A 57,671-nucleotide genomic window follows, 5' to 3' on the forward strand; every position below is an offset into this window, starting at 1 on the left:
TTATTTTGCTACAACCAACATAAAAGAAGCAATAAAAATTCGTGAAATCTTGGGTGAAGAAGTCAGCATATTTCTATTTAATGCAAATTACGATTTTGATATTTTAGAAAAATATAATATTGAAGCAAATATTCCCAATATAAACTATTTAAAAACAAATTTAAAAAAATTAAAAAATATAAATCTACAATTAGAATTTTCAGGCTCTATGAGGAGAGCTGGTGCGAAAAATCTAAAAGAAGTTATAGATATAATAAATTTTTGTAAAGAAAATAAGTTAAAATTAAAAGGATTTTGGTCGCATTTTGCATTTGCAGATGAATTTGACGGTTTATATGAAGAAGAAAAAAAATTAGTTTTAGAAGTTTATAATTTTGCAAAAAAAATATATAAATTTGAGGTAGTTCATTTACAAAATAGTGCATCTTTTTTAAGAGATGGTTCTTTTGAAGAAGTTACACACATACGTCCAGGTATAATGATTTACGGTTCATATCCATATAATGTAAAAAATAATCCTAGTAAAATATCCTACACACCCTACCAAGCATTTTCCGTAAAAGCTAATGTAATAAATGTAGTTACTTTAAAAAAAGGAGAATGTATAGGCTATTCTAATTCCTACATAGCTGATAAAGAAAAACAAGTAGCAGTAGTAGACATTGGTTATGGTGATGGAATACTAAGAGCAAGACTAACAGGAAAAACTTGTTTGATAAAAAATAAAGAATACAAAATATTATCAACTATGATGAGCCATATTGTAGTTGATATAGATGAAAATATAAATATAGGTGATGAAGTAATAATTTACAGTCAAAAATTACCTATCTACAATTACAATAAATTTTGCAATTCTAATTCTGAACAAATGGCAGTTTTGAATTACAATAGTTTAAATCTAAAAAAAATATATTAATATTGAAAGGAATAATATAATTATGAAAAAATCAAAAGTAGCAGTTTTGGGTGCAACTGGTATGGTAGGTCAAAGGCTTATAAGTTTACTAGAAAATCACCCATATTTTGAAGTAGTAAAACTAGCAGCATCATCAAAATCAGCTGGTAAATTATATTCAGAATTAATGGCTGACAGATGGAAATTAGAACAAAATCTTCCTGATTATGCTAAGGATTTTATTTTATATGATGTTTTTGATATAGATAATGTTGCAAAAGATGTTGATATGGTTTTTTGTGCAATTAATTTAGATAAACAATCTTTAATTAAATTAGAAGAAGATTATGCTAAAAAAGAAGTTATTGTTGTTTCAAATAATTCAGCTAACAGAATGAAAAATGATGTTCCAATGATAATTCCGGAAATTAATTCAGAACATTTAAAAATAATTCCATACCAAAGAAAAAGATTAGGAACTAATAAAGGTTTTATTGTTGTAAAACCTAATTGTTCAATACAAAGTTATGTTCCTGTTTTTCATGCTTTAAAAGAATTTGGAATTAAGGAAGCATCTATTTGTACTTATCAAGCAATATCTGGTAGCGGAAAAACTTTTGCAGAATGGCCTGAAATGGTTGAAAATATTATTCCATTTATAAGCGGAGAAGAAGAGAAGAGCGAAATAGAACCTCTAAAAATTTTCGGGAAAATTGAAGCCGGAAAAATAGAATTGGATAATTCAATGAAATTATCTGCTCAATGTATAAGAGTCCCAGTTTTAGATGGGCACTTAGCTTGCGTATCATTTAATCTTAATGAAAATCCTGGTTTAGAAGTAATAAAAAATAAAATAAAAAATTTCAAATCAGAAATTAGCAGCTATAACTTACCTTTATCACCTGAAACATTTATAAAATATTATGAAGAAGATAATCGTCCTCAACCTGTTTTAGATAGAGATAATGAAAAAGGTATGCAAATTTCTGTGGGTAGATTGAGAGAAGATACACTATTTGATTATAAATTTGTAGCTTTATCTCATAATACTATGAGAGGTGCAGCTGGAGGAGCATTACAAACAGCAGAATTAATTAAAAAATTAGGTTACTTAGATTAGAGTTTAAATATTCATATATTAAATTTAATATATGAATATTTATTTTATAAAAATTATTTTTCAAAAAAAGTGTTGACACCAATTTGTATATGTGGTATTATTTTCTCTGTGAGTGTTTTATGCTCCTATAGCTTTTTGAAGCTTTAATTTTTTATTTTTAAAATGAACCACCTGGATGTGTGGGACAAGAAAATATTATAATTCAAGAAAGGAGGAATTCTAGGAATGCCTACTATCAATCAATTAGTTCGTAAGCCTCGTAAATCAAAAGTTGTAAAATCAGATTCACCAGCACTTAATAAAGGTTACAATTCTCAAAGAAAGAAAGAAACTAACATTTCTTCTCCGCAAAAAAGAGGAGTTTGTACTCGTGTTGGGACTATGACACCGAAAAAACCTAACTCAGCTTTACGTAAATATGCCCGTGTACGTTTATCAAATCAAATAGAAGTTACAGCATATATTCCAGGTATCGGACACAACCTACAAGAACACAGTGTTGTTCTAATTCGTGGAGGTCGTGTTAAAGACTTACCAGGGGTACGTTACCATATAATTCGTGGTGCTTTAGATACTGCTGGAGTTAATAACCGTATGCAAGGACGTTCTCTATACGGAGCTAAAAGACCAAAAGAGAAAAAATAATAACTTAAATAAAATTTGATATTATACGAAAGGAGGCAACATAATGCCACGTAAAGGACCAGTAGCAAAACGTGATGTTTTGCCAGATCCAATTTATAACTCAAAATTAGTTACAAAACTGATTAATAAATTAATGCTAGATGGAAAACGCGGTACTGCACAAAGAATTTTATATTCTGCGTTCGATATCGTAAAAGAAAAATCAGGTCGTAATGCTATCGAAGTATTTGATGAAGCATTAAATAATATTATGCCTGTTCTTGAAGTTCGTGCTAGACGTGTTGGTGGTTCTAACTATCAAGTTCCAGTTGAAGTTCGTGCTGACAGAAGAATAACATTAGGATTACGTTGGTTAGTTAATTATTCTCGTCTTAGAGGAGAAAAAACTATGGAACAACGTTTAGCTAATGAAATATTAGATGCAGCTAATAACTCAGGTTCAGCTGTTAAAAAACGTGAAGATACTCACAAAATGGCGGAAGCAAACAAAGCATTTGCACACTACCGTTGGTAATTTGAATGTTAATATATCAGGTTATAAAATAGCTTGATATTTAACTTTTTATTAAATAACTTAATTATATGAAAGGAGAAAAATGACTCATGGCTAGAGCGTTTTCTTTAAAAGATACTCGTAATATCGGTATCATGGCTCACATTGATGCGGGGAAAACTACTACTACTGAACGTGTTCTATTTTATACTGGGAAAATCCATAAAATAGGAGAAACTCATGAAGGTGCTTCTCAAATGGACTGGATGGAACAAGAACAAGAGCGTGGGATAACTATTACTTCAGCTGCAACAACTGCTGAATGGAATAATAACCGTATTAATATTATAGACACTCCTGGACACGTAGACTTTACTGTTGAAGTAGAGCGTTCACTACGTGTTCTTGATGGTGCAGTAGCAGTACTTGACGCACAATCAGGTGTTGAGCCACAAACAGAAACAGTGTGGCGTCAAGCTACAACTTACGGAGTTCCACGTATTGTTTTTGTCAATAAAATGGATAAAACAGGAGCGGACTTCTTTTACTCAGTAGGGACAATACATGACCGTCTTCAAGCGAATGCACACCCAATTCAAATTCCTATCGGGTCTGAAGAAAATTTTGAAGCAGTAATTGACTTGCTAGAAATGAAAGCAATATATAACGAAGGACAAAAAGGGGAGGTAATTCGTGTTGCAGAAATTCCAGCAGAATATCAAGAAAAAGCTGAAGAATATCGTGAAAAATTAATAGAAGCAGTTGCTGAAACTGATGAAGAATTGATGGAAAAATATCTTGGAGAAGAAGAACTTTCTATTGAAGAGATAAAATTAGCAATCCGTCGTGCTACTTGTAAAGTAGAATTTTTCCCAGTAGTATGTGGTTCAGCATTTAAAGATAAGGGTGTTCAAGCAATGCTTGATGCAGTTGTAGAATACCTACCATCTCCACTAGATGTTCCAGCAATTAAAGGTATAAACCCAGATACAGATGAAGAGGTAGAAAGACATTCTTCTGATGAAGAACCATTTTCAGCTCTTGCATTTAAAGTTATGACTGACCCATACGTAGGAAAACTTACTTTCTTCCGTGTTTATTCAGGAGTTCTTTCTTCTGGTTCTTATGTTAAAAACTCAACAAAAGGTAAACGTGAACGTGTAGGACGTATTCTTCAAATGCACGCAAACTCTCGTAATGAAATTTCAGAAGTTTATGCAGGAGATATTGCAGCTGCTGTAGGTCTTAAAGATACTACAACAGGAGACACTCTATGTGATGAAAAACATGAAGTAATTTTGGAATCTATGGAATTCCCAGAGCCAGTTATTCAATTATCAGTTGAACCTAAATCAAAAGCTGACCAAGATAAGATGACGACAGCTCTACAAAAATTACAGGAAGAAGACCCAACATTCCGTGCTGGAACAGACGAAGAAACTGGACAAGTTATCATCGCTGGTATGGGAGAATTACACTTAGATATTATCGTTGACCGCATGCGTAGAGAATTTAAAGTTGAATGTACAGTTGGGGCTCCAATGGTATCTTACCGTGAAACATTCAAAACTTCTGCACAAGTTCAAGGTAAGTTCACTCGTCAATCAGGTGGTCGTGGACAATACGGAGATGTTTGGATTGAATTTACACCAAATGAGCCAGGAGCTGGATTTGAATTTGAAAATGCTATTGTCGGTGGGGTAGTTCCTCGTGAATATGTTCCAGCGGTAGAAGCAGGACTTAAAGATTCTATGGCAAATGGTGTCTTGGCAGGTTACGAATTAATTGACGTTAAAGCTAAATTATTTGATGGTTCATACCATGATGTCGATTCATCTGAAATGGCATTTAAAGTTGCGGCATCACTAGCTCTTAGAGAAGCAGCTAAAAAATGTAATCCTGTAATTTTAGAACCTATTATGAAAGTAGAAGTAGTTATGCCTGAAGAATATCTAGGAGATATTATGGGTGATATAACTTCTCGTCGTGGACGTGTAGGTGGAATGGAAGCTCGTGGTAATGCACAAGTTGTATCAGCTGAAGTACCACTTTCAGAAATGTTTGGTTATGCAACATCATTACGTTCAGCAACTCAAGGTCGTGGAACTTACTCAATGGTATTTGATCACTATGAAGAAGTACCAAAATCAATTTCTGAAGAAATTATCAAAAAAAATAAAGGATAATTAAAAAAGTTATACTTTTATAGTTGCAATTTAATCATTAAAATTATAAAATATAGTTATCATAGATGTACTCTATGTAACTTGTAAAAAATATATTTATTTCAAGGAGAAAATTAAAAAATGGCAAAAGAAAAATTTGACCGTAGTAAAACTCATGCTAATATCGGTACAATTGGTCACGTTGACCACGGAAAAACTACTTTAACTGCTGCAATAGCTACAGTTTTAGCAAAACGTTCTGGTAAAGGAGAGGCTAAATCATACGATGCTATCGATAACGCTCCAGAAGAAAGAGAACGTGGTATTACAATTAATACTTCTCACATCGAGTACGAAACAGAATCTCGTCACTATGCACACGTTGACTGTCCAGGACACGCTGACTATGTTAAAAACATGATTACTGGTGCTGCTCAAATGGACGGAGCAATCTTAGTTATTGCTGCTACTGATGGACCAATGGCTCAAACTCGTGAACACATCTTATTATCTCGTAATGTTGGAGTGCCTAAAATTGTTGTATTCTTAAACAAATGTGACATGGTAGATGACGAAGAATTATTAGAATTAGTAGAAATGGAAGTTCGTGAATTACTTTCTGAATACGGATTTGACGGAGATGATGTACCAGTAATTCATGGTTCAGCTCTTAAAGCTCTTGAAGGTGAAGAAGCTTGGGAAGATAAAGTAGTTGAATTAATGAACGTTGTTGACGAATATATCCCAACTCCAGAACGTGACAATGCTAAACCATTCATGATGCCAGTAGAAGATGTATTCTCAATCACTGGACGTGGAACAGTTGCTACTGGACGTGTTGAACGTGGACAAGTTAAAGTTGGAGATGTAGTAGAAATCGTTGGATTAACTGAAGAACCATCTTCAACAACTGTAACAGGAGTTGAAATGTTCCGTAAATTATTAGATTATGCTGAAGCAGGAGATAACATCGGTGCATTATTACGTGGTGTTGCTCGTGAAGATATCGAACGTGGACAAGTTTTAGCAGCTCCTAAAACAATTACTCCACATACTCAATTCGTAGCTGATGTATATGTATTATCAAAAGAAGAAGGTGGACGTCACACTCCATTCTTCACAAACTATCGCCCTCAATTCTATTTCCGTACAACTGACGTAACAGGTGTTGTTACTTTACCAGAAGGTACAGAAATGGTAATGCCTGGTGATAATGTAGCAATCAACGTAGAACTTATTTCTCCAATAGCTATCGAAACAGGAACTCGTTTCTCAATTCGTGAAGGTGGACGTACAGTAGGGTCAGGTGTTGTTACTGAAATTACTAAATAATTAAAATATTTACAAAAGGACTAGTAATATAGTCCTTTTGTTTTGTATTTAATAATAAATTTCTTATTGAAAAATTTTTAATTTAATATATAATTGTTATTAGATTAAATTTAAAGGAGAATTTTAATGACTAACAACGGAAGATTAAAACCTATCTTAGATGTAAATGAAAAACCAAAGTTAGCCTTATGGATAACATTGAGTTTACAACATTTATTTGCTATGTTTGGAGCTACTGTTTTAGTACCAATTTTAACTGGTCTACCCGCTAGTGTGGCATTGGCAACATCAGGTATAGGAACATTAACTTATATTATTATTACGAGAGGTAAGATACCTGCTTATTTGGGGTCTTCATTTGCATTTATTACACCTATTATAGTTTTATCTACTTCTCACAATATTCAAACGGCAATGCTCGGAGCATTTTTAGCCAGTTTAGTTTACGGTTTTGTGGCTTTACTTATTGCTAAATTTGGGGTTAATTGGTTGCTAAAATTATTACCACCAGTTGTTGTAGGACCTATAATAGTGGTAATAGGTCTTGGTTTATCACCAACCGCAGTAGATATGGCTATGAATAAAACTGTAAATGGCGTAAAAGAATATAGTTTAGAAAATTTTTTAGTAGCCTTAGCTACTTTAGCTGTAACAATAATTTGTTGTGTTGCATTTAAAGGTTTTGCAAAACAAATACCAGTTCTGCTTGGTATAGTCTTTGGATATATAATAGCATGCATAGCTGGAATTGTAGATTTCACACCAGTAATAGAAGCTGCCTGGTTTAAAGTTCCAGAATTTATAATACCATTTGTAACTTACAAACCTGAATGGAATGTTGCCGCCTTGGCTATGGTTCCTATTGCAATAGTTACAATTAATGAACATATAGGACACCAAATGGTTTTATCAGAAGTGGTAGGTAAAAATTTTATTAAAGACCCTGGCTTACACAGGTCAATACTAGCAGACGGGACTGCAATGATGTTTGCATCACTTTTAGGTGGTCCACCAAGTACAACTTATGGTGAAAATATCGGAGTTTTAGCTATAACAAGAATATTCTCTGTTTTTGTTTTGGCGGGTGCTGCAGTTTTTGCCCTAGCTTTAAGTTTTATCGGTAAATTTTCTGCTTTAATATCAACTATACCTAATCCTGTAATGGGAGGTGTATCAATATTATTATTTGGAATTATTGCTTCTAGTGGATTAAGAATGCTAGTAGATGAAAAAGTTGATTTAAGCATTAATAGAAATTTAGTAATTTCATCAGTAATAATAGTATTAGGTGTTGGTGGAGCTATGTTGAAATTTGAAAGCATTAATTTTGAATTGCCAGCCATGGCTCTAGCAGCTATATCAGGAGTTTTATTAAATGCCTTTTTACCAAAAGAAGTTAAGTAGATAGTATGGAAGAAAATTTATTAAATTTTGCGAATATAATATTTTCTATAATTTTTATATTTATTACCAGTTATTTACTTTACAAAAATAATAATGGAATATATAAATATTTCTTTGTAATTTTTTTTCACTATTGATGATACATCTTAGTTAAAATAATTATTTTATAAAATTGTGGACTTGTATTTCTATATTAAGTTCTGCATTTATAATGTATGAAATTAAAAAACTTTTAGATTTTAATAAAAAAGAAGAGTTATAATATTAACTCTTCTTTTATTTTTTATATTATAAATAAATTTATAGTAAAAGAAAGAAAGCTGTGATAAAATTATTTTATAGTCTTGCTATGAGGTGATTATATGAAAATTGCTATAACAGGAAGTATTGCTTGCGGGAAAAGTACAGTTACTAAATATTTACTAAAAAAAAAATATTCAGTAATTGACGCTGATAAAATTGGACATGATATACTTTTAGATTTTAAAGTAAAAGAAGAAATAAGAAATATTTTTTCAGAGAAAGTTTTTGACGGAAAAGAAATTAATAGAAAAAAACTTGGAGAAATAGTTTTTAATAGTAAAGAAAAACTTGCTTTATTAAACAAGATAAGCCATCCTAGAATAAGGGAAATAATTATTGAAAAATTATCAAAAGAAAATGGTCTAGTATTTTTAGATATGGCACTTCTTTTTGAAGCTAATTTTTTTGATTTGGTTGATAAAATTATAGTTGTTCATTTAGATTATGATAAGCAACTAGAAAGACTTATGACTAGAAATTCTTTAACAAGAAAAGAGGCTGAAAAAAGAATTTCCAGTCAGTTATCTTCTGACCATAAAAAGAATTTAGCAGATTTTGTAATAGATAATAATGGGACTATTAAAGAAACTGAAGAGCAAGTTGATTATATTTTGAAAATTATTGAAGGAGAAGTAGATGACATTAAAAATTAATAATTTATCTGGTGGTTACAATAGAAAAAAAGTTATAGAAGATATAAATTTTGAAGTTCTGTCAGGAAGTATAACAGCCCTAATAGGATTAAATGGTGCAGGGAAAAGCACCACTATAAAACATATACTGGGATTATTAAAAGCTACTGAAGGTAGTATTTTTATAGATAATCTTAGCTTAGAAAAAAATTTGGAAACTTATAGACAAAGTATATCTTATGTGCCAGAAAGCCCTGTTCTTTATGATGAATTAACTTTGGAAGAACATATAAATGTTACGGCTATGGCTTATGGTTTGGATATGGATACTTCTTGGCAAAGAGCAGATAAATTACTTAATTTGTTTAAGTTAGAAGATAAGAAAAAATTTTTCCCTATATATTTTTCAAAGGGTATGAAGCAAAAAGTTATGCTTATATGTGCTTTTTTAATAGAGCCTAACTTATATATTATTGATGAACCATTTTTAGGTTTAGACCCAATAGCCATAAATAGTTTAATAAAACTTATTTGTGATGAAAAAGAAAAAGGGAAAAGTATTTTGATGTCTACGCACATTCTTGCTACTGCAGAAAAATATTGTGATAATTTCGTTATTATTCATGAAGGGAAGATATTAGCATCTGGAGATTTAGAAAAGCTGAGAAATAAATTTAATATGCCTGCTGCTTCCTTAGATGAAATATATTTATCAATAACAACTAAGGAGTAAGTATGGGTAATATAAAAGAAATTTTAAGATTAAGAATAAAAAAAGAAAACGAAAAAAGAGCTAGTTACAGGAAGTATATTTTTAATTCTCATCTGGTTATGTTTTTACTAATATTAATAGGGGCTATAATGTTTAATTATTCAAATTGGCTAAATAAGGCGAGTAATTTTGAACTATATTCAGTTTTATTTTCCTTGCAATTTTTAATGGCATATTTGCTTACTACTTTAAAAGTAAAAACATATATAAGAGAAGCAGATTCAATATTTATCTTACCTCAAGAGATTAATTATAAAAAAATTATTAATAAATTAATTTCTGGAACAATTATAACTAAGTTATTTATTAGTATATTTTTTATAAGTATAAGTTATCCTATAATAAATAAGCTAGAATTTTCTATTTTTAGCCTCTTATCATATTTTTTATCTATTTTTATAACAATAATATTTTTTACTATCTACAAATATTATAAAGTTTTTTATGATAATTTTGATATAAAAGATATGGTTATTATGTTTTTTATTTATATTTTTATAGTTATTAATTTTTTAATACTACCTAAAGTGAATTTTATTTTTATTTTAGCAATTTTAATTTTTTATAACTATAAAAAAAATATGAGTAATAACATTAATTGGTACGGGGCAGCAGAATATGATAAGATAAGAAATGAAAATTATTTAAAATTTATAAATATGTTTGTAGATGTTCCTATAAATACTACAAAAGTTTCCAGAAGAAAATATTTAGATATATTACTACCTAAACTTAGCAATAATAACTTTTCAAGGGAAAATACTTATAGATATTATTATATAAGAGCTTTTTTAAGACAAGAAAATACAGTATTTTTAATAATAAGACTGCTTGCTCTTGCTATTATTTTTGTAATTAGTTTTAAAAATGTTTATGTCAGTGCTGTAATAATTATTTTATTTAATTATTTAGCTGTAATTCAGTTGATACCTAGCTATAAAAGATTAAATGAACTTATTTGGTCTTATATTTTACCTGTTGATGAGGGGATAAAATATAAGAGTTTTAAGGAACTTATATACAAATATTTATTAATTTCAAGTTGCATTTTATTGTTTATAGCCCTAGTAATTAATTTTAATTTTTTAAATTTAGTTATACTCTTTATTGCAACTATAATGGCAAGTTTAATAAATACTTATTTTTTAAGTAAATCGGTATAGGTGGTGATAATTTGAAAAATATAGCAATTATAGGTGGTGGAATATCTGGCGTAACCACAGCCTATTTTTTAGACAGATTGGCAAGTTCAAAATCTAAGAAAATAAATATTGATATTATAGAAAAAAATTCTGAATTTGCCAAAGACAAGCTAAATAAATTTCAATATGGTCAAGAAATTTATGATAGCGGCTGGCATAATTCTATAAATAATAACAGCGTATTATTTCAGTTTATGCTTGAATTAGGGCTTTATAGATACTTAATTAAAAGTAAAAATACAAGCAAAGTAATTTATACAAAAAGCGGTTTAAAAAATATACCTAAAAAAATGCTATTTGGCTACCCCTTAGATAGAAATGAATTATTGGCTAGTGATTTATTATCTTTTAAGGATAAAATTTCAATTTTATTTGGTCTATATAATAAATTTAACTTTAGAAATTTAAGTATTATTAGTGTAAAAGATTTTTTTATAAATAATACTAATAGTAAATTTTACAATAAAATAGTAGAACCAATACTGACAAGTCATTATGGCAGTGATATTTCTAACCAAAGTTTATCGCTTGTTATTACCCAATTAGCTTTTGCGACGATAAAAAATTCTGATATTAAAAATGTTATTGAAAATATGTATAGCAATAATGTAGTTGATAATATTACATCTGGTTATGAATATATCTTAAAATTTACCCTGCGTTCATTTTTAGAAAATATAGAGTCTAATCTTGGTAATAAAGTTTTTACAGAATTTAATAATGAAGTTACTAATATTGAAAAAGAAGATGGAAAATATGCCCTAACAATAGGTAATAAAAAAAGATATTATGATTATGTAATTATAAGTGTAAAACATACAGAATTTTTAGAATGGTTTAAGGAAGATAGAAAACTTATAAATTATTATAAAGACTTAAAATTTATTTCTAATATTGTTATAACAATAATATGCAAAAAAGATAGTTTAATGATAAATCCAGAAATAGGGGAAATTATTTTTGATAAACAAGTCGATTCATTTATTACCAATGTAGAATATGTTAGTAACAAATGGGTGGAAATTAAATCAAAAAACATACATATGCTTAGGGTCTATGTAAAAAGACAGTCTAAAGTAAATGAACTTATAAATAAATCTGATAAAGAAATAGAAAATATTATAAGTAATGAATTAAAATCAATACACAAAAATTTTACTTTTGAAAAAATGTATATAAATAAAATAGAAAATAACTATATGTATGCTGACATAAAATATAGTAAATATATTCACGAAATAGGTGAATACCTTGCTAGAGCCTATGATAGAATTTATTTTATAGGAAATTCTAAAAAGGCAATTAATTTAGAAAATACAATTTTAGAAGCAAGAGAAACAGCAAAAAATTTAATTGAATTAATATAGAAGGAGAAATAATATGAATTTTAAATACAATACAACAGGTGGAGTTGTAGTAACAGAATTTTATAAGGGAGATAAACAAAATACAGACTTATTTGAATATGCAGTAGAAAAAGGCGTTTTTCAGATGAATATGGTTCTTTATATAGTCATTTACCATTTAATGATGTAAAAGAAGTATTTTTAGGTTTGGGTGATGAAGAATTACTTAGTGAGGACTTGTACAGAGAAATTTATTTTAAATTAGCTAAAAAATTAATAGCTGAAAAAGAATATGAATTTACTTTGTTCTTATCTGCTAATGTAGAATATATAAAAGCAGCTCTTGAAGGTCTTTATCATGCAACTTATAGTTTTGATAAATATAAAACTGATAGAAAAAAATTACCAGAATTAACTATTAATGTAAATAGTAATATTGCTGAAGTAGAATTTTTTGAAATATTAGCAGAAGTAAAAGATATTATGCAGTCTATCTTTTTAAGTAGAGATTTAGTAAATGAAAGAGCAGAATATTTATATCCTGAAACTTTGGCAAATATTGCTAAAGAAAAACTTTCTAAAGTTGGTGTAGAAGTTAGTATCTATGATGAAAAAGAATGTGAAGAAATGGGCTTAACTGCATTTTTATCTGTTGGACGTGCTTCTGAAAGAAAACCAAGATTTATTGTTATGAAATATCTGAACAATCCTGAATCAGAAGAAATTTATGCCTTTGTAGGAAAAGGTGTAACTTATGATACAGGAGGTTATTCACTTAAACCATCAGCCAGCATGGAAACTATGAATTGTGATATGGGTGGAGCAGGAACAGTAATAGGAGCCATTCACTTAATAGCAAGTAGAAAAGTAAAAACTAATGTTATTGCAGTAGTAGCAGCTTGTGAAAATATGGTAAGTGGAAGTTCATATAAACCTGGAGATGTGATTTATTCTCTATCAGGTAAAACTATTGAAGTAGAAAATACTGATGCAGAAGGAAGAATTACACTTGCTGATTCTATCTACTATACAACTAATAAATTAAAAGTAACTAAAGTTATAGATATTGCGACTTTAACAGGAGCGTGTGTGGTTGCACTTGGAGAAATTTTTACAGGCTCTATAACAAATAATCAAGAATTTTTCGATAAATTTAAGCTAGCAGCTGACAAGGCTGGAGAAAGAGTATGGCAAATGCCAGTAGATGATAGTTACAGAAGATTAAATAAATCTAAGGTTGCTGATGTGAAAAATACTGGTGGAAGATACGGAGGAATGATTACAGCAGGTTTATTTATAGAAAATTTTGTTTATAATAATATTCCTTGGATACATCTTGATATAGCTGGAACGACTTATTTATCAAAACCAGAAAAATATATGGTAGCTGGTGCAACTGGTATTCACGTTAAAACTCTTTATAATTTAGTAAAATAATATAATTTTAAAGATAAAATTAAAAAGAAGTTAGTATGTATTGCTAGCTTCTTTTTATAATATATAAAAATTTTTTATGATTTGTAGAGGAAAGATGAATATTTTTAATATTCTATTTATTTGACAATAATATTCTATTTATAATAAAATTAAAAATTATTGTTTAGATAGGAGAATATTTGATGACAATTAATAATGATTTTAAAGATATAGTTTTCGGAAGAAAATCTATAAAAATATATGATGAAAATGTAAAAATATCAAATGAAGAAATTTTGAAAATGATTGATGAAGCGGCAACTGCTCCTTCTTCTTTTAACTTCCAACCATGGCGTTTTGTTGTGGTAAATACTCCAGAGGGTAAAGAAAAATTAAAACCTATGGTAAATTTTAATTTGCGTCAAAACGAAACTTCAGCAGCCATGCTAGTTATATTTGGCGATAAAAAATGCCAAAATTATGGCGAAGAAATTTATCAAGAAGCAGTAGACAAGGGATATATGTCTCAAGATGTAAAAGATAAAATATTACCAGGTTTTGTAGAACTTTACGATAAACTTTCTGATGAACTGATGACTAATGTTGTAAAAGTAGATGCAAGTTTATTTGCCATGCAATTTATGTTGATTGCTAGAGCTTATGGTTATGATACTAATGCCATAGGAGGATTTAATCACTCAGAAATAGCAGAAACATTAAATATGGATAAGGAAAGATATGTTCCTGTTATGATAATTTCTATCGGTAAAGCAGCCGCAGAAGCTAGAGAAACAGTAAGACTAGCTGCAGAAAAAATCACAAAATTTATTTAAAAATAAAAACTATAAAAAAACTAAAATCCTTAAATATAAATATAAAAAATAAGTAAAAAACTAATGAAAAAATTATTTTCATTAGTTTTTATTGCTTAAAATATTATTTTGTCAATTTGCTTAATTTCTTTTTTTAAATTATATTATATTTGTAATAAAAAAATATAATTTAAGGAGAAAATATTATGTTAAATCAAGTTATGTTAATAGGAAGATTAGTTAAAAAACCAGAATTAAGAGAAAGCGAATCAGGTCTTAGTTATCTTAAATCTACAATAGCAGTTCAATCTCAATACAGAAGTAAAGATGGTGAATATGAAGTAGAATTTTTAGAGTTTACAGCCTTTGGTAAAGTAGCTAAAAATACTGCAACTTATTGTGATAAGGGAAGTATGATAAATATTATCGGTTCTTTAACTAATAATGTGTATAAGGACAAAAAAGGGATAAATCACTATCAAATTTCAATTATTGCAAACAAGGTAAATTTTTTAAGTAAGGGTAATAAAAAAGAAGAAATAAAAGATACAGAAGATATTTTTACTTTGGGTCAATAAGTTAATCGACTTGGCTATCTTGGTCAAGTCGATTTTAATATTTGTAAATAGAGAAAATATATTTTTTATGTTAAAATATACTAGTTATTCTGAAAATAAATTATGAGGTAAAATTTTGAAAAATAGTATTTATGTAAAAGGAATAGAAGTGTATGCTTATCATGGAGTTTTTAAAGAAGAAAATACTTTGGGGCAAAAATTTATTTTTGATATTGTCTGTGATTTAGATTATAAAAAAGCTATGATAGATGATTTATTAGAATACAGTGTCAGTTATGCTGATATAGTGAACACTCTTACTAGTGTTGCAGTTTCTAATAGGTATAATTTATTAGAAAAATTATCCTATGAAATAATAAAAAAAATATTTTTAGATTATGCTTTAATAAATAATATAAAATTGACTGTAAATAAACCTAATGCACCCATAGACAAAAAATTTAATTCTTGTGGGGCATATATTGAAATGAGTAGAGAAGAATTTGAGGTCTTATAATGATTATCTTGGGAATAGGGAGTAGTATAGAACCTAAAGAATTTTATTTAAAAAAAGCACTTGAAGAATTAGGTAATCATAATAATATAAAAATCAAGGCAGTTAGTAAAATTTATAAAACATCAGCTTGGGGTGGTGTTGCTAAAAATACATTTTTAAATAATTGTGTAGAAATTGATTTTACTGCTAGCCCTGATGAATTACTTGAGATAATAAAAGAAATTGAAAGTAAATTAGGAAGAGTTAGAAAGGAATATTTGGGAGATAGAACAATAGATATAGATATATTATTATTTAATGATATTAAACTAAGTAATGATGTCTTGAAAATACCTCATCCTTTTATAAAAAAAAGAAATTTTGTTTTATTGCCAATGTTAGATATTTGTGGTGATATATTAATTGAAAATAAAAAAATATCTTATTGGTTAGAGCAAATAAAAGATAATATAGAAATATATAGATGAAAGAGGATATAAAATGTTTAAGATAAGAGATATAGTAATTCCTAATAAGGTTGTTTTGGCACCAATGGCTGGAGTTTGTAATTCTGCGTTTAGGTTGACGGCTAAGGAGTTTGGAGCAGGTTTAGTATGTGCAGAAATGGTTAGTGATAAGGCTATATTATTTAATAATCGGAAAACAATGAATATGCTATATATTGACCCGAGAGAAAAACCTCTGAGTTTGCAAATATTTGGTGGAGAAGCAGAAACTCTTGTAGATGCTGCAAAATATGTTGACAAAAATACTCAAGCAGATATTATAGACATAAATATGGGTTGTCCAGTACCAAAAATAACAAAAAGTGATTCGGGTAGCAAGTTATTACTAGACCCTAATAAAATTTATGATGTTGTGTCAAGAGTGGTAGAGGCAGTAGAAAAACCAGTTACCGTTAAAATGAGAATAGGTTGGGACGATGACCACATATATTTATTAGAAAATGCTTTGAAATGTCAAGATGCTGGAGCTTCAGCAATAGCTATTCACGGTAGAACAAAAGTACAAATGTATAGTGGTTTTGCAGATTGGGACTATGTAAAATTAGCTAAGAAAGAATTAAAAATTCCAGTTATAGGTAATGGAGATATTATCACACCTGAAATGGCTAAACAAAGACTAGAAGAAACAGGTTGTGATGCAGTTATGATAGGAAGGGCAGCACTAGGAAATCCTTGGATGTTATACCGTACTGTAAAATATTTAGAAACTGGAGAATTGACACCTGAACCATCAGCCGAAGAAAAAATAGATGTTTGCTTATTACATTTGAGAAGACTTATGGAAATTAAACCTGAAAAAGTTGCAGTTCATGAAATGAGAAAACACGCAGCCTATTATATGAAGGGAATAAAAGGAGGAGCTAAAATCAAATCCCGTCTTAATGAACTGAATACTTATGAAGAAATGGAAAATTTATTCAAAGAATATTTAGACCATGTTAATTCAGAAGTAAATAGAAAAAAGACTATAATAATTTAAAAAATATAATAATCGGTTACAATGCTTGTAAAATAATGATTTAATCTGAAAAATATAGCAAAAAATATTAGTTTATGGTAAAATAAATAATAGATAAAAAATATTATTTAAGAGGAAACTTAATATGATAAAAAGAAAAGTAAAAGTAATTGCAACTTTGGGTCAAAGTACAGACGAAAAATTAGAAAATATTTTAAAAAATAAATTAGCGGATGCAGTTTTAATAGATAATTATTATGGCTCAAGAGAAGAAAATTCTGCTAGAATAAAAAAAGTTAAGGAACTTAGTAAAGAAAATAATATAGCGATAATTTATGATTTAGACCACATATATGCTGAAAATAAATATAAATTAATTAAAATAGATTTGGATAATGTATATTATGCTATTAATGAAGATGTAGATTTTGTGGCTACTCCTTTTATCAGTGATATTGATGAAATAATAAATATCCGAAATATTTTTAAACAAAGAAATTCTAATATAGGTCTTATTGTAAAAATAGATTCAAAAAATGCTTATGAAAATATTGATGATATTTTAGAAAATTGCGATGCAATAATGATTAATCGTGATGAGTTGGGAATGGATTTACCACTACAAGACTTGCCAATAATTCAAAAAGAAATAATAAGAAAAGCAAATTTTGCAGGCAAGGAAGTTATTTTAACAACACAGATGTTACAGTCTATGGTATATAATCCTAGACCGACTAGGGCAGAAGTTTCCGATGTTGCTAATGCAACCATAGATGGAGTAGATGCAATATTATTAATTGAAGAAACTGCTACTGGCTATTATCCAGAAAAATCTTTAGAAACTTTAAATAGAATAGTGTGCCATATAGATAAAAGCTATGGAAATGAAAAAGAAAGTGAACTATACAAAATAGCAGATATGGAATTATCTCACGCTATGTGCCTTACTTCAAAATATTTAATCGAACAAACAAATACAAGAAATATAGTAACATATACAAAATCGGGTAAAACTGCAAGATTTATAGCTAAGTATAGACCTAAAGCTACAATATTAGCCATAGTTCCTGATAATAAATCTGCTAAAAAATTATCATTAACTTGGGGAGTTTATACTGATATTGAAGATAAAAAATTAACGATGGAAGAAATGATAGAAAAAGCACCTGTTTTCTCTAAAAATAATAATCTTTCTAGTGAGGGAGATTATGTATTAGTAACACTAGGAGGAGATTCAAAACAAGGTAATTTTTCTCCTACTGACTTTTTAACAATAAAAGAAGTAAAATAAATATGGTTCAATAAAAAAACACTAGCCATGAGCTGAACTGACACCTAGCATTTTAGTTTTTCGATAAAATAATGTCTATCTGAATGATTAGGATGCTCTTTGTGATAGTCGTTTTATGACTTACAATCATATTAATTAGTTTATTTACCATTTCAACGGTTAATTCTGAAACTTGTGCATATTTTGAAATTTTTGCCATAAACTTGGATATATTCAAACTATTTTCTCATTGTTTGGAGTTAAGTCAGAAATTAAGATTTGAGGTCTCCTGTAACCATGAGTTAAGCCGATAAATCTAGACAAGGTGTTCCATAGTATGTCGTGTGATAGGTGAATCTACAAAGTCTCATTTTACGGAATTAAAAGAATTTTCTTCGTCAACATGATTCAAAAACTGATTGGAATGATTTTTTACTCAAAAAGTAATTTGCGTATATGTCCTTTTGACGCTATTTCTATATGATATAATAAAAGAGAGGTATAAACTATGTTAGATTTAGAAATTAAAAAAATTGATATTAAAAATTTCGGTTGCTACAAAAACTATAAACAGCATGATCGATCAGGTATAGGAAATGATTTTAAAGCTGAAAGAGTAAATATTTTTTTTGGAAGAAACTATTCTGGAAAAACTACCTATTCGAAAATTTTTCAAAGCATTGAACTCAAGCAACTTCCAGAAAAGTACGAAGACATAGATTTTGAAATCAAATTAGCTAATCATACAGTTATCAAATCAAATGAAATAAAAACTCACACATTACCTATAACCTGCAAAGTTTTTAATCAGCGATTTATTGATGACAATATTTATCTTCATAATGATAATAAATTAAATAGTTTCCAAATTTCTATAGGTAGAGATACTAATAAAACATTAAAGGAAATTGAATATATAACATTAAATGAGATTAAACCTAGAGAAGATAAATTATCAGAGATTGTGTTGGATATAGAAAAAAAATCAAAGGAACTTAAGAGTGAGGAAGAAAGTTTAAATTCGAAATTAAGTAAGACTGCTTCAAAAATAAAAAATCAAAAAAATCCATCAGTTGTAATTGCTAAAAGATACGATATACGGAATATAAAGGAGGAGTTCGAAAAACATTCATCTCGTTTTCCTATTTTTCCATCGCCAGAAGATACAGCAGCTGTTATTGAGCTAGAGAAGAAAATTGAACAAGCAAAAACAAGAATTCTTGAAGAAAATATAAGTAAACCGAAAAAGATAGATTTAGTTAATTTTGATGCAACTTTTAATTTCACATTATTTTTAGAAAATACGAAGAAACTATTATCTAAAGTTGTCTCCGTAAGTAATATTTTAGATGAATATAAAAATAATCCAGATAAAATAAATTGGATTAAAGATGGTGTAGATATTCATGGGGAAAATCCAGAAAAATGTGTTTTTTGCGGTAATAGTATTGATAGTGGTTTTATTGAAAAACTAAAGTTGGCTTTTTCTGATGAGTTAAGCTCTTTAGAAAATGAATTATCACTGCAAAACGGTAGGGTAAACTCAGAAATCCTAAGGTTGGATTCCCTAAGGTTGGATTCTTTTCCATATATTAATAAGGATGATTATTTTAAGGATTCCACATCCAGTATTCAAAATATAAACAAAGATATTAGAAATATTATTAAAAATAGAAAAGAAATTCTGAAAACACTTGAATCAAAAATTTCGGAAAAACAACGGAATATTTTTTCAAAAATTGAAATTGATAATTTAAAATGGAATGAATTTTCTGAAATTCAAGTTGATATCGATTCGTTATACGATAGCACTATTAAACAGATAGAGACTTTTGAGAAGAGAAAAATAGAAAGCATAGATTTTCTTCGCAGATATTATATTGCAAAAGAATTTTCCATATCTGAATTTACCAGACTATCTCAAAAAATTATCCAACTTCAAGAAGATATAAAAACAAAAACTGATGAACAGGAAAGCTTAAAGAGAGAGAAAGAAGGATTCGAGAATGATATTTTAGAACGTGAAAGTAGTTTAAAATCAGAATCTGAAGCAGTAAGACGCATCAATATGATACTTCAAAATTCATTAGCACATTCAGAAATTTCTTTAAAATCTGTTGATGATGAGGAGGGTGTATACTTCGAAGTTTCTCGTAATGAAGAAAGAGCGTATAATTTAAGCGAAGGTGAAAAATCGTTAATTGCTTTTGCTTACTATATCGCAAGGCTAGAAAGTTTGTCGGATGAAGAAAAATCGAAAACTATATTATTTATAGATGATCCGATTTCTAGTCTGGATGAAAATAATATTTTCTATATATACAATCTTATCTTTAGACTTCTTGAGAAAAAAGAATTTTTACAGTATTTTCTCTCTACTCATAATTTGGATTTTTTGAAATATACTAATAGATTTTCTGCTAAAAAAGACTATTATCTAATAGAAAAAATAAAAGAAGCTGAGACCGCACCGTCAAGAAGTTTCATCAAAAAATTGCCTAAACATTTATCTAATAAAGTAACAGAATTCGTATTTCTCTTCGAACAGATTTATAAAGTTGCGATGGAGAATGAGGATGAAGGCAATTATGGAGTTTTTTATAATTTCCCTAATAACGCTAGGAAATTCATTGAAATTCTCTTATATTTTAAATTCCCTAATTATAAAATGGAAAATGATAAGAAAATTCTTAAATATTTCGGAAAAGAAAATTCTCCTTTTATACAGCGCATAAATAATGAATATTCTCATGGGGAAGATAGGTTTGATAGAACTCGTAATCCAATTAATACAAGTGAATTTAAACATGATGCTAGAATAATATTAGGTGTTTTATACCGAAAAGACAAAATACAATTCAAATCATTTCTCAAAAATAGTGATTTGACTGAACCGGGTTTTCTTGAAAAATATAAAAAAAAATTAAAATAAGGATACTCTATTTAAGAGAGATCCTTATTTTTATAATGCTGAGTCTAAGACTGTCATTAACTAGTGTTTTTATTTATAAAATTCATATTAAAAATATTAAATTTAATTTTTATTCATAAGGGAATAATTCTGGATGTGGTCCTACTCTTAAACCAGCATCTAAGGAATTTAATTTCATTAAATCATCTTCACCAATTTTAAAATTAGTACTTTCTATATTTTCTATGATATGTTTAGGATTTGATGATTTTGGTATTGGGTGATATCCTCGATCTAGGTGCCAATTCAAGATTACTTGAGTTGGAGTAACATTATGTTTTTTTGCTATATCAAGAATAATTTTGTTATCATAATACTGACCACGAGCAGTTGGAGACCAAGCCTGCAATTTAATATTTTCATTTTTTAGATATCTTGCCAATTCATTTTGAGCAAGCATGGGATGAGCTTCCACTTGATTTAGATAGGGTTTAATATTGCAGTGATTTTTTAAGGCTTCTAAGTGTCTAATTTCAAAATTAGCAACCCCAATTTCTTTTACCAACCTATCTTCTTTTAATTTTTCTAATGCCTTATAGCCAGTAATAAAATTATCTGGGTGAGGCCAATGTATTAAAAGCAAATCAATTTTTTCTCTTAAATTATTATAACTTTTTTCAAATGAACGCATTACTCCGTCATAAGTTAAATCGCTCGGCCATACTTTTGTAGTAATAAAAAAATCATTTTTATTAAAATTTTCAGTAGCCTTACCAATAATTTCTTCATTGCCGTAAAATGAAGCCGTATCAATTATTTTATAACCATTTTTTAAGGCGAATTGAATAACTTCAATTCCTTTTTCTTCATCTGTAATTTTATATGTTCCAAAGCCTATTTGTCCTAAATTCATGTATTTCTCCTAGTAAATAATTTTTCTTGGTTTTTTTAATTTATTAAATTTATCTTCAGCTATAGTTTTGTATATTTCTTCTCCACGTTTTTCATAGAGCAACCATGCCCAAGTATACCAAAGTAAATCTTCAAATTTTAAGAAAATATCTAATTTTTCAAAATCACAAATTTCATCTCCAAAGTAAGATTGTAAAAATGTTACAGTTTCTTGATAGTTTAAATCATTTTCAGATATGAAACTAGCAATATCAAAATAATAATCATTTTGTCCAGCATATTCAAAGTCAATCAAATATATTTTGCTTTTAGTAAAAAGAAAATTGCCTTCTACCAAGTCGTTATGACACAACCTATCTGGTGTATATAATTCTTTAAATTCTTCTACTAGGGGCAGGTATTTTTCTATATCAATTTCAAAATTTTCTACCTGATACAAATATTTTTCAAATGTTTCTACTGGATTGAATTTATTATTTGCCTGAAATTTATTTTTGTGTAAACTTTTTAAAATTTTTGAAATTTCTACTATGCTAGACAAATTTTTATTAGATATAAATGTTTTAGCATTTTTTTGAAATTGTGTTATTAACAAATTACTATCATAGTATACAGGTTCTAAAAAGTAGTCTTCATTTTTTAAAATATCAAGAGCTTCTTTTTCATTTTCCTTATTATTTATAAAAAGAGTATCCTTTGGAATACGACAAAAATAAGAATTTTCATTTGTTTCTACAATATAATTTTTATTTGTTATTCCATAGCTGGTTTCTATGGTGTTGATAATTTTATCGTTTAAAATATTTTCAATCTTTTTTTCGATTTTCATATAAATCACCTACCTTAAATTAATTATATAATACAATTTTAATATTGTAAATGTAAAAGGTTACAGAAAATGTAATTATTATAATTTTAAATAATAGAACAATTTTTAAATAATAGAACAATATATTAATAACAAGGATATAAGCAGGCAATAAATTGAAAAAATATGTGAAATATGATACAATTTATGAGTAAAATTTGTATATATTTATACATTCTTATTATGTATTTAGTTTTATATTCAAAATTAATTGCATATCTATTATTTATATTTTAAATATCTTTTAAGGAGAATATATGAAAAAAGTTTTTATAGATGGCGAGTATATAACATTGACACAATTTCTTAAGATAGAAGATTTTATAAATTCCGGAGGGGAAGCAAAGTTCTTTCTAGCAAACGAGCAAGTTTTCCTAAATAATGAATTAGAAAATCGCAGAGGAAAGAAATTATATAGTGGTGATGTTGTTAAAATTAATGATAAAGAGTTTTTAATAGAATAAAAATATGAAAATTAAAAATTTAAGTTTATTATATTTTAGAAATTATTCTAGTTTATATTTGGATTTTCATCCTTCGCTTAATATTTTAGTTGGAGATAATTCAAATGGAAAAACAAATATAATAGAATCTATTTTTTTTATGTCCTTAGGTAAAAGTTTTAGAACTAAAAGAGATTTTGAATGCATAAAATTTGGAGAAGAAGCCGCCTGCATTTCTTGTGTCATAGAAAAAGAAGGTCAAGAAAAAGATATGATGCTTGCCATGAATAATAAGGGCAAGAATGCCAAAATTTCTGGTATAAGAAAAAATAAACTCACAGATTTTGTAGGAGAACTCAATACAGTTTTATTTTATCCAGATGATTTACAACTTGTAAAAGGAGCTCCTTCTATAAGAAGAGATTTTATTGATAGGGAATTTTACCAATTTTCAAAAATTTATTATAAGTATTCTATTATGTACAAACATCTGCTAAAACAGAGAAATACCTTTTTAAAAGACATGAGAAAAAATAGAAATGATGAAATGTCTAAAATTTATTTAGAATCATTGACCTTACAACTATCTAAATTAGCCTTGTATATTACTACTGAAAGGTATAAATTTGTAGAAAATATAGCTATACTAGCAAGAAATAACATGAATATAATAACAGACGGATTAGAAAATCTTAATATAATTTACAAGTCATCTATATTAGAAAATTTAGGTTTAGAATACAAGGATATTTTTAATATAGATGAAAAAATATTATGTGAAAGTATTATGAAAAAGGTAGATGAAGATATAAATAATGGCAATACAAAAGTAGGTATTCATCACGATGATTTGCTATTTACAATAAATGACCTTGATGCTAAACAATATGCTTCTCAAGGGCAACAAAGAAGTATTGTATTATCTTTAAAACTTGCTGAAATAAATTTCTTAAAAAATCAAACAGGAAATTACCCTATATTACTATTAGATGATGTTTTAAGTGAACTTGATAAAAAAAGGCAAAAAAAATTATTAGAAAGTATAGACAGCAAAATACAAACATTTATAACAACTCCATCAATAAATGATATAAAAGAAGATTTGTTAGATAATGCAAAAATATTTTATATAAAAGATGGTAAAATAGAGAATAATTAGTATTTAGAGAGGAATAATAATGACAGAAAATATAAAAAATCAAGAATACAATGCAGACCAAATTCAAGTTTTAGAAGGCTTAGAAGCCGTTAGGGTAAGACCGGGTATGTATGTAGGTTCTACTTCCTCAAGAGGTTTACATCATCTTGTATGGGAAATAGTTGATAACTCTATTGACGAGGCCTTAGCTGGATATTGCGACCATATTACTGTTGCTATCGAAAAAGATAATTGGATAAGAGTAGAAGATAATGGACGGGGGATACCGGTTGACATTCAAGAACAAACAGGCAAACCAGCCCTAGAAGTAATTTTAACAGTCTTGCACGCTGGAGGTAAATTTGGTGGAGGAGGATACAAGGTATCTGGTGGTCTTCACGGAGTAGGGGCTAGTGTGGTTAATGCTTTGTCAACTCACTTAGAAGCCTATGTTCATAAAAACGGTAAGATTCATGCCATGAAATTTGAAAGAGGAGATGTTGTTCAAGATATAAGCGTAATAGGTGATACTGATAAAACAGGAACAACTATAAGATTTAAGGCTGACGCTGAAATTTTTCAAGAAACAACAGTGTATGAATATGATATATTAAGAGGTCGTATTCGTGAATTAGCATTTTTAAATAAGGGTATAACTATAAATTTAATAGACGAAAGATTAGAAGAAGAAAGAAAAGAAACTTTTTACTATGAGGGAGGTATTCTTGAATATGTAGAAATGCTTAATGAAAATAAAGATGCCTTACATGAAGCTATCTATGTACATTCTTCATTAGAAGGAAAAGAATTAGAAATATCTATGCAATACAATTCAGGCTACTCAAGCACAGTATTAAGTTATGCAAATAATATAAATACTCATGAGGGAGGAACTCATGAATCTGGATTTAAAACTGCCTTGACAAGAATAATTAATTCTTACGGTAAAAAAAATAATTTAATAAAAGACAAGGAAGCACTAACTGGAGATGACGTACGTGAAGGTTTAGTTGCCATAATATCAGTTAAACATCCTAATCCTCAATTTGAAGGACAAACTAAAACAAAACTTGGTAACTCAGAAATGAGTACAATAACTAATAGATTATTTTCAGAAGAATTTGACAGATTTTTATTAGAAAATCCTAAAATTGCAAAAATAATAATTGAAAAAGGATTACAGGCTTCACATGCTAGAATAGCAGCTAAAAAAGCTCGAGAATCTACCAGACGTAAAAATGCTTTAGAATTTACTAATTTACCTGGTAAACTTGCTGATTGTTCTAGCAAAGACGCTAGTGAATGTGAATTATTCTTAGTAGAAGGGGATTCGGCAGGAGGTAGTGCAAAATTAGGAAGAGATAGTAAATTCCAAGCTATTCTACCATTGCGAGGAAAAATTCTAAATGTAGAAAAAGTAAGAATTGATAAGGTTCTAGCTTCTGATGAAATCAGGTCATTAATAACAGCTGCTGGGATGGGTATAGGCGAAGGCATGAATGTAGATAAATTACGTTATCACAAAATTGTAATAATGACCGACGCTGATGTAGACGGAAGTCATATCAGAACACTTTTACTAACTTTCTTCTTTAGATACATGAAAGATTTAATTGACGCAGGACATATATACATAGCAAGACCACCATTATTCGGATTAAAAGTTGGTAAAAAAGTTTATTATTCATTCAATGATGAAGAATTGCAACGTGATATAGCAGAATATGCTGGAGATAAAAAATATTCTGTTCAACGTTATAAAGGACTTGGAGAGATGAATGCTTCAGAACTTTGGGGAACAACAATGGATCCAGAAAGTAGACGTATGTACAAAGTAAGTATTGATGATGCTATGCTAGCTGATGCTGCATTTGATACTCTTATGGGTGAAAAAGTTGAACCTAGACGTAAATTTATTGAAGATAACGCCCTAAATGTTGTTAATTTAGATATTTAGTAGGTATGAAAGGATAAAAATGGAAGATAAAAATATTACTTTAAGAAATATAACTACTGAAATTGAAAATTCATTTTTAGATTATTCAATGAGTGTTATAGTATCACGAGCCTTGCCTGATGTAAGAGATGGTTTAAAACCAGTTCATAGACGTGTACTTTACGCATTTAACGAACTAGGATTAACACACGATAAACCATTTAGAAAATCAGCCACAGTTGTCGGGGAAGTTATGGGAAAATATCACCCTCACGGAGATTCTGCAACATACGGAACAATAGTTCGTTTAGCACAAGATTTTAATAGTAGATATCCAATGGTTGCAGGTCAAGGGAACTTTGGGTCTATTGACGGAGATAGTGCAGCAGCAATGCGTTATACCGAAGCAAAATTAAGTAAAATTGCAGCTGAAATGGTTCGAGATATAAATAAAGAAACTGTTGACTACCAAGATAACTATGACGGTTCAACAAAAGAACCAAAAGTTTTACCAGCTAGAATACCAAATTTACTTGTAAATGGTGGTTCTGGTATTGCTGTGGGTATGGCAACTAATATACCTCCTCATCATTTAGGGGAAGTTATTGACGGTGTTATTGCCTTGGCAGATAATTCAGAAATATCAATACCAGAATTAATGACTAAAATTAAGGGACCAGATTTTCCAACAAGAGCTTTAATTTTAGGGGAATCAGGGATTTCTAAGGCTTATCACACTGGACGTGGTTCAATAATAATGCGTGGTAAAACTAAAATTGAACAAATGAAAAATGGTAAAGAAAGAATTATAATTTCTGAGATACCTTATCAAGTAAATAAGGCAAAACTTGTAGAAAAAATTGCAGAGTTAGCACGTGATAAAAAAATAGAAGGAATTACAGATTTACGAGATGAAAGTAATTTAAAAGAGGGAATTAGAATAGTAATTGAACTTAGAAGAGATTCTAATAGTAATGTTATCTTGAATAATTTATTCAAACTAACTCCTTTGCAGTCATCTTTTGGTGTTAATATGGTTGCGCTTGTCAATGGAAAACCTAAAACTTTAAATTTAAAAGAAGTTTTATATCATTATTTAGAACACCAAAAAGAAGTTATTGTTCGTAGAACTAGATACGACTTAAAAAAAGCACAAGACAGAGCCCATATATTAGAAGGTTTGAGAATAGCATTAGATAATATTGATAGAATAATCGAATTAATTAGAGCATCTAAAACAACTGAAGAAGCTAGAAATGAACTTATGGTAAACTTTAATTTATCTGAATTGCAAGCACAAGCAATACTAGATATGAGATTGCAACGTTTAACAGGCTTGGAACGTTACAAAATAGAAGATGAGTACAATAAACTTATTGAATTAATTAAAGATTTAATAGATGTATTAAATAATGATGATAGAGTTCTTCAAATAATAAAAGATGAACTTTTAGAAATTAAAGAAAAATATAAAGACGCACGTCGTAGTATCATAGTAGAAGGTCAAATAGATGAAATAGAAAATGAAGATTTAATAGAGAGAGAACAAATAGTAATAACTCTATCATATAATCAATACATTAAACGTTTAGCAGCAAGTACATATAAATCTCAAGGTAGAGGTGGACGTGGCATAAATGGAATGACTACAAATGATGAAGATAATGTTGAATATATGCTAACTTGTTCAACTCATGACCATATACTATTCTTTACAGACAGAGGAAAAGTCTACACACTGAAAGGTTATGAAATTAATCAGATGAGTAGACAAGCAAAAGGAATACCTATAATAAATCTATTAGAAATAGATAAAGATGAAAAAGTAAATTCAATAATAGCTATTTCTGATTTACAGGAGTCAGATACTAATTTAGTATTTGTTACTAAATACGGAATTATAAAAAAATCAAATCTTGCAGATTACGCAAGTATAATGAAAAAAGGCAAAATAGCCTTAAAATTAGATGAAAATGATACCTTAATAGAAGTTCAGAAAGTTACTAAAAATGATGATATTATGATAGTAACGGCTGGAGGTCAAGCTATAAGAATTAATGAAGATAAGGTTCGACAAATGGGTAGAGTTAGTCGAGGTGTTAAAGGGATAACATTAGCTCTTGATGATTATGTAGTAGGTATGCAAATAATAAATAAGGCTAAAAAAATATTAACTGTAACAGAAAATGGTATAGGTAAAATCTCTAAAGAAAATGAATTTAGAGTTACTAACCGTGGAGGAAAAGGAATAAAGGTAGCAAAAATTTCTAAAAAAACAGGAAAAATAGTTTCTGTTAAATCAATTTCAGGAACAGAAGATTTAATGATAATGACAGACCAAGGAATTATTATAAGAATTGACATTTCTGTATTGAATACACTAGGAAGAACTGCAACAGGAGTAAAATTAATAAATCTTGTTGACGGTCAAAAAGTTGCTACGGTTACTTTAGCAGAAAAAGAAGAAATACTGGAAGAAAATTAATAAAAAGGAGTTAGTCTTTTGATTAACTCCTCTAGTATTAAATATTTATATATGAGGTGAGTGTGTTGGCTATTAAAAAATTAGAAAGTAGTAATAACAAAGATATTATTAATGAAGAAATAGAAATACTAACAGAATTATTAGATTCTGCTACTAAGAAAATTGTCACAGAAGAAACTCTAAATAAAATAAAAGAAATAAAAATATTAGCAGACATATCATATTATAAAGATTTAAAGAAAAAAGTTGAGTTGCTAAATAATGAAGAAATAGAAATAGTTGCTAGATATTTTTCTTTATTACCACTACTAATAAATATTTCTGAAGATGTTGATTTGGCTTATGAAATAAATTATAAAAATAATACTGACGAATTATATTTAGGGAAATTATCAAAAACGATAGAAGATGTTTCTAAACTAGATAATTGTAAAGAAATATTAGAAAAAGTTAATATAGTACCAGTTTTAACCGCTCATCCTACACAAGTTCAGCGTAAGAGTATGCTCGATTTGAATAATAAAATTCATAATTTATTAAGAAAACACAGAGATGTAAAATTAGGTTTAATAAATAAAGAAAAATGGTACAAAGAATTAAAAAGATATATAGAAATAATTGTACAAACAGATATTATTCGTGAAAAAAAATTAAAAGTACCCAATGAAATAAGTAATGTAATGCAATATTACAATACTTCATTATTGCAAGCTATTACGAGTTTATCAATAAAATACAAAAAATTAGCAGAAGAAAAGAATATAAATTTAGAAAATGTATCTCCTATTACAATGGGCATGTGGATAGGAGGAGATAGAGATGGAAATCCTTATGTAACAGCAGAAACTCTTGAAACTGCTGCTAGATTACAATTTGAAGTTGTAATTAGTTACTACAAAGAAAAAATATTTGATTTATACAGAGCCTACTCTATGTCAACTAATTTAATGGCTACAACAGAAGAACTAGAATTATTAGCAAAAAATTCATCTGACAATTCGGAATTTAGGGAAAAAGAACCTTACAGAAAAGCCCTGTATCAAATAAGTATTAAATTAGAAAATACACAAGCAATTCTATTTGAAGATGATGAACTAAGTAATAAAAATACTAAAGATTATTACAAAAATTCATCAGAATTGAAAAATGAATTACTTGTTGTAAAAAATTCTTTGATAATTAATGGCGGAAAAACTTTAGTAGAAGGTGATTTAGAAGAATTATTACAAGCAATAGATGTCTTTGGTTTTCACTTAGCTAGTATAGATATGCGTCAAGATTCAAGTGTACATGAAGAGTGTATTGCCGAGTTATTAAAATCAGCTAATATTGAATTAGATTATTCTTCACTTTCAGAAGAAGAAAAATGTAAAATATTGCTAAGACAAATAAAAGAAGACCCTAGATTATTATCAGCTACAAATATTGCAAAATCAGAAATACTAAAAAAAGAGTTGGAAATTTTTAAAAAAGCTAGAATTTTAAAAGATAAACTTGGAGATGATATAATTAAACAAAGTATAATATCTCATACAACAAGTGTGTCAGACTTGTTAGAGTTGTCAGTTTTACTTAAAGAAGTAGGGCTTGTAGAAAAAGAATTTTCTAGGATTCAAATAGTTCCTCTTTTTGAAACAATAGAAGACTTGAGAAATTCTGTTCAAGTTATGACCGATTATCTTAGTATAGATGTTGTTAAAGTTTGGGTAGAAGATAATAATACCTATCAAGAAATTATGCTAGGTTATTCTGATAGTAATAAAGATGGAGGATATTTATCTTCTGGTTGGACCTTGTATAAGGCTCAAAAGCAACTTTCTTCACTAGGTAAAAAATTTAATATTAATATAACATTTTTCCATGGTAGAGGAGGAACAGTAGGTCGTGGTGGTGGCCCTAGCTATGAATCTATATTATCCCAACCACTTGGAAGTTTAAATAATAAAATTAGAATAACAGAACAAGGAGAAGTTATAGGTACTAAGTACGGCAACAAAGATTCTGCTTATTACAATTTAGAAACTCTTATCTCTGCAACTATTGATAGAATTACAGGTAGTTTAGAAATATATAATACAAAAAAAATATATGAAGATGTAATGAATGAAGTAGTGTCAGATAGTTATAAATTATATAGAGATTTAGTTTTTGATAATAAGAATTTTTATGATTATTTTTTTGATGCAACACCGATTAAAGAAATTTCTAGTTTAAATATAGGATCAAGACCTGCCGCTAGAAAAATAATTACAGAAATAAGTGGTTTAAGAGCAATACCTTGGGTATTTTCTTGGTCGCAAAATAGGGTAATGCTCCCAGGTTGGTACGGAGTAGGTTCTTCTTTTGCAAATTATATAAAAAAAGATAAAAACAATTTATCAATTTTACAAAAAATGTATTTGGAATGGCCGTTTTTTAAATCATTACTATCAAATGTTGATATGGTACTTGCAAAAACAGATATGACCATAGCCAAAGAATATGCAAAATTATCTGGTAAAGATGATACGATAAAAGTATTTGAGATTATTCATAATGAATGGAAGATTACAAAAGATGTGATTTTAGCTATTCAAAATCATAAGGAATTATTAGAAGATAATGATTATTTACGTTACAGTTTAAAAAATAGATTGCCTTACTTTAATACCTTAAATTATATACAAATAGAATTAATTAAAAGAAATAGATTTAATAATATAAATTCTTATAAAAAATCTATACATACAACTATAAATGGAATAGCAACAGGATTAAGAAATTCTGGATAAAATAAAACTTGTACAATATAATCGTTGATATATTGTAGATACACAAAAATAATTTAATATAAAAAAATAGAAAGTATATCAACAAAAAATAACAAAAAAATTATTTACAGTTGGATACTTACAAAAAAGTAAAAAAGGAAAGATATTTTTATCTTTCCTTTTTGTTTTATTATCTATCACCATTAAAAATAGAATTTTTAACAATAACATAATCTACTTTTTGAAGAGAAGCTAAATTTTTTCCACCAGCATAAGAAATTGAAGATTGTAAATCTTGTTGCATTTCTATTAAGGTAGCAAATAAATCTCCCTTGTGTGAAGTTAGAATTTTTTTACCTTCAACATTTTTTCTTTCGCCTTTTTGGAATTCAGAAGCACTTCCGAAATATTCTTTAAATTTTTCACCATTAATTTCTATTGTTTCACCTGGACTTTGTTCATGACCAGCAAATAGAGAACCTATCATAACGAATGCTGCACCAAATCTAATAGATTTTGCAATATCTCCATGATTTCTTATTCCACCATCTGCAATTATAGGTTTACTTGCAGCTTTTTGACACCAACGAAGTGCAGCTAGTTGCCAACCTCCAGTACCAAATCCTGTTTTTAATTTTGTTATACAAACTTTTCCTGGTCCTATACCAACTTTTGTCGCATCTGCCCCAGCATTTTCTAATTCACGAACAGCTTCTGGTGTTCCAACATTTCCTGCTATTACAAATGAAGTTGGTAAATGTTCTTTTATAAATTTAATCATTTCAATTACTTTATTTGAGTGCCCATGTGCTATATCTATTGTAATGTATTCAGGAATTAAATTGTTTTCTTTAAGTTCTAATACAAAATCAAATTCTACTGGTTTGATACCAATACTTATAGATGAATATAATCCTAGTTCATTCATTCTTTTTACAAAATTTAATCTTCTTTCTGGATTAAATCTGTGCATTATGTAAAAATAACCCTTGCTTGCTAATTCTTCAGCAAGTTTTTCATCTATAATAGTCTGCATATTTGCAGGGACTACTGGTAATTTAAAAGTTCTATTTCCTAATTTAATTTCTGTATTACATTCAGACCTACTTTCAACTATACATTTGTTCGGAATTAATTGTACATCCTCATAGTCAAAAATTCTCATATCATTAATCATGGTCGTCCTCCAAAGTTTTGAATTTTGGTTATTTAAACCATAAATATATTACATTAATTTTAAAATTTTGTAAAGGAATTTTATAAAAAAATAAAAATATTCGTCTTTAAAATAAATTTTTATGTTTTTTGAATTTTAAATAAAACAAAAATCGAATTTTTAGTTTATATTAATATTCGTTTTTAATATTCCTTGCCAGCTTCTAATAATAAATCTGATTTATTGTGGTATTCTAAGGAAGTAGAAATTATTATTTTTATGGCTTGAACAAGTTTTTCAATTTCTATATATGGTGTTTGGTCATCGTGTACTTGTTCTTTGATATATGGAATATGAATAAATCCTGTTTTGAAATTATATTTTGTGTTAGATAAATATAGGGATTGATACATTATATGATTACAAACAAATGTTCCAGCACTGTTAGAAATTTCAGTAGGAATATTATTTTTTATTAATTCAGAGTATATAGCCTTTATAGGTAAGGTAGAAAAGTAGGCAGTTGAACCATTTTCTTGAATGATTTTATCAAGTGGTCGATTACCCTCATTATCTGCTATTCTTGCGTCATCAATATTTATTGCAACACGTTCTACAGCTATTTTTTTTCTGTCTTTACCACCAGCTTGACCAACACAAATTACTATATCTGGTTTGTGTGAATCTATTTCTTTTTTTAGCATTTCTGCACTCTTGTTAAATACTGTTGGAATTATTTTTTTAATTAGCAAAATATCATTTAATTTATCAGGCAATCTATACACTACTTCTGCAGATGAATTAAGTTTATCATTGCCAAATGCTTCAAAACCAGTTATTAGAACTTTCATTATTATATTCTCCTAAAAATATATTTTATTTGATTATAAATTAATATAATCTGCACGTCAACTGGGTTAATTTTAAAATTATAAAACTAAATTTTGTTTGAAAATTAAAATTTTAAGTGTTAATATAAAATGAGTAGGTGAGAATATATCAAGAGAAGAAAAATTTAAAAGTATTATTACTAATATTGATAATTCAGAATATCATACAATAGTTTCAATATTTGGAAATGTTGGTAAAGCTATTTGTATAATACTACTTGTATTACAAATGGGGAGGTCAGGTTCTACATTTCTATTTAAATGACTTCACAATTTTTCCAAACCCTGTATCCTAAAATTCCATTTACTTATGCTGTGTCGCTTATGAGAGAAGCGGTAGGCGGAGTATATTATCCTTCGGCTACAGGGGATATACTATATTTATTATTTTATTTTGTAATATTTTTACTTGCAGGATTGGGTGTAAATATATTCAAAGATTTAGTTAATAAACCGAGCAAAAATAAAGAAAAATATCCACTATTTTTATAAATAAAATATTTTACAAAACATTTTACATTGCAATTTCTTTTTCAATTTGTTATAATGTTATTTGCTAGGTGGGGAGTTAGCGGTGCCCTGTACTTGCAATCCGCTTTAGCAAGGCTGAATACCAAGATTCGGGTAGTTTGCGTGATGACGAGTTTAGCACGTGGTGTTGAGATTGAGGCATCTTATGACGTAATAATTATGAACCATGTCAGGTCAGGAATGAAGCAGCATTAAGTAATTTTTTACGGGTGTGAGTATTTGTCAAGGTTGAGCTGGCGACTAAACTAACGGTTGTGTTAGCTATTCAACTCTTGGTTGCATATTTGTTTTTATTTTAACCGACTAAGTCATTAGTCGGTTTATTTTTATAAAGGAGTTTAAAGATGTACGAGGGTAAAAATACAAAAGAACAAATAATAATTTTTATAAAATTATTATTTCCAGTATTAATTTATCAGATGATATCATACTCATCTAATATGATAGGAACATTTATGGCTGGACATTATAGTTCAAAAGATTTGGCTGGTATTAGTATGGGAGTTAATATTTGGAATCCTATTTTCTCAGTTATTTCTACCTTGGTAGTTGCTATTGTTCCCATAGTTTCTCATTTAGTTGGCAAAGGTAGAGAAAGTGAAATACCTACTAAGCTTAGACAGTTTATATACATAGCCTTAATAATTTCAACTGTAATAGCAGTAATCTTAAATTTATTTTCAGAAGTTTTGGTTGATAAGTTGGGTATCTCTTCTGAAATTTCAGGAATTACTAAAAATTTTTTAAAATATCAAAGTTATGGTTTAATACCAATAACTCTTTATGTAACATTGAGGTCTTTTATTGATAGTTTGGGACTGACTAGAATTTCTATGATTATGATGTTTATATATGTTCCAGTAAATATTTTACTTAGCTATGCCTTGATATTTGGTAAGTTTGGTTTTTATGAATTTGGTGGAGTAGGTATTGCCATCTCGGTAAACATCACCTACATATTTTCTTTGTTCTTGGCAATTTTTATAATATTAAATCATCCTAAAATAAAAAAATATAATATTTTTAAAATAGAGAAAATAAAATTTAAACATTGGCCAGAAATATTTAAGTTAGGACTACCCATGTCGCTTGCAGTTTTACTTGAAACTTTTATGTTTTCAGCCTTATCAATCATGATAAGTATTTTTGATACTTATACCATTGCTGCCCACCAAAGTTCTCTTAACTTTGCAGGTTTTTTATATTCTTTACCCATGAGTATTTCTAGTGCTTTAACCATAGTTGTATCCTATCACTTAGGAGCTAAAAATTATAAGCTAGCAAATAAATATGTAAATATTGGAACTTTAGTTTCGATAATATTTTCTGTAATAACGGCAGTGCTAATATTAATATTTAGGTCTAAAATACCATATCTATACGGAAGTGATGAAAGTTTTGTAATAATTGCAAAAGACTTATTAATATTTGTTGTAGGATTTGTAATTTTTGATTCTTTTTCAGCTTCCTTAGTTGGAGTTTTACGAGCTTATAAAAAAGTTTTACCTACTTGTTTTTCGCAGATAGTAGGATTTTATATTTTCGCTCTACCTCTAGCTTACTATTTAGTTTATATAAAAAAAATTGGAGTTTCAGGTTTATGGATATCGTGGGTTTTAGGATTAGGTATTTATTCAATATTAATGACAAGCTACTACGTTAAATTTTTAAGAAATAAATATACAAGATAATTTAATAATTTTTTGGAGTGATTTATAATGAAATTAAATTTTAAAAATGGAAAAATTTTACCTGTTTTAGTTTTTGTTGGAATTTATCTATTGTCCTTAATAGTTCTTCCTTATTCTAGTGTAAAATATTTTAAAATAAATAATACTGAAATGATTTATAATTTAATGCTACTATATAATTTTTTAGCAGCAGTTATAATTATATTTTTTACAAGTAAATATAAAATTAATTCTATTGAAAAAGAGGGAAGTAAATATAATATACTAATGTCAATATTTTTTTCAATACTTGGTTTCTTAGCCATGTATTTGCTACAAATATGTATAGGTATTTTATTACAGATATTTTCAAAAATTTTTGGTTTTGAAGTTGCTAGTCAAAACACAGCAGATATCGTAAAAATAATAAAAAAAATACCAATATTTTCAATTTATGTATTGATTTTAGCACCTATTTTAGAAGAATTAGTATTTAGAAAAATTATATTTGGTTATCTTTATGATATTTTATATAGCAAATACGAATGGATAAGATTTTTATTTGCAGCGGTATTATCTGGTATACTTTTTGCTATTCCACACGATGGATTTTCACCAGTCATGTTATTATATATAGCACTATCTATATTATTTTGTTTTTTATATAAAATTACTGGTAGAATATCTGTTTCGATAATAGCTCATTCTTTAATGAATTTAGTTGTTGTTTTAGCCCAGATATACCTTATTAAGTAGGTGATAAAATGAAAGCAAAAAATTGGTTGGCAATTAATTATTTTTTACAATATGCAGTTCAAGGAGTATTTTTTCAATATTGGTTAGTTTACTTAACAGGAGTGAAAAAACTTTCTATTTTAGAAGCAAGTGGTATTTTTTCTATGGTCTATCTAGCTAGATTTTTAGGAGGAGTATTTTTCGCATCATATTTAATAAGAGTATTTGGAATGAAAAAATCATATAGGATAATATCAATAGGCGGATTTTTAGCTACTCTTATGTACGGTTTTACAGATAGTAAATTAAGTTTAATAGTAGTTACATTTCTTATAGGAATAACATTTTTCACCCTAACGCCACTTACAGAAACAACAGCGTCAATATTTTTAAAAGAAGCGGGTATTGATTATGGTAAAGTTAGAGTTTTTGGTTCTTTTTCTTTTATGTTAATAGGTATTTCTGTCGGGGCAGTATTATATTACATTAATAATGATTTTATATATTATGCTATGGTATTTCTTGTAGGACTTTATTGTGTTTTTATATGTTCAAAAATGCCTAAATTAGTAGATACAATAAAAGTTTACGGCAATGAAAATAAAGAAAAAAATCTTTTTCTTGGATGAAAAATGACTATAATGCAATACTTATTATTTTAGTTTATTTCTTGCTACAATTAAGTCATTCAGCCTACAATAATTACAGCGTACTTTATATAGAAAGTCTTAATATTTCTAAGAAATGGCTTACGGGTTTAGTGGTAAATATATCTGTAATTTCAGAAATTATTTTTTTTATTTTTTCTAGTAAACTTGTTCGCAAAGTTGAAGCTAAAAATTTATTATTATTTTCTTGTTTTATTGCAAGTTTAAGATGGTTCTTACTCGGTATTTTTCAAAATGTATATATTTTTGCACTAACACAAGTTACTCACGCAATAACTTTTGCACTTGCACAACTAGCTTTTGTTTTAATATTAAATAGTAAATTTTCAGTTGATAAAACTCTGGATATGCAAAGCCTATATAGTTCTATTTGTTTTCAATTATCGGCTTTTATAGGAATGTATGTCGTAGGTTCTATTTGGGATACTAGCACACAGCTAGTATTTTATGTATCTTCGTTTATAGCTTTAATGGCATTAATAATTTCTTTTAAAATAAAATTTGAATAAATAAAAAGTAGTAGGTAAAAAAATATCTGCTACTTTATTATTTTATCAAAATCATTTTTCAATGAAGAAGTTATCAAAATAATTTTATTAGTTACAGGATGATTAAATTCTAATTTTAATGCACCCAGGTACATATTTTTAAATTTATAAAAATCTTTTGAATAAAGTTTATCTCCAACAATGCTAGAATTTAGATGTGCTAGATGAACTCTTATTTGATGAGTTCTTCCTGTTTCTAATGAAATACAAACTTTATAAAAATCTTTATTTAATTTTTCACATGAAAGAATATTAGTTATAGCTTGTTTACCTTGACTTACCACTGCCATTTTATTTTTTTCTATTCTATCCCTACCTATATTTGTCATAATTTGTTGAGGTTTTATATATTTTTTTATAATAGCCGAGTAAAATCTTTTTATATATTTTTTCTCCAGCATATAATCTAGTTTTGATTTAATTAAGGGGCTTTTAGCAAAAATTACAAGCCCGCAAGTATCGGTATCTAATCTGTGTATTGGTTCTAAATAAATATAGTCTTTTATTAAATAGTTGAGCAGTGTATTATCTTCTACTTCTTTATCGTTAGGATGAGTTTTTATTCCGAAGGGTTTAGAAACAACTAGTAAAAAATCATCTTCATATTCTTTTGTAATTTTTATTTCATCATTAATTTTATATTTTGATTTAGCTAAAATAATATTTATTTTTATTACATCATTTTTTTTGACAGTCTCTTCTAATTTAACGATTTTTCCATTTAATGTTACTGCTTCTTTTTCCATATTAATTTTATGAATATTTTTTTTCGACAGCATTAAAAAATTTTGTAAAAATAATCTTACACTCTTGTAATCTTCCTTAGCAACAAATTTCATTTTAAATTCCATTCTAATTTTAATATTATAAATTTAATTTTAACATTAATAATTTTTTTTGTAAAATTGAAAAATAAGTATTGTCAAAAAAGGTCAGAGGTTGTATAATAATTTTACAGTCAAAAAAGGTCAAAATAAAAATTATAAATTTGTTAAGGAGGTTTCTATGATTAATATTGATAAAATGACACTTGCTGTAAAAGAAATTCTAGCTAAAACACAAGAAAAAGCCTTAGAAATAAAAAGTCAAAATATAACATCAGATATGTTAATATTGTCAGCTCTTAAGTCAAAAAATTTATTTTCAGATATTTTAAACAGAATAAATATTGATAGTAAAAGTTTAAAATATGAATTAGAACAAGAATTATTAAAAATAAATGATGTTGTTGGAGAAAATATAAATTATGGGGCTTATATGTCAAATGATTTAATAGCTTTATTAAATGAAGCAGACAAGTATAGAGAAAAAAATAAGGATGAATTTCTTTCTGCTGAGCATTTACTTTTAGGGGCATATATTAAGAATGCTATTTTTAAAAAATATTTAGATAAGGTATCTAGCTTAAAAGATTTAATAATTTTAATTGAAAAAATTAGAGGAGGTAAAAAGGTAATGAATGATAATCCAGAAATCACTTATGAAGTTTTAGAAAAATACGGTCGTGATTTAGTTGAAGAAGTAAAAACAGGTAAGATAGACCCGGTGATTGGTAGAGATGATGAAATTAGAAATTTAATTAGAATACTATCGAGAAAAACAAAAAACAATCCAGTTTTAATAGGAGAACCAGGTGTCGGAAAGACGGCTATTGTTGAAGCATTAGCACAGAGAATTGTAAGAGGTGATGTTCCAGAATCACTAAAAAATAAAACTGTTTTTGAATTAGACTTACCTAGTTTGGTTGCTGGTGCAAAATATCGTGGAGAATTTGAAGAAAGATTAAAAGCAGTTTTAGAAGAAATTAAGGAACATAATGGCAATATAATTTTATTTATTGATGAAATTCACATGCTAGTAGGTGCTGGTAAAACAGACGGAGCCATGGATGCTGGGAATATTTTAAAACCTATGCTAGCCAGAGGAGAGTTACGTTGTATAGGTGCAACCACACTTAATGAATATAGAAATTATATAGAAAAAGATTCAGCCCTAGAAAGACGTTTCCAAAAGATTTTAGTAAAAGAACCAAATGTTGATGATACAATTTCTATTTTAAGAGGTTTAAAAGAAAGATTCGAAATATATCATAATGTAAAAATTTCAGATAGGGCAATAGTTTCAGCAAGTAAATTATCTAATAGGTACATAACGGATAGATTTTTACCAGACAAGGCGATTGATTTAATAGACCAAGCATGTGCGACTATTAAAACAGAAAATTCTTCTAACCCTGTTGAATTAGATAGTATTAACAGAAAAGTAATGCTCTTAGAAATAGAAGAAAAAGCCCTATCCCAAGAAAATGATGAAATTTCTAAAAAACGTATTTTAGGAGTAAAAGAAGAACTAGCAGAACTAAGAGAAAAACAAAAAAAATTACAACTACAAGTTGACAAAGAAAAAGAAAAACTTGAAGCTCTTAGTAAGATTAGGTATGAAATTGACAAGGTTAAACTAGAATTAGAAAGGGCAGAAAATTCTTATAATCTTGAAAAAGCCTCAGAATTAAAATATGCAACCTTACCTAAATTAGAAAATGAATTATCAAATTTAGAAAAAGAATTAGACTTAAATGAAAATAAACTTTTAAAACAAGAAGTTACAGAAGAAGATATTTCTTACATAATAAGTCAGATGACTGGCATCCCCCTATCTAAGTTAATAGAAACAGAAAAAGAAAGACTTTTAAACTTAGAAGCAACTTTACACGAAAGAGTATTAGGTCAAGATGATGCGGTAGCTAGTGTAACAAATGCAATTCTTAGGTCAAGAGCAGGAATTTCAGACCCGAATAGACCCATAGGTTCATTTTTATTCTTAGGACCTACTGGCGTAGGAAAAACAGAATTAGCAAAATCCTTAGCCTTAAATTTATTTGATGATGAAAAAAATATTGTCAGAATAGATATGAGCGAATACATGGAAAAACATTCTGTAAGTAGATTAATTGGAGCTCCTCCTGGTTATGTGGGTTATGAAGAGGGCGGTCAACTAACTGAAATTGTCAGAAGAAATCCCTACTCTATAATATTATTAGATGAAGTAGAAAAAGCACATACAGATGTATTTAATATTTTACTTCAATTATTGGATGAGGGCAGTCTTACAGATTCTAAAGGAGTAAAAGTTGATTTTAAAAATACTATAATAATTATGACCTCTAACATAGGTTCACTAGAATTATTAGAAAATCATTCAGAAGAAAAAATTTCAGAATTGACTAAAGAAATAATAAAAAATAAATTATACACTTATTTCAAACCAGAAATTTTAAATAGGATAGATGATATAATAATATTCAATCCTCTAACAGAAAATAATGTAAAAGATATAACGAGAAAATTATTAAAAGATTTGGCAGGACGTTTATATAATCAAAATATTAATTTATATTATGACGATAATATTTTAACGTGGGTTGCAAAATCATCTTATGATAAAAATTTTGGAGCAAGACCAATAAAAAGATTTATACAAGCAAATATAGAAAACATCTTAGCAAAAGAAATAATAAAAAAATTTGATAATAAAAAAATTGATATTAAAATAATATTCACGAATAAATTAGAAGTATATATTGATAAAAACACAGATTAATTTCTGTGTTTTTATTATTTTCTTTTTAAAAGTAATATTCCGTGATATAATTTTATTAAACTTATAAAGGAGTAGTGCAATGTCTAATATTAAAATTAGAATGGCAAAAGTTTCTGATTCTCAAGAATTAGTAAATATATATATAAATATTATGTAGAAGAAACAAATATAACTTTTGAGTATGACCTGCCTAGTGTTGATGAATTTTCTAATAGAATAAAAAAAATTTTAGAAAAATATCCCTACCTAGTTGCCCAAAAAAATGGCAAGATAGTTGGCTACACTTATGCAAATTCTTTTAAAGAACGTGTTGCTTATGATTGGAGTGTAGAATTATCAATTTATGTTGATGTCAATGAAAAAGGGCAAGGTATAGGGCAAATGCTGTATAATAAATTACTAGAAATTCTTAGAAAACAAAATATTGTAAATGTATTATCTTGCATTACTTACCCCAACGAAAGTATCATTATTTTTCATGAAAAAAATAATTTTAAAAAAGTTGCTCATTTTAAAAAAGTTGGTTACAAATTTGGAGCTTGGCATGATGTTGTTTGGTATGAAAATTCAATACTAAATTATAAGGATAAGCCTGAAAAAGTAAAATGGATTAATGAAATAAAGGAGTTTATATAATGATGATAGAGCAAATACTAAATACTTATTATGCAGATTATGAAAATAAACCTTTTATTTCTAGTGATAGAGATTTTGATACTTGGTTTAAAGAAGTAAGTGTGTCTAAATCAAAGTTAGTTCCTAAAAGGAATATGCAGTTTACAAAAGAAAATTTACTAGCTGGAGATATTATATTACTTTGGAGAATAAATTTTGGAACTTTCACGACTGAAAGTATAAAGACTGGTTATTATCCTAAATATTTTGAATATAGCTATGGCATAGATGCACCTAGTAATTTAAAAAAATTATTAGAAGATGGATATGTACTTATCAATACTTTGTTAAATTCTTTAGAACATAATAAAATGGATAATTTAAAAGTAGCTTTAAAATCTAAAAATATTAAGGGCATATCAAAACTTAATAAGAAAGAATTACATAGTTTAATTAAAAATAATTTTTCTGAAGAAGAACTAGAACAATTTATATCAGTTAGACTATATAGTTTAACTGATAAAGGAATATTAGCATTAAAAAATAATCAAGAAATAGTAGATAGGCACCCTAAAAAGAAATTTTAAAAAGAAGGTGAATATATGAAAGTAGCTGTTATAGCAGGAACACCCATAGATACAGAATTTGGAGAAAATATTTTAAAAGAAGCTGGCTATAAGGACATAATTGGAATAGCTGTATCAAATAATCCGGTAGAGCAAACAATATTTCAAGCTGCAAGTGATGAATATAAAGAACTACATATAAACAAAATTTTATTGTCGCTAAAAAATAAGTCTTGCAGTAATTTATTTGTATATTGTAATTCTCTTAGTGGGGCTGTTGACTTTAAAAAATTGGCAAAGAAAAATGCTATTAATGTAGTTACGCCTCTAAACGTTTATGAAGATATGGCAAATAAATTTAACAAGGTTGCGGTATTAGCAGCCAATGCTCAAGGACTTGCTGGAATTGAAAAAGTTATGATGACTAAAAATCCTAATCTTGTATTTATAGGCTTTACTTTTTTAGAAATGGTAAAATCAATAGAAAAGAAAGAAGATATTTCTAAAATAGCAAGGGACTTTAAGTTTAAAGAATTGACTGAATTAATAGAATTATACAAGGTAGAAAAAATAATATTAGGTTGTACACATTTCCCTTACATAGAAAAAGAATTAGCAAAGTATACAAATATTGATATACTCAATCCTGCTAAATATATGTTGACCAAGTTAAAAGAAAGGTAGAAAAATATGAAAGATATAAAATGCCCCAACTGTGGAGAAAGTTTTAATATAGATGATAATAAGTATGAAAATATTGTAACCCAAATAAAAAATAAAGAATTTACTGAAGAATTAAATTCTCGTATTAAGCAAGCAGAACAACACTACAAAAAAGATATTGAACTATTAGAAGAAAAAGCCAATAATAAAATAGAAAAAATCTTGACAGAAAAAGAAGCGGATATCCTATCTTTAAAAGCAGTAATTGAAAGTCATGAAAAAGATAAAGAATTAGAAATTATAAACGCACAAAAATCACTAGAAGAAAAAATTAGAGAACAAGAGAAAAAAATATTAGAGTTAGAGGCTAAGAATAAAGAATTATTTAATGAAAAAGAAGCAGAAATTAAAAAATTAATTGAAAGTAGCGATATGAAAATAGCTTTAGAAGTAAATAAGGCTATCTTAGATAAGGATAAAGAACTATCAGAATATAAAAATAAATTAGAATTGCAAGATATACAAAATGAATTATCTAAAAAATCATTACAAGAAAAATTTGATATAGAATTAAGACAAAAAGATGAAGCAATAGCATTTTATAAAGATTTTAAGGCAAAACAATCTACAAAAATGCTGGGAGAAAGTTTAGAGCAACATTGTGAAATAGAATTTAACAAGTTGCGTATGACGGCTTTTCCAAATGCTGTATTTGAAAAAGACAATGATGCAAAAACAGGCAGCAAGGGTGATTATATTTATCGTGAATTTGACAAATTAGGAATTGAAATAATTTCTATTATGTTTGAGATGAAAAATGAAAATGACCAGACTGCCACTAAGAAAAAAAATGAACATTTTTTAAAAGAATTAGACAAGGATAGAAATGAAAAAAAATGTGAGTATGCTGTCCTAGTTTCTATGCTGGAATCAGATAATGAACTCTATAATAACGGAATAGTTGACGTATCTTATCAGTATCCTAAAATGTATGTGGTTAGACCACAATTTTTTATTCCGATAATTACACTTTTAAGAAATGCGGCACTTAATTCTTTAGAATACAAAAGAGATGCAGCTATAATGAGAGAACAAAATATAGATATAGCAAATTTTGAAGAAGATTTAGAAAAATTCAAGTTATCATTTTCTAGAAATTATCAATTAGCTAGCAAAAAATTTAAAACTGCAATAGATGAAATAGATAAGACTATAAGTCATTTGCAAAAAACAAAAGAAGCCTTGCTATCTTCAGACAATAATCTAAGAATAGCTAACAATAAGGCTGAAGAAATTACAATAAAAAAATTAGTAAGAAAAAATCCAACAATGAAAGAAAAATTTGATAATTTGAATAAAAGCAAAAAATAGGTGATAATATGCGTAAAAGAAATAATCTTACCATGGGTATAATATGTATTTTGATTTCTGCGTTAGGTTTTGCTCTAATGTCATTTTTTGTTAAGTTATCTGGAGATTTGCCAGTTACACAAAAAGCATTTTTTAGAAATTTAATAGCGGTCTTAATAGCATTTCTTCCCATAATAAAAAAACATAATAGCATAGTATATCCCAAAGGAAAAAAGTCTTGGTTAGTTCTTTTTTTAAGAGCAAGTACAGGGACAATAGGTTTGTTATGTAATTTTTATGCAGTATCACATTTACATTTAGCTGACGCTTCTGTAATACAAAGGCTATCACCTTTTGTGATTATAATCTTATCGTATTTTATTTTTAAAGAAAATGTAAGTTTATTACAAATGACAACTATAAGTTTAGCTTTTATAGGTGTAGTACTCGTAATAAAACCCAGTTTTGAAAATTTTATGTCTTTAGGAGCCTTGGCAGGACTTGGAACAGCATTTTTCTCAGGTTTTGCCTACACTTGCGTTAGGTATCTAGGTAAAAAAAATATATCAGCTGAATTTATTATCTTATTTTTTTCTGTTTTTTCTTGTTTAGCTACTTTTCCTTTTATGCTGGTAAATTTTAAGGAAATGAGTTATTATCAAATTATGATTTTATTATTTGTAGGAATTACAGGAGCTATCGGTCAATTTGGAGTTACTTATGCCTACAAGTATTCTTCAGCAAATAAAATTTCAATATTTGACTACACACAAATAATATTTTCAGGAACTTTAGGATTTATATTTTTCAATGAGATACCAGATTTTTTAAGTTTATTAGGTTATTTAATTATAATAGCAATGGGTTTTATATTAACATTCTATAAAAGGTAATTACAGGAGAGAAGATTATGAAAAAATATTTACTTGCAATGCCACTACTGATTTTTATTATTCTACTATTTTTTACTGGAGAAACTATAAATGATAGTAATACGGAAATTAAATTTAATAGGGATAATATTATAGGAGTAAAACAACCCTATCCATTTCTACAAAGAGAAGAAGATGTAAATTTAGATTTGAAAGAATATGCTAATGAAAATACAAAAGCTAAGTATATCGCAGATAATTTGTATCGTTTACCACTAACTTATAGAAAAATGTTAGCAAATAATAAAGACGTTACAGATTATATATACGGTTATTTAAATGGCAGTAGAGTTCCTTATAGTCAAGGAGAAACGGTAGGACTTGGAAGAAATTATCCCCTATACATACAGTGGGATAGAAGATGGGGTTATAATAAATTAGGAGAAACTGATATTTCAATAAGGGGTTGTGGACCAACTGTTGTTGCCATGTTACTATCAGGAGAACTTAAGGATATGTCCATAACTCCTGATGTTATTTCTGAAATAGAAGACAAGGCAGGATATTTCACACCGGACGGAACTAGCTGGGGATTTTTTAAATATATAGCAAGATACTATAAAATGAATTATGCAGAAATACCAGTAAATAAAAATTCTATCGACAAGACTTTAAAACAAAATAAACCAATTATAGCTTCAGTAAAACCAGGAAAATTTACTACTGTAGGTCATATAATTCTTATAGTTGGTATTGATAAAGATGGTAACTATATTATAAATGACCCTAATTCTTTGGGTAGAACTTTAAAACCTTGGAGCTACGACGAATTAAAAGTAGAATTAAGAGCCTTATGGTCAATAAGTAAATAGTAGTTTGTATGAAAATCTTTTACTATTTTTTTATTTATGATATAATTATAGAATAAGGAGAGAAATATATGTTATATAAAATTTCTGATAATGTATATTATAGTAAGCATAGATTTACTTATTTAGAACCAGCCATAGGTTATGTAAAAGGTGATAAATACTCAATAATGATAGATGCAGGTAATAGTAAAGAGCAGATAGAAAGATTTTATGAAGATTTAAAATCTAATAACTTGCCACTTCCTATCTATACAGTATTAACTCATCATCACTGGGACCACAGTTTTGGTGCAACCTATATCAATAACACTATAATATCTTCTAAAAAAACAAAAAGCTATCTTGAAGAGATGAGTAAATGGAATTGGGATTACAAGAGTATAGATTACAGAGTAGAACAAAATTTAGAAACAGAATTTAGTGCTAATGTAATGAAAAAAGTATATGCTAATAAAAAAATACAAATAAAAATTCCTGACATAGCAAAAATTAGTGATTTTACTATCAACTTGGGAGATAATGTTGTTTATTTTTATGCAAATGATAACTCTCATTCTGATGATGCATTATTAATTTATGTAAAAAAAGATAGGGTATTATTTTTGGGAGATAGCCATTCTAAAAGTTATAAAACTAAGCCGATGTCCTTTGATAAAATAAAATTATTTAATTATATAGAATTTATTAGTCAATTAGACTTTGAATATGCAGTTCCAGGACATGGAAATCTTTATACAAAAAATAAATTAATAGAGGAGTTAGAAAAAGAATACAATAATATAATTTAAAGGAGGTGTAAGAATGTATATTGCTAGTGATAAATTATATTTAATAGACTTAGTGCTTTTGCTACTAATGTTTTTAAGTTTTTGCCAACAGATGTTTTCTAAAAAATTTAACATGTATGGTATTTTATCAGCATTATCTTTAGCAGCATATATAGCTATTCATACAGTTCAATCTGGAATAAATATATTTGTTTTAGTTCTATTTATTGCTTCTATTTTGCTTATAATAGCAGAGTTATTTGTTCCTGGTGGTATATTGGGAGTATTTGGAACTATAACATTAATTTATTCTATAATTGAAGTTAATAATGAATCCTATACAATTACTTTTATAATTATAATTTCATTTATAGTGTCTAGTATTTGGTGTTTTATTAATATTTATTTGTTTAAAAATAAATTTTTATTCTTAAATAAACTTGTTTTAAATGAAAAAATTACAACAGATGCAGGCTATGTTGCAAAGGAAAGCGACCTAACTTTAATAAATAAAGAATTAATTGCTTTTACAGATTTAAGACCATCAGGGATAGCAATATTTGAAAATGAAAAATATGATGTTGTAACGGAAGGTGAGTTTGTAGAAAAAGGAAATAAATTAATTGTAATTAAAGTTGAAGGTATGCGAATAATAGTTAGAAAAAAATAAAAGGAGATGATTAATATGATGCCAGAGGCAATTTTCACAGGTGTAATAGTTATTGTTTGTATAATAATTATTTCGGTATTTTTTACATTTTTCCCATTGGGATTATGGATTAGTGCAATAGCGGCTGGGGTAAAGGTAAGTATTTTTACTCTTGTTGGTATGAGATTGCGTAGGGTTGTTCCGAGTAGAGTTATAAATCCTATGATAAAAGCTCATAAGGCTGGTTTAGAAGTAACTATAAATCAACTTGAAAGTCATTATTTGGCTGGTGGTAATGTTGATAGAGTTATTAACGCCTTAATTGCAGCTCACAGAGCTAACATAGTAAGTTTATCATTTGAACGTTGTGCAGCCATAGACTTAGCAGGTAGAGATGTACTTCAAGCAGTTCAAATGAGTGTTAATCCAAAAGTTATAGAAACCCCATATATAGCTGGGGTAGCTATTAACGGTATAGAAGTAAAGGCTAAAGCACGTATAACTGTTCGTGCTAATATAGAAAGATTAGTCGGTGGTGCTGGAGAAGATACGGTTATAGCTCGTGTTGGGGAAGGTATCGTTTCTACTATCGGTTCATCAGGTTCTCACACAGTAGTGCTAGAAAATCCTGATAGAATTTCTAAAACAATTTTAGAAAAAGGTTTAGATGCAGGAACAGCTTTTGAAATATTATCTATTGATATTCTTGATGTTGATATTGGTCAAAATATAGGTGCAAATCTACAAACTGAACAAGCCATAGCTGACAAAAATATAGCTCAAGCAAAAGCAGAACAAAGAAGAGCAATGGCAGTAGCCCAAGAACAAGAAATGAAAGCTCGTATTCAAGAAATGCGTGCAAAAGTAGTTGAAGCAGAAGCTGAACTTCCTTTAGCAATGGCTAAAGCATTCCGTGAAGGTAATTTAGGAGTTATGGACTACATGAATTATAAAAACTTAGAAGCTGATACAGGAATGAGAGATTCAATAAAGAAAATGTCACAAGAAGGGATGCAAGAAAATAAATAGGAGGTAAGTATGAATTTTTTAATTTTATCTATACCTATAATATTAATAATCTTGTCTTTAATAGTTGTCTTTGTTTTATCTACGGATAGTAACAAACATCTTAAAAATTTAGATACAAATAATAAATTAAAATTAGAAAGATTAAGAGAACTAGCCTTGGAAGAAGTTAATAAAATAAAAAATATCAATACGAATAAAAAAACTTCTTTAGTAGAAAAAAATAATGAATATCAAAAAAATATACTTAATAAACTAAATGTAGAAAAAGAAAATAGATTAGGAAACTATAGTATTGACACTATAAATAAAAATAAGGTATCAAATGTAACTAGTAATAAAAATTCAAAAAAAATAATTTTTACAAAAAAAAATATAGTCAGAGGAATTATTGCTAGAGAGTATTTCCTTAGAGTAAATAAATAGGAGAAAATCAATGTCTGTCTGGGTAATATTATTTCTTGTATTTGGAATATTACAATTTATAACTGAAAATTATAAAAAAAATAAATATACAAAAAATAAAAAAATAAAAAATAAAATAAAAAAACAATATAACAAAGTAGATAAGCCAAAAGAATTATTGAATTTTAGTAAAGCAACAAATTCAAAAAAACGCAGACAAATTATCGACCGAGAGAATGAAATATTTGCTCCAGAATTTGTAATTTCTAAAGAAAGTCTAGTTCAAGATTTTATTTTCTCAGAAATATTAGATAAGCCAAAATCTAAAAAATAACAACTGTATAAAAGGAGTGGTAAAATATGTATAAAATATTTAACTATATAAGTTATTTTATTTGTTCATTTGTGCCACTTTTTTTATTATTGATTTTGTATTTTTTATTTATAAATAATAAATTACTATTATTTATATTTACTATTTTGTTTTTACACGGCATTTGCTATTTAATGTATATGATATCTTCAAAACCAAATAATATTATTACTTTTCTTCCTACAGAAATAAAAACAACTAAAAAATTTGATTTGAGTTATATATGGTTAATTTTTATTTTTACTTGTATAATAATAGTTGATTTTAAATATTATAATTTTTTTATTGTTGTTTTTGCAGTGCTTTTAATTTTATATAGGATTAAGTTTTTATTTATATCATATACACTTTTATTGTTAGGTTACAAGGTCTACAATATGAGAGGATATCTTGTGTATTCTAAAAAAACAAAAAAAGATATGGAATTACATTTAAAAAAATATAAGTATTTACAAGTTAAAGAAATAACAGATAATATAATTATTGACAAGGATACATATTTATTAAATAAGTATTTTTGTACATAATAAAATTGTTAAGGAGAATAATTTGAGAGTTGTCGATATAATTGATAAAAAGAAAAAAGGAATAAGTCTTACTAATAAGGAAATAGATTTTTTATTAGATTCTTACTTTAATGAAGAAATAGCAGATTATCAAATGAGTGCATTTTTAATGGCAGTATATTTTAAGGGTATGAGTGATGAAGAATTAGCATACTTCACTTTAAAAATGAGAAATTCAGGAGATATAATAACTTTTGAAAATATTAATAAATTTCTTGTGGACAAGCATTCTACTGGTGGAGTGGGAGATAAAGTAACTATTGTATTATCTCCTATTTTAGCAGCACTTGGTATGGCAACCACTAAACTTTCAGGTAAGGGATTAAGTCATACTGGGGGTACTATTGATAAATTTTCTGCCATAGAAGATTTTAAATTTTCAAGCACTAAAGAAGAGTTGGTAGAAATTGCCAATAAAACTGGAATAGGTTTAATGGGATACAGTGATAGCATAGTTCCACTCGATAAAAAAATATATGCTTTAAGAGATGTAACATCTACTGTTGACAGCATACCTCTGATAGCAAGCAGTATTATGAGTAAAAAACTTGCTATTGAATCTGACATAATAATTTTAGATGTTAAAGTTGGCGATGGTGCTTTTATGAAAACTGTTGAAGACGCCAAAAAATTATCAAATACCATGGTGGTCATAGGAAATAGTTTGGGTAGAAAAACTATCGCCATGATAACTAATATGGAAGAGCCTTTAGGTTATGCAGTGGGTAATTCAAATGAATTATTAGAAGCTATAGAAGCACTAAAGGGCAATTGGCCAAATGATTTAAAAGAAGTTGTCTACGAAATAATTTTTCAAGTTTTAAAATATAAAAAAGAAGTTAAAACAAAAATAGAATCTGATAAAATTATTGATGAGTTAATTAATAGCGGCAAAGCCTTAGAAGTATTTAGAAAATTTTTATATCACAGTGGAGTTAGAAAAAACATTATAGATGACTATAAAAATTTACCTGTGGCAAAATATAAATTTGAAATATTATCTAACAAATCAGGATACATTCACAAGATAAAAGCAGAAAATATAGGTAAGGTAGCTATGATAATTGGAGCTGGTCGTGAAAAAAAAGAAGATAATATTGATTACTCTGTTGGAATTTTGCTACATAAAAAAGTTGGAGATTATGTAAATGAGGGAGAAATTCTAGCAGAAATATGTTATAATGATAAATTGAAATTAGATACTAGTAAATCTTTAGTTATGGATTCATATATTATAGACAACAAAGAAAAGAAAAATCTAAAAACTATTATAGATATAATTGAATAAGGAGCAAATATGAACTTAAATAAATATATAGACCACACATTGTTAAAAGCTAACGCATCAGAAAAAGAAATTTCTAAACTTTGTAAGGAAGCTAAGGAAAATAATTTTTTTAGTGTATGTGTAAATGGAAGTTTTGTTGAGCAATGTGTTAAAGAATTAAGGGATAGTGATGTTAAGGTTGCCGCAGTTGTCGGTTTTCCTTTAGGAGCTATGACTACTCAAGCAAAAGTTTTTGAAGCAAGAGAATTGGTAAATTTAGGTGCTAGCGAAATTGATACGGTAATAAACATATCTAAATTAAAAGATAAAAATTTTGAATATGTTGAAGAAGAAATCAAGTTAATAAAAGAAGCTATTGGCAAAAATATTCTAAAAGTAATTATTGAAACTTGTTATCTTACTGATGAAGAAAAAGTAATAGCCTGTGAATTAGCATTAAAAGCAAATGCAGATTTTGTTAAAACTTCTACTGGTTTTGGTATTGGAGGAGCAACTTATGAAGATGTAAAATTGATGAAATCTGTTGTAAAAAATAATGCCAAAGTTAAAGCAAGTGGTGGAGTTAGGGATAAAATAATAGCAGAAAAATATATAGAACTTGGTGCAGAAAGATTAGGTACAAGTTCTAGTGTAGATATAATTAATAATAAATTAAGTAAAAGCTACTAATTTATATTTTAACGAAATATATTTTATATTTCGTTTCTTTTTATTTTAAAATCAAATTTATAAAATAAATTAGTGGGGAGGGGTAGATTATGGATAATAAAAATCCTCTTGGATATAAATCTGTTGGAAAATTATTAAAATCTATGGCAATTCCAGCAATAATTGCTAACGTAACAAATGCTTTATACACTATTGTTGATCAAATTTTTATCGGTCAAGGTGTAGGATATTTAGCAAATGCTGCTACTAATATCTCATTTCCAATTACAACTATATGTTTATCAATAGGAGTTATGGTTGGAATAGGAACGGCTGCAAATTTTAATTTATATTTAGGAAAAGAAGACCGAAATAGTGCTGAAAAAGTTGTAGGTACTTCTGCATTACTTATAATAATTTTAGGAATATTAATTGCATTTTTGGTGAGAATATTTTTAGAACCCTTGATGATTATATTTGGAGCTACACCTGAAATTCTTCCTTATGCTATGGAATTTACAAAAATCACAACTTTGGGAATACCTTTTTATTTATTTGCACTAGGTACAAATCCCTTGGTAAGAGCAGATAGAAGCCCTAAGTATTCAATGTTTGCAGTTATGGCTGGAGCAATTATAAATTTAATATTAAATCCCATATTTATATTTGTCTTTAAGTGGGGGCTTGCTGGTAGTGCTTGGGCAACAGTAATATCACAAATTATTTCTGCAATAATATTAGTTTTATACTATAAAAACTTTAAGAGTATAAAAATAAAAAAAGAAAATTTCAAAATAAAATTTTCTATTGTAAAATCTATTTTATCATTAGGCAGTGCATCTTTTATTTTTCAAATTTCTACGACAATAGTTCAGATTACTACCAATAATGTTTTAAAAATATATGGTTCAGAATCAATATATGGTAGTGATACAACCATAGCAATAGCAGGAATAGTAACTAAAATAAATACGATATTTATAGCCATAGTGCTAGGTATCGTTCAAGGTTCTCAACCCATAGTAAGTTTTAATTATGGAGCAAAAAATTATTTAAGAGTAAGAAGTGTTTTTAAACTAGTTATAAAATATTCTTTTGCTATTTCATTATTTTTATTTTTAATTTTTCAAATTTTTCCAAAAGAGATAATTTCTATTTTTGGTCAAGGAAGTGAACTTTATTTTGAATATGGTATTCTTTATTTAAGATATTATACATTTTTTATTTTTATTAACTGTATACAAATTGCTTCGACAACATTTTTCCCTTCAATAGGAAAATCTAAAAAAGGTGCAGCGATATCTCTTAGTAAACAATTATTAGTTTTATTTCCCTTATTAATAATATTACCTAAATTTTTTGGAGTTAAAGGAGTTGCTTACGCAGTACCTATTTCTGATTTAATAGCTTTTGCAATAGCAACCACAGTAATTTATTTTGAATTTAAAAATATGCCTAAAGTAGATAAGATTTAGAGTAATAACTCTTATTATTAATAGTGCTAGCTTTTATAGTGCAATAAAAATGGTAAAAAAAATTTTTTTATTGTATAATTAGTGTTGATTTTAAAAGAATGGAGAAATTAATATGTTATCTAAATCGTTTGAACAGTTTAAGTTTAAAGATTTTGTCAATAAATCAATAATAGACTTACGATTTAAAAATCCTACAAAAATACAAGAAAGAGTATTCTCCCCTGTTTTGAAGAATAAGAATGTGGTTGCTATGTCGCAAACAGGTAGTGGGAAAAGTCATTCATTCTTACTTCCTATTTTTAGTAAATTAGATTGTGATAAACAAAAAACTCAAGCTATAATAATGGCACCTACAAGAGAGTTGTCAAGACAGTTATTTGATATGGCAAATCATATTGCATCTTTTTCAGAAAAAGAAATTAAAATATCCTTATTTATAGGTGGACAAGACTTATCAAGAGATATAGAAAAAGTATCCAACACGCCGCATGTAATAATAGGAACACCAACAAGAATATTAGAATTAGATAAATCTTCATCCCTATCGATAAAAGAAGTACAAACTATTGTAGTTGATGAATGCGATATGATGATTGACCTAGGTTTTATGGAAGATATTGATAAAATTGCAAATAGGTCATCAGATAATTGCCAATTTCTAGTTTTTTCTGCCACGATACCAGATAAAATGGTGCATTTCTTAAAAAAATATGTAAAAAACGCTCAACATATTGAAGTAAAAAAATCAATAGAGGGTAAAATAAGTTATTTGCTTGTTAATACTAAAAGTTCTAATAGAATGGAAAAATTATTAGAAATTACCAATACAATAAACCCCTACATTGCTATAATTTTTGCTAACAAAAAAACAGAAGTTGAAGAGGTTAGTGGATATTTAATTTCTAAGGGTATAAATGTTGGAGTTTTGCATGGAGATTTAACTCCTAGAGAAAGAAAGCAAATGCAAAAAAGAATTAATAATCTTAATTTTACTTATATAGTTGCCAGTGATTTAATAAGTAGAGGTATAGATATAGAAGGAGTAAGTCATATTATTAATTATAATATTCCGAATGATTTGGACTTTTTTGCTCATAGAGCTGGAAGAACTGGTAGAGCTGGTTTAAGCGGAGAATGTATCACTATTTTTGAAAATAAAGATGAAGAAAAACTAAGAAAATTAGAAAATCGTGGAATAGTTTTTGAACATAAAGATATAAAAGATAATGAGTTTATCGAAGTAAAAGATAGAAATAAACGAGATAATAGGGAAAAAATTATCGCAGACCATAATTTAACTAAAAAAGTAAAATCTAGAGTTAAAGCCAATAACAAAGTTAAACCAGGATATAAGAAAAAATATAAGTATAAAATTGATAAACTTAAGCAAAAAGAAAGAAGAAAGTTTGCTAAAAGAAAAAATCAAGAAAGCAGAAATAAATAATTATATTTAATATTGTAGGTGATTTTATGTTAAATGTTGATGAAAAAGTTTCTAAATTAATGTTAATACTAAAAAATAATGGCTATAAATATACAGAAAAAAGAAAGGCTATGATAGATTTATTAGTTAGAGAAGATAGATATCTTAATGCTAAGTACGTTTCTGAAAATTTAAGTAAGGAGTTTCCAGGGCTAAGTTTTGATACTATATATAGAAATCTTAGCACTTACGTTGATTTGGGTATATTGGAATTTACGGAGATAAAAGGAGAACGTTTTTTCAAACTTGCTTGTATAAACACAAAACATCACCATCATCACCATATTTGTTTAAAATGTGGCAAGGCAAAAACAATTCACACAGATATTTGTAAAGAGCTAAATATTTCAGAATTATCTGGATATAGAATAGATGGTCATAAATTTGAAATATATGGAATTTGTCCAAATTGCTTGAAAGAAGAAAAATAATGTTAGATGGAATACTACCAATATACAAGGAACGTGGTATGACAAGCCATGATGTTGTATTTAAACTTAGAAAAATTTTAAAAATGAAAAAGATAGGACATGCTGGAACTTTGGATCCTGATGTAGACGGGGTTTTGCTGGTATTATTAGGAAATAGTACAAAGGTTAGTGATTATGCCATGAACTTAGGAAAAAGTTACCGGGCAGAAATTTGCTTGGGTATAAGTACAATTACTCAGGATATTAGTGGTCAAATTTTATCTGAAAAAGTAGTAGAAAAAGTAAATATTTCTGACATAAAATATGCTTGCAGTAAATTAATTGGAAAAATAATTCAGAAACCACCTATCTATTCAGCAGTTAAGGTTAATGGAAAAAAATTATATGAATATGCTAGAGAAGGTAAATTTGACGTCCAAATACCTGAAAGAGAAATTGAAATTTACAGCATAAATTTACTAGAATATACTTGCTATTATGAAAATGAAAAATTTTATTTTACTATTGATGTAAATTGTGGGAAAGGAACATATATAAGAACAATAGCTACACAGCTGGGAGATATATTAAATTTACCTAGTTGTATGAGTAAACTAACCAGAACTTCTAGCGGAGATATTAAGATTTCAGATTGTTTTAGCATATCTTATGTAGAAGAAAATAGAGATAATATTTCAAAAAAATTACTATCTAAAGAATATGCTTTATCATCTTATCAATTTGTAGAACTACCTAAATTTAGAGCTAAGCAAGTAATTAACGGCTTAAGATTTAGAAAAAATCAATTTCCTGATATAGATTTTTCTTCTGAAGTAGTTTTCACATATAATAATGAAGCCATAGCAGTATATTATTTAAAAGAATTAACTGATGAATTACTATCTGTAAAAACTACATTTCCTAAAAATATTGAGTAATAATGAGGTAATAATATGAAAATTTTTAGAATCTCAGATTTAAGTCAAATAATAAGTGATTCTAATTTTAGAGTTGTTGCATTAGGATTTTTTGACGGTATTCATATAGCCCACCAAGAAATTATTAAAAATACGGTAGACTTAGCCAAAGAAGAAAATAAAATTTCAAGTCTAATAACGTTTACTAATAGTCCAAAGAATTTTTTTACAAAAGAAGAAACAAAGTTACTAATTCCTAATAATTTAAAAATAAGTATACTAGAAAATTTAGGAATAGAAGAGTTATATTTCTTAGATTTTAATGAAAGTTTACGACTTATTAGCAAAGAAAAATTTATCGATAGTGTTTTAAAAAAAATTAATGTTACTAACGTCTTTTGTGGAGAAGATTATAGATTTGGCTATAAAGGAGAAGGAAGACCTAATTTTATTTCTGAATATACTGATAACAAAATAAAAGTTGTAGCAACTAAAACATTAAAATCATTTGATAAAAAAATATCTTCTACCTTATTGCGTAACTATATTTTAAATGGTAAAGTTGAGTTATATAAAAAATTAACCAATAGATTTTATCAAATATCTGGAATAATTGTTAAAGGTAGACAGTTGGGTAGAACTATAAATTTTCCAACAGCAAACTTATCAACAAATGATGATTTTTTAATTCCACAAAAATATGGTGTTTACATCACCATTGTTGAAGTTAGAGGAGAATTTTACAAGGGAATAACTAATATAGGAAATAATCCTACTGTTTCAGATAATGGTAAAGTTTTTGTAGAAACACATATTTTATATTTTGATAAAGAAATTTATGGAGAGAATTTTACTATATATTTTTATAAGTATATAAGACCAGAACAAAAATTTAATAGCATAAATGAATTAAAAGAACAGTTACAATTAGATAAGTCAAAAGCCGAGAAAATTTTTATAGATTTTAAAAATTTAATCATATAGTCTTGAAAAAAAAATATATATATTGTAAAATTAATGAAGTTCCTTTTTCTTGGTGTAGAAAAACTCCAATTTTATACTCAGATTAAGGATTAAATATATGTATGGAGGTGCCTAACATGGCAGCAATTAGTCAAGAAAGAAAAAATGAAATTA

General features: G+C 27.5%; 57 protein-coding genes and 1 other RNA gene (2 of these 58 cut by a window edge). 52 read left to right on the top strand and 6 right to left on the bottom strand.

Annotated features, from left to right (window positions below):
- The 19 genes from alr to KMP12_RS00375 all read left to right on the top strand — a co-directional run.
- Window positions 1–919, top strand: the 3' portion of a protein-coding gene (gene alr, locus KMP12_RS00285; RefSeq protein ID WP_215755742.1) for an alanine racemase. The gene continues 152 nt to the left of window position 1, outside the view; the window shows 919 of its 1,071 coding nt (coding positions 153–1,071); its start codon lies beyond the left edge, outside the window; it ends in the stop codon at window positions 917–919.
- A 22-nt stretch (window positions 920–941) separates the two neighbouring features.
- Entirely contained in the window at window positions 942–2,018 is a 1,077-nt protein-coding gene (gene asd, locus KMP12_RS00290; RefSeq protein WP_215755743.1) for an aspartate-semialdehyde dehydrogenase, read from the top strand.
- A 225-nt stretch (window positions 2,019–2,243) separates the two neighbouring features.
- A complete protein-coding gene (gene rpsL / locus KMP12_RS00295) occupies window positions 2,244–2,663 on the top strand; it encodes a 30S ribosomal protein S12 (protein WP_215755744.1) in 420 nt (139 codons plus the stop codon).
- A 43-nt stretch (window positions 2,664–2,706) separates the two neighbouring features.
- Window positions 2,707–3,177 carry a 30S ribosomal protein S7 gene (gene rpsG / locus KMP12_RS00300; RefSeq protein ID WP_215755745.1) on the top strand — a complete coding sequence of 157 codons (471 nt, stop codon included), beginning with the start codon at window positions 2,707–2,709 and terminating at the stop codon, window positions 3,175–3,177.
- Window positions 3,178–3,266: 89 nt separating this feature from the next.
- Complete coding sequence (gene fusA, locus KMP12_RS00305) at window positions 3,267–5,342, top strand: elongation factor G (protein ID WP_215755746.1); 2,076 nt, start codon at window positions 3,267–3,269, stop codon at window positions 5,340–5,342.
- A gap of 120 nt (window positions 5,343–5,462) precedes the next feature.
- Window positions 5,463–6,653, top strand: a complete 1,191-nt coding sequence (tuf, locus tag KMP12_RS00310) for an elongation factor Tu (protein WP_215755747.1) — start codon at window positions 5,463–5,465, stop codon at window positions 6,651–6,653.
- A 126-nt stretch (window positions 6,654–6,779) separates the two neighbouring features.
- Window positions 6,780–8,057: a solute carrier family 23 protein gene (locus KMP12_RS00315; protein WP_215755748.1), complete on the top strand. Its 1,278-nt coding sequence runs from the start codon at window positions 6,780–6,782 to the stop codon at window positions 8,055–8,057.
- A gap of 362 nt (window positions 8,058–8,419) precedes the next feature.
- Window positions 8,420–9,013: a dephospho-CoA kinase gene (gene coaE / locus KMP12_RS00320; protein WP_215755749.1), complete on the top strand. Its 594-nt coding sequence runs from the start codon at window positions 8,420–8,422 to the stop codon at window positions 9,011–9,013.
- Entirely contained in the window at window positions 8,997–9,725 is a 729-nt protein-coding gene (locus KMP12_RS00325; protein ID WP_215755750.1) for an ABC transporter ATP-binding protein, read from the top strand. The genes coaE and KMP12_RS00325 overlap by 17 nt, the downstream gene beginning before the upstream one ends.
- A 2-nt stretch (window positions 9,726–9,727) precedes the next feature.
- Window positions 9,728–10,927 carry an ABC transporter permease gene (locus KMP12_RS00330; protein WP_215755751.1) on the top strand — a complete coding sequence of 400 codons (1,200 nt, stop codon included), beginning with the start codon at window positions 9,728–9,730 and terminating at the stop codon, window positions 10,925–10,927.
- Between the two features lie 11 nt (window positions 10,928–10,938).
- Complete coding sequence (locus KMP12_RS00335) at window positions 10,939–12,333, top strand: FAD-dependent oxidoreductase (protein ID WP_215755752.1); 1,395 nt, start codon at window positions 10,939–10,941, stop codon at window positions 12,331–12,333.
- Window positions 12,334–12,346: 13 nt separating this feature from the next.
- Complete coding sequence (locus KMP12_RS00340; protein WP_215755753.1) at window positions 12,347–12,502, top strand: hypothetical protein; 156 nt, start codon at window positions 12,347–12,349, stop codon at window positions 12,500–12,502.
- Entirely contained in the window at window positions 12,430–13,749 is a 1,320-nt protein-coding gene (locus tag KMP12_RS00345) for a leucyl aminopeptidase (RefSeq protein WP_215755816.1), read from the top strand. Before KMP12_RS00340 ends, KMP12_RS00345 begins: the two co-directional genes overlap by 73 nt.
- A 182-nt stretch (window positions 13,750–13,931) precedes the next feature.
- Window positions 13,932–14,561 carry a nitroreductase family protein gene (locus KMP12_RS00350; protein WP_215755754.1) on the top strand — a complete coding sequence of 210 codons (630 nt, stop codon included), beginning with the start codon at window positions 13,932–13,934 and terminating at the stop codon, window positions 14,559–14,561.
- A 185-nt stretch (window positions 14,562–14,746) separates the two neighbouring features.
- Window positions 14,747–15,118 carry a single-stranded DNA-binding protein gene (locus KMP12_RS00355; protein WP_215755755.1) on the top strand — a complete coding sequence of 124 codons (372 nt, stop codon included), beginning with the start codon at window positions 14,747–14,749 and terminating at the stop codon, window positions 15,116–15,118.
- Window positions 15,119–15,233: 115 nt separating this feature from the next.
- On the top strand, window positions 15,234–15,614 hold the full coding sequence (gene folB / locus KMP12_RS00360; RefSeq protein ID WP_215755756.1) for a dihydroneopterin aldolase: 381 nt from the start codon (window positions 15,234–15,236) through the stop codon (window positions 15,612–15,614).
- On the top strand, window positions 15,614–16,081 hold the full coding sequence (gene folK / locus KMP12_RS00365) for a 2-amino-4-hydroxy-6-hydroxymethyldihydropteridine diphosphokinase (RefSeq protein ID WP_215755757.1): 468 nt from the start codon (window positions 15,614–15,616) through the stop codon (window positions 16,079–16,081). The genes folB and folK overlap by 1 nt, the downstream gene beginning before the upstream one ends.
- A 13-nt stretch (window positions 16,082–16,094) precedes the next feature.
- Window positions 16,095–17,099 (top strand): tRNA dihydrouridine synthase DusB, encoded by a 1,005-nt coding sequence (gene dusB, locus KMP12_RS00370; protein ID WP_215755758.1) that lies wholly within the window; start codon window positions 16,095–16,097, stop codon window positions 17,097–17,099.
- 124 nt (window positions 17,100–17,223) lie between these two features.
- Complete coding sequence (locus tag KMP12_RS00375) at window positions 17,224–18,369, top strand: pyruvate kinase (RefSeq protein WP_252344640.1); 1,146 nt, start codon at window positions 17,224–17,226, stop codon at window positions 18,367–18,369.
- 52 nt (window positions 18,370–18,421) lie between these two features.
- On the opposite strand, the gene KMP12_RS00380 is transcribed toward KMP12_RS00375, so the two are convergent.
- Window positions 18,422–18,586, bottom strand: coding sequence for a DUF4368 domain-containing protein (locus KMP12_RS00380; RefSeq protein ID WP_215755759.1), 165 nt, complete (start codon window positions 18,584–18,586; stop codon window positions 18,422–18,424).
- A gap of 270 nt (window positions 18,587–18,856) precedes the next feature.
- On the opposite strand from KMP12_RS00380, the gene KMP12_RS00385 reads away from it, so the two are divergent.
- The gene (locus KMP12_RS00385; protein WP_215755760.1) at window positions 18,857–21,280 is read left to right on the top strand and encodes an AAA family ATPase; all 2,424 of its coding nucleotides are present in this window, start codon (window positions 18,857–18,859) and stop codon (window positions 21,278–21,280) included.
- Window positions 21,281–21,389: 109 nt separating this feature from the next.
- Here KMP12_RS00385 and KMP12_RS00390 read toward each other — a convergent pair whose 3' ends face one another.
- Entirely contained in the window at window positions 21,390–22,172 is a 783-nt protein-coding gene (locus KMP12_RS00390) for an aldo/keto reductase (protein ID WP_215755761.1), read from the bottom strand.
- Window positions 22,173–22,181: 9 nt separating this feature from the next.
- Window positions 22,182–23,000 (bottom strand): choline kinase family protein, encoded by an 819-nt coding sequence (locus tag KMP12_RS00395; protein WP_215755762.1) that lies wholly within the window; start codon window positions 22,998–23,000, stop codon window positions 22,182–22,184.
- A 296-nt stretch (window positions 23,001–23,296) separates the two neighbouring features.
- Here KMP12_RS00395 and yaaA point away from each other — a divergent pair, with 296 nt between their 5' ends.
- From yaaA to ppc, 5 genes are all read left to right on the top strand, one after another.
- The gene (gene yaaA / locus KMP12_RS00400; RefSeq protein ID WP_215755763.1) at window positions 23,297–23,503 is read left to right on the top strand and encodes a S4 domain-containing protein YaaA; all 207 of its coding nucleotides are present in this window, start codon (window positions 23,297–23,299) and stop codon (window positions 23,501–23,503) included.
- Window positions 23,504–23,507: 4 nt separating this feature from the next.
- On the top strand, window positions 23,508–24,641 hold the full coding sequence (gene recF, locus KMP12_RS00405; protein WP_215755764.1) for a DNA replication/repair protein RecF: 1,134 nt from the start codon (window positions 23,508–23,510) through the stop codon (window positions 24,639–24,641).
- A 19-nt stretch (window positions 24,642–24,660) separates the two neighbouring features.
- A complete protein-coding gene (gene gyrB / locus KMP12_RS00410) occupies window positions 24,661–26,577 on the top strand; it encodes a DNA topoisomerase (ATP-hydrolyzing) subunit B (RefSeq protein ID WP_215755765.1) in 1,917 nt (638 codons plus the stop codon).
- Between the two features lie 19 nt (window positions 26,578–26,596).
- On the top strand, window positions 26,597–29,041 hold the full coding sequence (gene gyrA, locus KMP12_RS00415) for a DNA gyrase subunit A (protein WP_215755766.1): 2,445 nt from the start codon (window positions 26,597–26,599) through the stop codon (window positions 29,039–29,041).
- A gap of 62 nt (window positions 29,042–29,103) precedes the next feature.
- A complete protein-coding gene (gene ppc, locus KMP12_RS00420) occupies window positions 29,104–31,812 on the top strand; it encodes a phosphoenolpyruvate carboxylase (RefSeq protein ID WP_371821634.1) in 2,709 nt (902 codons plus the stop codon).
- Between the two features lie 169 nt (window positions 31,813–31,981).
- On the opposite strand, the gene guaC is transcribed toward ppc, so the two are convergent.
- Together guaC and pcp are read right to left on the bottom strand one after the other, a co-directional pair.
- Entirely contained in the window at window positions 31,982–32,956 is a 975-nt protein-coding gene (guaC, locus tag KMP12_RS00425; protein WP_371821636.1) for a GMP reductase, read from the bottom strand.
- A 194-nt stretch (window positions 32,957–33,150) separates the two neighbouring features.
- Window positions 33,151–33,798 (bottom strand): pyroglutamyl-peptidase I, encoded by a 648-nt coding sequence (pcp, locus tag KMP12_RS00430; protein WP_215755769.1) that lies wholly within the window; start codon window positions 33,796–33,798, stop codon window positions 33,151–33,153.
- A gap of 300 nt (window positions 33,799–34,098) precedes the next feature.
- On the opposite strand from pcp, the gene KMP12_RS07455 reads away from it, so the two are divergent.
- The 6 genes from KMP12_RS07455 (at window position 34,099) to KMP12_RS07465 (ending at window position 37,950) form a co-directional block, all read left to right on the top strand.
- A complete protein-coding gene (locus tag KMP12_RS07455; RefSeq protein WP_252344641.1) occupies window positions 34,099–34,329 on the top strand; it encodes an ABC-2 transporter permease in 231 nt (76 codons plus the stop codon).
- 59 nt (window positions 34,330–34,388) lie between these two features.
- Window positions 34,389–34,652: signal recognition particle sRNA large type (gene ffs, locus KMP12_RS00440), an RNA gene on the top strand.
- 60 nt (window positions 34,653–34,712) lie between these two features.
- Entirely contained in the window at window positions 34,713–36,059 is a 1,347-nt protein-coding gene (locus KMP12_RS00445) for an MATE family efflux transporter (protein WP_215755770.1), read from the top strand.
- 27 nt (window positions 36,060–36,086) lie between these two features.
- Window positions 36,087–36,794, top strand: coding sequence for a CPBP family intramembrane glutamic endopeptidase (locus KMP12_RS00450; RefSeq protein ID WP_215755771.1), 708 nt, complete (start codon window positions 36,087–36,089; stop codon window positions 36,792–36,794).
- 8 nt (window positions 36,795–36,802) lie between these two features.
- On the top strand, window positions 36,803–37,402 hold the full coding sequence (locus KMP12_RS07460) for an MFS transporter (protein ID WP_252344642.1): 600 nt from the start codon (window positions 36,803–36,805) through the stop codon (window positions 37,400–37,402).
- On the top strand, window positions 37,399–37,950 hold the full coding sequence (locus KMP12_RS07465; RefSeq protein WP_252344643.1) for an MFS transporter: 552 nt from the start codon (window positions 37,399–37,401) through the stop codon (window positions 37,948–37,950). The genes KMP12_RS07460 and KMP12_RS07465 overlap by 4 nt, the downstream gene beginning before the upstream one ends.
- Window positions 37,951–37,979: 29 nt before the next feature.
- Here KMP12_RS07465 and KMP12_RS00460 read toward each other — a convergent pair whose 3' ends face one another.
- Window positions 37,980–38,828, bottom strand: coding sequence for an RluA family pseudouridine synthase (locus tag KMP12_RS00460; protein ID WP_215755772.1), 849 nt, complete (start codon window positions 38,826–38,828; stop codon window positions 37,980–37,982).
- A 169-nt stretch (window positions 38,829–38,997) separates the two neighbouring features.
- Between KMP12_RS00460 and KMP12_RS00465 the strand changes: the two genes are divergently transcribed.
- From KMP12_RS00465 to rpsO, 21 genes are all read left to right on the top strand, one after another.
- Window positions 38,998–41,589 (top strand): ATP-dependent Clp protease ATP-binding subunit, encoded by a 2,592-nt coding sequence (locus tag KMP12_RS00465; RefSeq protein WP_371821637.1) that lies wholly within the window; start codon window positions 38,998–39,000, stop codon window positions 41,587–41,589.
- A 186-nt stretch (window positions 41,590–41,775) separates the two neighbouring features.
- Window positions 41,776–42,225, top strand: coding sequence for a GNAT family N-acetyltransferase (locus KMP12_RS00470; RefSeq protein WP_252344647.1), 450 nt, complete (start codon window positions 41,776–41,778; stop codon window positions 42,223–42,225).
- Window positions 42,225–42,791 carry a hypothetical protein gene (locus tag KMP12_RS00475; RefSeq protein ID WP_215755774.1) on the top strand — a complete coding sequence of 189 codons (567 nt, stop codon included), beginning with the start codon at window positions 42,225–42,227 and terminating at the stop codon, window positions 42,789–42,791. Before KMP12_RS00470 ends, KMP12_RS00475 begins: the two co-directional genes overlap by 1 nt.
- A gap of 15 nt (window positions 42,792–42,806) precedes the next feature.
- Window positions 42,807–43,454, top strand: a complete 648-nt coding sequence (locus KMP12_RS00480) for an aspartate/glutamate racemase family protein (protein ID WP_215755775.1) — start codon at window positions 42,807–42,809, stop codon at window positions 43,452–43,454.
- A 6-nt stretch (window positions 43,455–43,460) separates the two neighbouring features.
- Entirely contained in the window at window positions 43,461–44,804 is a 1,344-nt protein-coding gene (locus KMP12_RS00485) for a DUF2130 domain-containing protein (protein ID WP_215755776.1), read from the top strand.
- An 8-nt stretch (window positions 44,805–44,812) separates the two neighbouring features.
- Window positions 44,813–45,676, top strand: a complete 864-nt coding sequence (locus KMP12_RS00490; RefSeq protein WP_252344644.1) for a DMT family transporter — start codon at window positions 44,813–44,815, stop codon at window positions 45,674–45,676.
- Between the two features lie 17 nt (window positions 45,677–45,693).
- Complete coding sequence (locus tag KMP12_RS00495; RefSeq protein WP_215755777.1) at window positions 45,694–46,527, top strand: C39 family peptidase; 834 nt, start codon at window positions 45,694–45,696, stop codon at window positions 46,525–46,527.
- A gap of 68 nt (window positions 46,528–46,595) precedes the next feature.
- Complete coding sequence (locus KMP12_RS00500; RefSeq protein WP_215755778.1) at window positions 46,596–47,315, top strand: MBL fold metallo-hydrolase; 720 nt, start codon at window positions 46,596–46,598, stop codon at window positions 47,313–47,315.
- 13 nt (window positions 47,316–47,328) lie between these two features.
- Window positions 47,329–47,964, top strand: a complete 636-nt coding sequence (locus KMP12_RS00505; protein ID WP_215755779.1) for an NfeD family protein — start codon at window positions 47,329–47,331, stop codon at window positions 47,962–47,964.
- Window positions 47,965–47,982: 18 nt separating this feature from the next.
- Entirely contained in the window at window positions 47,983–48,972 is a 990-nt protein-coding gene (floA, locus tag KMP12_RS00510; protein ID WP_215755819.1) for a flotillin-like protein FloA, read from the top strand.
- A 9-nt stretch (window positions 48,973–48,981) separates the two neighbouring features.
- A complete protein-coding gene (locus tag KMP12_RS00515) occupies window positions 48,982–49,395 on the top strand; it encodes a hypothetical protein (protein ID WP_215755780.1) in 414 nt (137 codons plus the stop codon).
- A 10-nt stretch (window positions 49,396–49,405) separates the two neighbouring features.
- A complete protein-coding gene (locus tag KMP12_RS00520; RefSeq protein WP_215755781.1) occupies window positions 49,406–49,708 on the top strand; it encodes a hypothetical protein in 303 nt (100 codons plus the stop codon).
- A gap of 179 nt (window positions 49,709–49,887) precedes the next feature.
- Window positions 49,888–50,274, top strand: coding sequence for a hypothetical protein (locus tag KMP12_RS00525; protein WP_215755782.1), 387 nt, complete (start codon window positions 49,888–49,890; stop codon window positions 50,272–50,274).
- Window positions 50,275–50,296: 22 nt separating this feature from the next.
- A complete protein-coding gene (locus KMP12_RS00530) occupies window positions 50,297–51,601 on the top strand; it encodes a thymidine phosphorylase (RefSeq protein ID WP_215755783.1) in 1,305 nt (434 codons plus the stop codon).
- Between the two features lie 9 nt (window positions 51,602–51,610).
- Window positions 51,611–52,270 (top strand): deoxyribose-phosphate aldolase, encoded by a 660-nt coding sequence (gene deoC / locus KMP12_RS00535; protein ID WP_215755784.1) that lies wholly within the window; start codon window positions 51,611–51,613, stop codon window positions 52,268–52,270.
- 89 nt (window positions 52,271–52,359) lie between these two features.
- The gene (locus KMP12_RS00540; protein ID WP_215755785.1) at window positions 52,360–53,724 is read left to right on the top strand and encodes an MATE family efflux transporter; all 1,365 of its coding nucleotides are present in this window, start codon (window positions 52,360–52,362) and stop codon (window positions 53,722–53,724) included.
- A 112-nt stretch (window positions 53,725–53,836) separates the two neighbouring features.
- Window positions 53,837–55,168 carry a DEAD/DEAH box helicase gene (locus KMP12_RS00545; protein ID WP_215755786.1) on the top strand — a complete coding sequence of 444 codons (1,332 nt, stop codon included), beginning with the start codon at window positions 53,837–53,839 and terminating at the stop codon, window positions 55,166–55,168.
- Between the two features lie 26 nt (window positions 55,169–55,194).
- A complete protein-coding gene (locus KMP12_RS00550; RefSeq protein ID WP_215755787.1) occupies window positions 55,195–55,638 on the top strand; it encodes a Fur family transcriptional regulator in 444 nt (147 codons plus the stop codon).
- The gene (gene truB / locus KMP12_RS00555; protein ID WP_215755788.1) at window positions 55,638–56,555 is read left to right on the top strand and encodes a tRNA pseudouridine(55) synthase TruB; all 918 of its coding nucleotides are present in this window, start codon (window positions 55,638–55,640) and stop codon (window positions 56,553–56,555) included. Before KMP12_RS00550 ends, truB begins: the two co-directional genes overlap by 1 nt.
- 15 nt (window positions 56,556–56,570) lie before the next feature.
- A complete protein-coding gene (locus KMP12_RS00560) occupies window positions 56,571–57,518 on the top strand; it encodes a bifunctional riboflavin kinase/FAD synthetase (protein WP_215755789.1) in 948 nt (315 codons plus the stop codon).
- Window positions 57,519–57,634: 116 nt separating this feature from the next.
- Window positions 57,635–57,671, top strand: partial view of a 30S ribosomal protein S15 gene (rpsO, locus tag KMP12_RS00565; protein WP_215755790.1) — the 5' portion only. The gene runs 236 nt beyond the window's last position; the window shows 37 of its 273 coding nt (coding positions 1–37); it begins with the start codon at window positions 57,635–57,637; the stop codon falls past the right edge of the window.

Source organism: Gemella sp. zg-1178 (genome assembly GCF_018790995.1).
GTDB lineage: Bacteria > Bacillota > Bacilli > Staphylococcales > Gemellaceae > Gemelliphila.

Bases quoted from the DNA above. Each gene is read 5' to 3' on its own strand.
- asd (WP_215755743.1), top strand. From the start codon at position 942: ATGAAAAAATCAAAAGTAGCAGTTTTGGGTGCAACTGGTATGGTAGGT.
- KMP12_RS07455 (WP_252344641.1), top strand. From the start codon at position 34,099: ATGACTTCACAATTTTTCCAAACCCTGTATCCTAAAATTCCATTTACT.
- KMP12_RS00450 (WP_215755771.1), top strand. From the start codon at position 36,087: ATGAAATTAAATTTTAAAAATGGAAAAATTTTACCTGTTTTAGTTTTT.
- KMP12_RS00390 (WP_215755761.1), bottom strand. From the start codon at position 22,172: ATGAATTTAGGACAAATAGGCTTTGGAACATATAAAATTACAGATGAA.
- dusB (WP_215755758.1), top strand. From the start codon at position 16,095: ATGTTTAAGATAAGAGATATAGTAATTCCTAATAAGGTTGTTTTGGCA.
- pcp (WP_215755769.1), bottom strand. From the start codon at position 33,798: ATGAAAGTTCTAATAACTGGTTTTGAAGCATTTGGCAATGATAAACTT.
- KMP12_RS00500 (WP_215755778.1), top strand. From the start codon at position 46,596: ATGTTATATAAAATTTCTGATAATGTATATTATAGTAAGCATAGATTT.
- fusA (WP_215755746.1), top strand. From the start codon at position 3,267: ATGGCTAGAGCGTTTTCTTTAAAAGATACTCGTAATATCGGTATCATG.
- KMP12_RS00355 (WP_215755755.1), top strand. From the start codon at position 14,747: ATGTTAAATCAAGTTATGTTAATAGGAAGATTAGTTAAAAAACCAGAA.
- KMP12_RS00340 (WP_215755753.1), top strand. From the start codon at position 12,347: ATGAATTTTAAATACAATACAACAGGTGGAGTTGTAGTAACAGAATTT.
- KMP12_RS00495 (WP_215755777.1), top strand. From the start codon at position 45,694: ATGAAAAAATATTTACTTGCAATGCCACTACTGATTTTTATTATTCTA.
- KMP12_RS00375 (WP_252344640.1), top strand. From the start codon at position 17,224: ATGATAAAAAGAAAAGTAAAAGTAATTGCAACTTTGGGTCAAAGTACA.
- yaaA (WP_215755763.1), top strand. From the start codon at position 23,297: ATGAAAAAAGTTTTTATAGATGGCGAGTATATAACATTGACACAATTT.
- KMP12_RS00395 (WP_215755762.1), bottom strand. From the start codon at position 23,000: ATGAAAATCGAAAAAAAGATTGAAAATATTTTAAACGATAAAATTATC.
- gyrB (WP_215755765.1), top strand. From the start codon at position 24,661: ATGACAGAAAATATAAAAAATCAAGAATACAATGCAGACCAAATTCAA.
- KMP12_RS00560 (WP_215755789.1), top strand. From the start codon at position 56,571: ATGAAAATTTTTAGAATCTCAGATTTAAGTCAAATAATAAGTGATTCT.
- KMP12_RS00460 (WP_215755772.1), bottom strand. From the start codon at position 38,828: ATGAAATTTGTTGCTAAGGAAGATTACAAGAGTGTAAGATTATTTTTA.
- KMP12_RS00350 (WP_215755754.1), top strand. From the start codon at position 13,932: ATGACAATTAATAATGATTTTAAAGATATAGTTTTCGGAAGAAAATCT.
- tuf (WP_215755747.1), top strand. From the start codon at position 5,463: ATGGCAAAAGAAAAATTTGACCGTAGTAAAACTCATGCTAATATCGGT.
- KMP12_RS00525 (WP_215755782.1), top strand. From the start codon at position 49,888: ATGATATCTTCAAAACCAAATAATATTATTACTTTTCTTCCTACAGAA.
- KMP12_RS00315 (WP_215755748.1), top strand. From the start codon at position 6,780: ATGACTAACAACGGAAGATTAAAACCTATCTTAGATGTAAATGAAAAA.
- KMP12_RS00480 (WP_215755775.1), top strand. From the start codon at position 42,807: ATGAAAGTAGCTGTTATAGCAGGAACACCCATAGATACAGAATTTGGA.
- coaE (WP_215755749.1), top strand. From the start codon at position 8,420: ATGAAAATTGCTATAACAGGAAGTATTGCTTGCGGGAAAAGTACAGTT.
- KMP12_RS00505 (WP_215755779.1), top strand. From the start codon at position 47,329: ATGTATATTGCTAGTGATAAATTATATTTAATAGACTTAGTGCTTTTG.
- recF (WP_215755764.1), top strand. From the start codon at position 23,508: ATGAAAATTAAAAATTTAAGTTTATTATATTTTAGAAATTATTCTAGT.
- KMP12_RS00330 (WP_215755751.1), top strand. From the start codon at position 9,728: ATGGGTAATATAAAAGAAATTTTAAGATTAAGAATAAAAAAAGAAAAC.
- KMP12_RS00545 (WP_215755786.1), top strand. From the start codon at position 53,837: ATGTTATCTAAATCGTTTGAACAGTTTAAGTTTAAAGATTTTGTCAAT.
- KMP12_RS07460 (WP_252344642.1), top strand. From the start codon at position 36,803: ATGAAAGCAAAAAATTGGTTGGCAATTAATTATTTTTTACAATATGCA.
- floA (WP_215755819.1), top strand. From the start codon at position 47,983: ATGCCAGAGGCAATTTTCACAGGTGTAATAGTTATTGTTTGTATAATA.
- gyrA (WP_215755766.1), top strand. From the start codon at position 26,597: ATGGAAGATAAAAATATTACTTTAAGAAATATAACTACTGAAATTGAA.
- KMP12_RS00515 (WP_215755780.1), top strand. From the start codon at position 48,982: ATGAATTTTTTAATTTTATCTATACCTATAATATTAATAATCTTGTCT.
- KMP12_RS00490 (WP_252344644.1), top strand. From the start codon at position 44,813: ATGCGTAAAAGAAATAATCTTACCATGGGTATAATATGTATTTTGATT.
- folK (WP_215755757.1), top strand. From the start codon at position 15,614: ATGATTATCTTGGGAATAGGGAGTAGTATAGAACCTAAAGAATTTTAT.
- KMP12_RS00445 (WP_215755770.1), top strand. From the start codon at position 34,713: ATGTACGAGGGTAAAAATACAAAAGAACAAATAATAATTTTTATAAAA.
- KMP12_RS00550 (WP_215755787.1), top strand. From the start codon at position 55,195: ATGTTAAATGTTGATGAAAAAGTTTCTAAATTAATGTTAATACTAAAA.
- KMP12_RS00325 (WP_215755750.1), top strand. From the start codon at position 8,997: ATGACATTAAAAATTAATAATTTATCTGGTGGTTACAATAGAAAAAAA.
- rpsG (WP_215755745.1), top strand. From the start codon at position 2,707: ATGCCACGTAAAGGACCAGTAGCAAAACGTGATGTTTTGCCAGATCCA.
- guaC (WP_371821636.1), bottom strand. From the start codon at position 32,956: ATGAGAATTTTTGACTATGAGGATGTACAATTAATTCCGAACAAATGT.
- KMP12_RS00485 (WP_215755776.1), top strand. From the start codon at position 43,461: ATGAAAGATATAAAATGCCCCAACTGTGGAGAAAGTTTTAATATAGAT.
- KMP12_RS07465 (WP_252344643.1), top strand. From the start codon at position 37,399: ATGAAAAATGACTATAATGCAATACTTATTATTTTAGTTTATTTCTTG.
- KMP12_RS00385 (WP_215755760.1), top strand. From the start codon at position 18,857: ATGTTAGATTTAGAAATTAAAAAAATTGATATTAAAAATTTCGGTTGC.
- truB (WP_215755788.1), top strand. From the start codon at position 55,638: ATGTTAGATGGAATACTACCAATATACAAGGAACGTGGTATGACAAGC.
- rpsL (WP_215755744.1), top strand. From the start codon at position 2,244: ATGCCTACTATCAATCAATTAGTTCGTAAGCCTCGTAAATCAAAAGTT.
- deoC (WP_215755784.1), top strand. From the start codon at position 51,611: ATGAACTTAAATAAATATATAGACCACACATTGTTAAAAGCTAACGCA.
- KMP12_RS00540 (WP_215755785.1), top strand. From the start codon at position 52,360: ATGGATAATAAAAATCCTCTTGGATATAAATCTGTTGGAAAATTATTA.
- KMP12_RS00475 (WP_215755774.1), top strand. From the start codon at position 42,225: ATGATGATAGAGCAAATACTAAATACTTATTATGCAGATTATGAAAAT.
- KMP12_RS00520 (WP_215755781.1), top strand. From the start codon at position 49,406: ATGTCTGTCTGGGTAATATTATTTCTTGTATTTGGAATATTACAATTT.